The organism is Paenibacillus enshidis (assembly GCF_042136365.1).
GTDB lineage: Bacteria > Bacillota > Bacilli > Paenibacillales > Paenibacillaceae > Paenibacillus > Paenibacillus enshidis.
Genome location: NZ_JBHHMI010000014.1, coordinates 1 through 57,671 on the forward strand (window position 1 = coordinate 1; position 57,671 = coordinate 57,671).

Consider the following 57,671-nt stretch of genomic DNA (forward strand, 5'->3'; position numbering starts at 1 on the left):
TCGTTTTTGCTCACTTCCATGGGTAACATCTCCTTTATGGATATTGTTACCAATTACACGGAAGTTTAAACGCTCTCGCTGAACGAGGAGTATACGTTCCGCTTCGAGCAGCTTGACAGTGCGCTTCAGGATATACTGGGCTGACACCAGAAAGCCATCTACCTGCTTCTATGCAGTAGATGGCCTTTTTTTCCGTTCCGTTACATTTTAATCTCCAGCAGCTCGTACTTCAGAACGCCGACCGGAGCATCCACACTGATGATGTCACCGACTTTTTTGCCAAGAAGCTCTTTGCCGAGCGGGCTTTCATACGAAATGGAGTTTTCCTCCACATTCGCCTCTGCCGGCCCCACGACCCGGTACTCGATCTTCTCGTTGAATTCAATATCGTTGAGCACCGCAACAGAGCCAACGCTGACCTTTTCCAGGTTTATTTGATTGGCGTCCACCACGCGGGCCGTCTTCAGCATCCGTTCCAGCTGCAAAATCCGGGTCTCCATAAAAGCCTGGTCTTCCTTGGCGGAATGATATTCGCTATTCTCCTTCAGATCTCCGTAACTGATGGCAACCTTCAGCCTTTCGGCGAGCTCTCTCCTTTTGGTGCCCTTGAGCTCACGAAGCTCCTCTTCCAGCTTCGCCAGGCCTTCCTTCGTTAAAATCGTTTCCTCATTGCTCATTCGTTACACCCCCTTGCGCTCTTACCTTCTATTTTACCCGATTCCCTTTCGTCTTTCTATTCGTTATATGGAAAAGATGAACGTTTACGAAGGACCCGAGCAGCATGCTCAACATTCTGATCATTGAAGATCACGAGAAAATATAAACCATCTGAATCTGATGATTTAATGGGAGAGTTGTTTGGCGATGTAATTTGGAAGTTATAAACATGACCCTCCCCCCCGTCCTAGAACCCCAATCAAGCAACGGCTGCGATCTCCATGTCATGCATCGGCTACTTCTTACTTTAAACGGAACCAGATTTCCCTTCATACTCCTTTATACGACGAAAAAAGTGGGTTTGGACATCCAGCTCGACGCATTCTGTGTTGGCATCGCTGATATTTTATGACTTAATTACGACATTTTAAGCAAATTTTTATCAAGAAAACACCTGAAAAATATACACATCCCTGCCAAAAAGCAGTATACTGATTCAGACAGGAAAAATATTCTAGGTTTGTTTGGTGAAGGGGAGCCTATCGGTTTCTCATCATTTGTTTGACATCAGGAATTTACGGAACATGTCAACTTATGAAGGAGTGGTTTCATATGAGCAACATCACCAGCATACGCTCGGAAGTTGAAAAATTTATGGAGCGTGAACAGCTCCCACTCAGCGATTTAGGACGCAAAACGGGACTGAATGTAGGGACTCTCAGCTCAATCTTCACTGGCGGCAGAGTCATGTCGGTGAATCAGCTTGACCGGATCACCTCACTGATGGGGCTTCCCGAGGGACATTTTTACGAATTATACATACATCAAGAGAATATTGCTGCAACCCAGCCGAATTGGAGACGGCTCAGACCCTTCATATTCAGATGTGCCGAATTGAACAAGCTGGATTGCATTAGGTATGTCACCGGCTGGCTGCTGGATAACATCGTATATTGTCCCGTGCTGTTTGATGCGGCGGAAGATCTGCTATGGGAGGGAAAAAAAGAAGCCGCCGCCATTCTTTACGAAAGTGTGGCCATCACGGAGCACTCCCAGCATTCCGAACGTCTGGCCCTCTGCCAATACCGCTTGTTTACGATCCGATTAGGTGAAGATCAGGCGCAAAATTTGCAGGTCGCCGCCCAATTCGAGCCGTACGTGGAACGGTTGGACGAGGTCATGCAATTAGATGCGCTCAAGGATTTGGCGAACGTCTATCGTTCCCTGCGGAAGTGGGACAAAATGGATAAGTTTGCAGAAATGATGGGAAGCAGAGCAAGAAGGCATTACTTTTCAGAGACCCGGAAAAAGAGAAGTGGGGAAGACCTTTATTCCAAACTGAGCAGACCGTTGTTTGTATATATTGCATTCAGTGATTTGCTTCGTGGTGAGGTGTGTCATGAGCTCGGAGAATATGGTCAGGCTCTGCAATTTATTCTAAATTATACGGATTTGAGTTGGGTTAAGGAAAACGATGCAGAGATTTTGCGCTGGAAAGATCTTTTTCAAGAATGGGCAAAAACGAATATGTATGTCACCAAATTGTTTTCCGGAGATTTGAGCGTACTGTCGGAATATATAGCATATATTGATACTCAAAAGGATGACATTCTCCTGTCCTTGCTTAACATTGCTGGATTGGCGAACCGGTTTCATATTAATGTGGATGAAATTTTCGAGCATTTCGGGCCGGAGATTCTGTTGTTATTAGAAGCAGAAGACTTACCGGGGATTCACAATAAGAGATTAAACGCAGAACGATTTACACGCTTACTCAGTGAATTATCTGAATACTACTTGCGAAAAGGCGAGGTTAAGGCTGGATTCAAATATTTATTAAACAGTTTGGCAAAATCGGCTACAATAAACTATGACAGCAACACAGTTAAATGTGTGGGTTTATTTGAGTATTTCAGGGAACATGCAGATTCCGAAACACAGTTGAAATACCAAAAACTTTTTAAAGAGGTGTACCAAAATGAAAAAAACAATCGTCTTGCTCTTAACCGTCGTTAGCCTTTTATTTACTATCCCTGTACAAACGCCGTCGCTTCACCAAGTTCTGGGCCATAAGGGCGATGCATAAAAAGTTTCATAATCGAACCAGACAGGCCAGCTTTTTACGTTTAATCTTTCCGGAGGTGACATTCCCCTTCCCTTCCCTAGCCAAGAAAAGCACCCGCCAATGCTCCGGCAATGACCACTACCCAGGGCGGCAGCTTCCAGAAAATCAGCATGACAAAGAGGATGGCTGCTATTGCGAAATCCAGGGCTCCCCGGATGGCGCTCGTCCATATCGGATCATAGAGCGCAGCGAGCAATATTCCGACCACGGCGGCATTTACTCCCGCCAGTGCTCCCTGGGCCCAGGGAAGACTGCGGACGAGCGTCCAGAAAGGCAGGGCGCCGCCAACGAGCAAAAAAGCAGGCAAAAAGATGGCCAGTGTGGCGACCAATGCTCCCTGCCAACCGTCCGCAACAGCGCCGATATATGCGGTGAACGTAAACAGCGGGCCGGGAACGGCCTGGGCAGCTCCATAACCGGCCAGAAACTGCTCCCTGCTGACCCAGCCTGACGGTACGGTCTCCCTTTCCAGCAGTGGCAACACGACATGTCCGCCGCCAAACACCAGCGAGCCTGCTCTGTAAAGGCTGTCGAACAAAGCAAGCCGGAAAGACGGAAATGCCTCTCGAAGCAGCGGCAGCAGGAACAGGAGCGCCGCAAATATAAGGAGACAGGCAGCCCCCGCTTTGCGGCTGACAGGTACCTGTGTATCAGCAATGGCCGTGGCGTTCGTACTGCGGTACAGAACTAAACCTGCGACTCCGGCGGCAAACACAACAATCAGCTGGCTTAAAGCCGTTGGCCACAGCAGAACCATTACGGCGGCTAGTATGGCAATAGTCGCCCTGCTGCGGTCAGGTGCGAGCTTCTGTCCCATCCCCCATACAGCCTGAGCGACAATCGCCACCGCCACCAGCTTCAACCCGTGGATCCAGCCAGCATTCAGAGTATCCGTTCCCTGTATCAGGTAAGCAAACAGCGCCATGACCACAGCCGAAGGCAGGGTGAAACCGATCCAGGCGGCAAGCGCCCCGATCCAGCCGCCCCGGATCAAGCCGATGCCTATCCCCACCTGACTGCTTGCAGGGCCGGGCAAAAATTGACACAGCGCCACCAGATCGGCGTAGCTTTGTTCATCCATCCATTTTCGGCGCCGGACATACTCGTTATAAAAATAGCCCAAGTGAGCGACGGGACCTCCAAAGGAGGTCAGACCCAGCTTGGCGGACACGCCCAGAATCTCCAGCCATGACTTTATATTGTTCATCTTTTTAGTCGTCACTCCAACTCATTCTTATCCGCTCAGTAGTAGACCTCGCTGTTCTATTATCGCTGCCTTTTGTTAACGATGTTGCCGGTTTCCATCATCACAATATCAATTCTATTTCACGATTGTCCGATTTGGATTGCTCTCTCCCTTTGGAAGCAGTCCACAATCACCTTCTCTGGCCCACGCGGTACCGAAGCTTTACAGCACAGCAAAAAGGCCGCCTATAAGGCGACCATACCTTTAAATATTAATCCCGGCTGCGCAGCTTGGCCAGCAGACGGATAATCTCCACATACAGCCATACGAGCGTGACCATCAGGCCGAAGGCCCCGTACCACTCCATATATTTCGGCGCCCCTTGCTGCGCTCCGCTTTCGATAAAATCAAAGTCCAGTACAAAATTCAATGCCGCAATAATGACGATGACCACGGAAATTCCGATGCCGATCAGACTGTTATCATGCAGGTAAGGAACCGTTATTCCAAACAAACCAAGGATAAAGCTCAGCAGATAAACGATAGCAATCCCTGCCGTGGCAGCAAATATGCCGAGCTTGAAGTTCTCCGTTGCCCGGATCATGCGCGTTTTGTACGCGATCAGCAGAGCGATGAATACACTGATGGTGATCAGAGCCGCCTGCATGGTAATGCCATAATAGAGCGTTTCGTAGGTTGCGGAGAGCGCCCCCAGGAATGTTCCCTCAGCCACCGCATAGACCGGAACCAGGTACGGTGCGGCCGAAGGCTTAAAGCTGATGACTAGCGCCAAAATAAAGCCCACCACAGCGCCGCCGATGGCCAAACCTCCGACGTTGTAACCATTGAAGTACATCGTCCAGGATACAATGGCCGCCGCTATAAGCAGGGCAAGCGTCATAAACGCCTTGTTTACCGTACCGCCAATCGTCATCGGGTCATGTGCAAAGTCATGGCGGTCAAAAGTGTTATCATTCAAAGTCGGATTGCCACTGCGTCCAATCAAGATAATCCCCCTACAAAGTCATTTTTTTTCAACTTTATCATAGACTAAACCATTACCAAAGTAAAAACCTGGTAATTCAAGGCATATACACTCGCTCTTTGCTCTTACCTTTGGCCTGAGAGAAACAGCAAAGGTTTCGCATCCGTAATATGACTTAAGTTGCTCTTTTTCGAGTACATTTGCTTGAACACGTAACTCCGGCTCAAAATTTAAGTCGCCGGTATGATTCAAACTTGCAAGCTGTTCTCCGATAATAACTAAATGTGTGGACGCGGTTTATACTCTTTCCGCCATACATATACACTTTACAGGAGGGAAATCATGAATTGGTATGTATCAGTTTTAAAAAATTACGTAGGCTTCCAGGGACGGGCGAGAAGAGAAGAGTACTGGATGTTCGTTCTTTTTAACTTTGGCGTTACCATTGTACTTTCCGTGCTGGAAGCCTTGCTCGGTATTGGTCAGGTCTTGACCACGATTTATGGCCTGGCCGTTCTGCTGCCGTCCCTGGCCGTGGGCGCTCGCAGACTGCATGACACCGGAAGAAGCGGCTGGTGGCTTCTGCTCAATCTGATTCCTCTCATTGGGTCCATCATTCTGATCGTGTTCATGATTCAAGACAGCCGATTCGGGGACAATCAATACGGACCTAATCCAAAACACGGAGCTAATCCAAATCTGAAATTCTAAATAGAGACCGCAGAGCTGTAATCTAAAATAAAGGGCCCTCCCTGAACCATCTTCGGATGACTTGCGGGAAGGTCCTTGTTTTGATTCATCTTATATTACCAGCAAAAAATAGCCGCTTGATCCCGCTAAGGAGCTGATCTATATGTTTAGTGAACAGGAAAAGGAAGCATTGTACAAAGTCATTTACACACGGAGGGATATCCGGACATTCTTGGACAAGCCCGTTCCGGAGAACTTGATCCACAAAATTTTGCAGGCCGCGCATCACGGTCCGTCGGTAGGCTTCATGCAGCCGTGGAATTTTATTCTGGTGACCGGAGAAGATACCAAAGCACGCCTAGCCTGGGCAGCCGACAAGGAACGACGAGCGCTCGCCATTCATTATGAAGAGCAAAAGAAAGAGCAATTTCTAAGCCTGAAGGTGGAAGGAATCATGCAGGCACCGCTAACGATCTGTGTGACATGTGATCCTACACGCGGCGGCTCTCATGTGCTGGGCCGGAACTCCATACCCGAAACCGATCTGATGTCCACGGCATGCGCTATCCAGAATATGTGGCTGGCGGCTTGTGCGGAGGGTCTGGCGCTCGGCTGGGTCAGCTTTTACAAAAAAAACGATGTACGGGACATCTTAAACATTCCGCCCCATATTGATCCGGTCGCCCTGCTGTCTGTCGGTTATACGGAGCATTATCCATCCAAACCGATACTGGAGACCGCCAATTGGGAAAAGAGGAGAGCATTGCAGGATTTGATCTATCACGAGCATTGGGACAGCGCAAGCGTAACATAATATTCATGTACGCCGACCTCATTTTACGGTAAAATAGTTCGGTAGAATTCTGGAATCGGCAGAAGGATATGCAAACTTAAGCAGGCTGAACCTGCATTTACTGGAGGCTTAAAAAGTTTAGAACATGCACAACGAATCGCAATCCAGCATCAAAATTGTAACGGCCGATCCAAGCGCCATCGGTCTGTTCGGACTAGCCATCGTTACGCTCGTCGCTTCCTCCCAGAAGCTCGGCTTAACGGATGGGCTGAGTCTCGTAATCCCATGGGCGCTCTTTCTTGGCGCCTGCGCCCAGCTCTTCGCCTGTATCCATGATGCGAGGCATAACAATACCTTTGGCATGACCGCCTTTGGGGCATACGCATTTTTCTGGTTTGCTACCGCAGGAAGCTGGCTGATCAAGCTGGGGGCATTCGGGCCGGAGCTGGCATCCAGCGCGGACGGCAAGCAGCTCGGATTTGCTTTTGCCGGGTATCTTGTCTTCACGCTGTTCATGACCATCGGAGCGATGGAAACGCACAAGGTATTATTCTTTATTTTCGTATTGATCGACCTGCTATTCCTGGGTCTGACTCTGGATGCCTTCGGGGTCGTTCCCGAAGTATTCCATACGCTGGCAGCTTATTCCGAATTGGGAATTGCACTGCTTTCGCTTTATGGAGCGGGCGCTGCCGTGCTGAATACGCATTTTGGCCGGGTGTTTCTGCCGGTTGGCCGCCCTTTTGGCATCTTTAAGCCACGTTCATAAGAGAAACGTCTATCGACGTACATTCACAGAAGACAGACCGCGTTTAGCAGTAGTTTTTCTTGCGATTCCAGGAAGCATACACCAGGAAGTTTATACTTTCTGAATCTTAACAAAAACATTCCGTAGCCGTTCAATTGCGCCGATCCGCGATTGAACGGCTTTTTCCCCCTTGACTCTCAAGTATACTTTAGACTTTATCATCAAAACCGAAAGGAGGATTGGCATGTACACTATCGGACAGCTGTCTCAAAAAAAACAAAGATCCCCATCAGCACATTGCGTTACTACGATGAGGTCGGGATCCTTAAGCCTGCCCAGGAGCCGATTCGGGTTATCGTTACTATTTAAATGAGGAATTGAGGATACTGCATCATATCACTGCCTTGAAAGAGCTGGGCGCTACGGCTTATGCCGTGTGGACCGGTATTGGAACCGTCGGGGCCGCAGTTGTCGGCATGTTCTTTTTCCATGAGTCGAAAAGCTGGCTGCGGATTCTATGCATGCTTGGCATCATTGTATCTGTTGTTGGTTTAAAAAACTTCAGTTAATGGCAGATTCGTAACACGATTTCACTTTTCTGCTCTGAAAATTAAAGTAGCTATGCCCCCAAATCATAGTGGAAGGGACATAGCTTCTTTTTCAAGCTTTTGCGTGTTCTCTATAATCAACTTCTCCAGGTTTTACTTGATCCCGTTCTCGGCTTCCCACTGCGCTATTTCTTCCCGCACCCGCGGCGCTACCTCGGTTCCCAGCAGCTCAATCGCACGCATTACATCCTCATGGGGCATGGTGCCGAGCGGAACATGCAGCATAAAGCGAGTAATGCCCACGTTCTTGCGCAGATCAATGATCTTGCGGGCCACCGTGTCCGGGTCTCCCACATACAACGCTCCTTCAGGGCTGCGTGCGGCATCATAGGTGGCTCTGGTATATGGGCCCCAGCCCCGCTCTTTCCCAAGCTGGCTCATGACCGCCTGGGTAGGCGGGAAAAATTTCTCCACAGCCGTCTCCAGATCATCCGCAATAAATCCGTGCGAGTGCGACGCCACTGGCAGCAGGGATGCGTCATGTCCGGCGTGGGCAGCCGCTTTTTTATACAGCTCCACGAGTGGGGCAAACTGAACCGGTCTGCCGCCGATGATCGCCAGCACGAGCGGCAGGCCGAGCAGGCCCGCGCGGATGACAGATTCCGTATTGCCCCCGCTGCCGATCCACACCGGCAACGGATTCTGTACCGGGCGCGGATATACGCCCAGATTGTTGATCGCCGGGCGGTGGCCGCCTTTCCAGGTCACCTTCTCGGACTCCCGCAGTTTCAGCAGCAGCTCCAGCTTCTCGTCGAACAGCTCATCATAATCGTTCAGATCATAACCGAACAGCGGGAACGATTCGATAAAGGAGCCGCGACCTGCCATAATCTCCGCCCGCCCGTTGGAGATACCATCCAATGTGGCAAAATCCTGAAACACCCGCACCGGATCGGCAGAAGACAGCACTGTAACCGCGCTGGTGAGCCTGATGCGTGTCGTCTGCGACGCAGCAGCAGCCAGCACCACGGCGGGGGAGGATGCCGCATAATCCTGGCGATGGTGCTCGCCCACCCCGTATACATCCAGCCCTACTTTATCCGCAAGGACTATTTCTTCAACCACCTCACGAATGCGCTGCGCATGGCTTATAAGCTCACCGGTTGCAACATCCGGCGTTGTTTCTACAAATGTGCTAATCCCTATTTCCACTGAACTGTCCCCTCCTGGTTCATATCCATTTTTGTTGAAAGCTTGCCGAAAGATAACATTAAATCGAATATCTTTATATTGAACTATTTTCCGCAACTTTGCAAGTCCTGCCGTTAGCAGATTTGTAATCCAACGAAAAAAAGAGTGCCCGACAAGGCACTCTTTAATTTTAACTATTCAATTTGGCGAAACCCTGCTGCATGGTAGAGATGACCTCATCACACCATTGATCAAACTCCGGGTCTTCCCTCTGATATTCGGGATGAGTCAAAATGTACTCAACCGTGTGCTTGATCCCCTGGTCAAGCCGGGTCGTTGCCGCGAAGCCGGGAACGAGCCTTTTCAGCTTCGAATTATCGAAGACAACGGAATTCGCCTTGTCCCCCAGCAAAGAGCCTCTGAGATCCTGCTTGCTGCAAGCAGCCAGGAATACGGATGGAACATGCACTGCGTTCAGCTTGACACCAAGCGCATCAGCAATGATTTCATAAATCTGATTCCAGGTCACCGTCTCGTCCGAAGTAATATGAACGGTTTCCCCGATCGCATGAATATTGCCTAACAGTCCAATAAAACCCTTGGCAAAATCGCTGTTATGCGTCATCGTCCACAGCGAAGTTCCGTCGCCGTGAACAATAACGGGTTTATTCTCCAGCATGCGTTTGGCCACCTGCCAGGAGCCATTGCTTCCATGAACCCCAAGCGGGATGGAACGTTCGTCATAGGTATGGCTTGGTCTTACAATCGTTACCGGAAAGCCGTGATCGCGATACTGATTCATCAAATACTCTTCGCAGGCAATCTTGTCTCTGGAATACTGCCAGTACGGATTGGACAAAGGCGTTCCTTCCGTAATTCGGTAATCGGACAAAGGCTTTTGATACGCAGAAGCCGAGCTGATAAATATAAACTGTTTTGTTTTCCCCCGAAACAGGCGGTAATCACGTTCTACATGGGCAGGCTCAAAACCGATAAAATCAACCACTACATCAAAATTCAGGCTTTCAATCAGCAGGGCTACGTAGTATTCATCATTAATATCCGCCTGAAGGATATGCGCATCCTTCGGCAGCAGCTCATTCCGGCTGCCCCGGTTCAGCAAATATAGCTCGACCCCTTGCTTCAATAGCTGCCTGGTGATCGCTGAGCTGATCGTTCCCGTCCCTCCGATAAACAGCGCTCTCACAATTGCACCTCCCAGAATGAATGAAATGAGCCAGATGAAAACTTATATGCTTAATCTTTTTTTACCATACCACGTGTACCTGGCAATCACAATTATTTCAAAATGACGGCTCAACTTCTTCTTTGGGGTCCGAAGCCGTCGTTCCTCCAAATTTACGGTGTCCACTGATCGTGTACGATTCCTACAAGCGCATGATCCGGTCCGATCTTCTCGAAGACGAGACGCAGACTGCGCCAATCCATCCCGTCCGCTCCGGGATCGGTACCCTTAATATAGTAGTCCACAAAATCATATTGATCGGCAGAATATACCTCGTTCAGGTTGTTGACCGTTGTGCTCTCTCCAAGCACCTTGTTTACCGAAATCTCGGCGTCCTCCAAAAAGTCCGCATCATAGACAAACTGCTTATGATACTCCGCATACGGCATCTCGATCACCTCTCCGGAACCTGCAAACGTGCGCCATACACGCTCCGTAGGGTCTTTCATCAAACCCTCAAGCTCATCCTGCTTGAATACAAGGTCTGTTTTGGTATCGACATAAGCATAGGGCGAGAAACGGACCCCTTTCTCGGCATGGGCCCATGCGGCAATCTGGCTCATATCCCCATTTTTAAGCGATCTCATCACAGTCGTTGCCGCTTCCGATACGGTCGGAGGCTGCCCTTCCAGGTCATCTACCGGCTGATTTTGTGACGGCTCCTGCTGCTCTTGCACCTGCTCCTGGGATTGCTCCTGCGTCTGTTCCTGGGGTGGCTCCTGTTCCTGCGGCTCCGTAGCGGCTTCGGGCGATCCGCTGCATGCGGCAAGCAGAAGAACAACGATCAGCACGGCCATCCAGCTTATGTTTTTAATCGTCATCAACTCTCTCCTTCGCGATCGGTTTCCCTTAACAGACGGATTATACCACAAAAAGGTTCCGCTTCCATTTCAGATCTTTGCAAATGATTCGATATCAATAGATGTACTCTCCGATGCAACTATGAACATGAATAACAACCACTCCCATCATGCTGGAGTGGCTGTTATCTTTTTTATCTTATTCAGTTGCCGTTGTATCTGTTGTCCCATTTCCCCCCTCAGGTTAGACGTACTGCCTTTCCTTCTTTGGACGCTGCTTTAGTCTTCTGCCTTTGCCGTGCGGAATAACCAAAGGTGTCCCGAAAATGGGATCGGTATCAATCTCACAGCTCAGACCGAACACGGTCTCGACCATTTCCCTCGTTAGCACAACCTCAGGCGGCCCCTCGGCCCACACGGATTTATCATGCACAGCCACAATATGGTGTGCGTATCGGCAAGCAAGATTCAGATCATGCAGCACCATCACGACCGTGCGTCCTTCCCGTTCATTCAGCTCGAACAAAAGATCAAGAATTTCGATCTGATGCGCCAGGTCGAGATAAGTCGTCGGCTCGTCGAGCAACAGCCAATCCGTATCCTGCGCGAGTGTCATGGCGATCCAGGCCCGCTGCCGCTGGCCACCGGACAGCGAATCGACGGTACGCTCCGCATAGGTGCTCATCCCGGTCTTATGCAACGCCTCCCGCACGATTCGCTCATCTTCGCGGCTCCATTGCTTCAACCAGCTTTGATGCGGATAACGCCCTTGCCTTGCAAGCTGCAGCACTGTCAACCCTTCGGGAGCGGTCGGCCCCTGGGGCAAGATGGCCAGCTTGCGGGCCACCTCCTTCGTTGGCAGCTGCAGCAGATCCTTGCCGTCCAGGAACACGCTGCCCCGCTGTGGCCGCAATAATCGTGCCACTGCGCGCAACAGCGTCGATTTGCCGCAGCCGTTGCTGCCGACGAACACCGTAATTTTTCCAGCCAATAGCTGCAGATCCAGTCCCTCAATAACCGGATCCCCTCCGTAGGACATTGTCAATTCCTGAATGTCGAGACCGCCCGCCTGTAGCATGGACACCACTCCTTATCCTGTTTCTGTTTATTGGCGACGATGGCGCAGAAGCAGCATGATAAAAAATGGAGCGCCTATCGCCGCTGTGAATACGCCTGCCGGAATATCCAACGGCTGAAACAGCGTTCGTCCCGCGGTGTCAGCCAGCAGCAGCAGCAAAGCTCCGACCAGTGCGGCGGCTGGCAGCAATCCGCCATACGAAGGACCGACAAGCCTGCGTGCGATATGGGGCCCGAGCAGGCCAATGAATCCGACGGCTCCAACAAGCGCAACCGCCGACCCGGCCAGCGCCACAGTAATAAGGAGCAGTCCAAGACGCTGCCGCTGCACAGCTGCGCCCACGCCAGCTGCCACTTGCTCTCCCAGCTCATGCACGTTCAGGTGCCGTGCCCCTGTCATCGCCAGCGGTATGAACAGCAAGGTCCACGGCAACAGGGTTAGCACCTGCTCCCATGAAGCTCCGTACACGCTGCCAGCAAGCCAAACATACGCCTTGCTGGCGGTAGTGATTGAGCTGAAGGACAGCATGAACATGGTCAATGAGCTTGCCCCGGCCGAAATACCGATGCCGATCAGTACGAGACGGATCGGCGATACCCCGTTCTTCCAGGCAAGGGCATAGATCATGCCTGATACAAGAGCCGCGCCGGACATGGCGGCGACCGGCAGCCAGCGGATGCTGAGATCGCCATCCGAAAAGGCAATAAAAGCAACGGCGGCGACAGATGCGCCACCAGTCATCCCCAGCACATCCGGTGAGGCGAGCGGATTGCGGATGACTCCCTGCAGCACAGCTCCGGCGACACTCAGTCCTGCTCCCGCCAATATAGCCAGTACAAGCCGGGGCAGACGCAGCGTACCGATGACGAAAGCAGAATCACCCTTATAGCCAACAAGTGTACGCAGCACCTGCAGCGGTGATTCCCATTTGCTGCCCAGGCAGGCTCCCAGCACGAATGCAGTCAGCAGGAGGAGCAGCAAGGCGAGCAGCGTCAGGACCGTACGCTTGTCTGCAAGCATGGACACCCTCTCCCGGCTGCTGCGAATCGGAATGAGACGGCTCATCCTGCTGCCTCCTTCCCGCGAAACCCGGTACGGGCGATGTAGATGAAGAACGGCATTCCGATCAACCCGGTTACGACACCGAGCGGAAGCTCTCCTGGCTGTACCGGAAAACGGGCGACAATATCAGCGGCGAGCAGCAGGATTGCCCCAAGCACGGCACTGTAAGGAATGATCCAGCGATAATCTGTTCCGGCCAGATAGCGGGCAAAATGCGGCATGACCAGGCCAACGAAGCCAATCGCTCCAGCCGCCGCTACCGCACTGCCGGCAAGCAGAACGACCGCTGCCGCGGCGACCGCCTTGACCAGCACGATGCGCTGTCCGAGGCCTTTCGCCACATCCTCGCCGGAGCTAAGTACAGTCAGCGGATAGCCCAGCGCCAGCGCCGCAATACCACCGGTGATCATGTATGGCAGCAACTGCTGCAGCAGCGGCAGCTCTTTGCCGGCAACCGAACCCGCAAGCCAGAACAGTACATTTTGCAAGCCCGATTCGTCCAGCGCAAGTACGCCTTGGGTGATTGCACCGAATAATGCGCTGAGTGCAGAGCCGGCAAGCACGAGGCGAATCGGCGCCAGACCGCCGCCCCCCAGCGAGCCGAGCGCATATACAAGCAGCGCTGCTACTGCAGCGCCTGCAAAGGCCGCCCATACCAGCTGCGACAGCGAAGACAGTGGCAGGAGCGTGAGAGCCAGCACAACCGCAAGTACAGCGCCGGCATTGATCCCGAATAGCCCCGGCGAGGCAAGCGGGTTGCGCGTGAGCGCCTGCATTAGCGCCCCGGCGGCCGCCAGCGCTGCTCCGACTGCCAGTGCGAACGCGGCGCGCGGCACACGCGTAGTCATGATGATAACTTGCTCGTTGTCGGCCGGGTTGTATTCGACGAGCGCCTCCAGCGTTTTGGACGGAGCGATTGACGTCGTTCCGAGTGCGATGCTGGCGATGAAGGCGACTGCCAGCAGCAGCAGTGCAGCCGCAAGGCCGAGCAGCTTGCTGCCGTTACGTTGCAAAAGTGGCTTCACGGTGATCCTCCCCTATCTCATGTAGCAACAGATGGCGACAAAAGCGAAAAATACAGAAGCGGCAGCCTTATCGGCCGCCGCTATCCGCAGCAACAGCAGCGTTTCCGAAGAATACCGCTTAGCACTTCTGCTGCTTGCCGCTCATCAATCCAGTTCGTAGAATTCCTTAAGATCCTTAAGCATCTCTTCCGCCGCCAATGGACCTGAGCCGTTATTCCAGACAGCCGTATCGACCTGGTAGACACGGTTCGCCTTTACCGCCTTGAGATTCTTCCAGAGCGGGTGCTCTGTCCACTCCTTGCGCAGGTCAAGTCGGCCATCATCCCGGTCTGTGCTCGTCTGATCGAAAATAATGTCAGCATCCATTTGCGGAATATTTTCCTTCGATACCAGCTTAACTCCCCAATCCTCGCCCTTCTGTACCTCCGGACGCGCAATTCCGAGCTCGTCCAACACAAGTGCCGAGAAGCCGCTGTAGACGATACGTGCATGGTCAGCGCGGAAATCGACAATGCTAACCTGCTGGTTCAACTTGTCCCCCATCTTCTCCTTGAAATCGGCAACCTCGCTCTCCCAACGCTGCAAAAACGCCTGCTCCTCAGTCTTCTTGTTCAGCGCATCGGCTGTCAGTGCCAGCGAGTCCTTCCAAATATGCACTTCCTCCGTCATGACCGTCGGCGCAATGGCGCTGAGCTGATTGTAGATTTCTTCGTGCCGGGTTTTGGAGGCGATAATAACATCAGGCTTAAGGGCGGCAATCTCCTCCAGGTTGGGCTGATTCTCCGAGCCGAGATTCACGACACCGTCCATCCGGTCGCGGATGTAGTTATACCACGGCTTTTCAATCCACGCCTCAACGGCACCGACAGGCTTGACATCAAGCGCCAGTGCGGCATCGGTTGCCCCCTGGAACAAGGTGACGACCTTCTGCGGCGTGCCCTTGATGACGGTCTCGCCCATCGCATGCTGGATGGTCCGCTCCTCTCCCTCATTCGCTGCGGCAGAGGCTCCCTGTTCCGTCGAAGACGACCCTGCCTGCGCACTTGGCGACGATGAAGCTTCGCCGCTGCCGGAGTTTGCAGTATTCCCGCCGCCCTGACCGCATCCGGCCAACACTGCCAGCACAAGCAGACAGGCGGTAAGCATAATTCCGGAGCGTCTCCGAAGTCTTTTGTGGAACAAGCTAAACATGAATATGACACTCCCCTTTTTTTCTATCTCAGCCTTAATTGATATTGATTCTCATTATTGCATGAAGCCATCCGCTTGAAAATGAACTTTTGCGTCACCCGTTCTGGACATTTCCGACAGTCATTCAGACAGGCTGCGGGGCAGACATCCCGGTTAACCCTAAATGCTCGCGCAGTGTATTCCCACTGTACTCTGTGCGGTAAATGCCGCGATTTTGCAGTTCAGGAACGACCTTGCTCACAAAATCATCAAGACCGGACGGGAGCAGCGGTGGCATTAGATTGAAACCATCGGCAGCGCCTGCCTCCAGCCATCGCTGCATCGTATCCGCAATCTGGATGGGCGTACCCGCCACCGTGAAGTGCCCGCGGCCGCCTGCCGTGCGGATAATCAGCTCGCGGATCGACAGCTTTTCCTCGCGGGCAAGATTGACATAAAGCTGAAAGCGGGCCTGCTGGCCCTGCACCTGCTCTGGCGCGGGCAGCCGCTCATAAGGCAGCGGGCCATCCAGCGGACAATCGGACAGATCCGTCTGCAGCAGCGCCGACAAATTGTACAGGCCGTAATCAGATACGCTCAGCTCATTCAGCTCACGCTCCTTCTCCTTCGCCTCTGCTTCCGAATCGCCGATAAAGGGGATGAGCCCGGGCAAAATTTTCAGTTGCTCCTTGTTGCGTCCCCATGCCTTCAGCCTGCCCTTCAGATCAGCATAAAAGGCAATCGCCGACTCTATGGAAGGCTGTGCCGTGAACACCAGCTCCGCCCACCGTGCAGCGAACGACCGGCCATCCTCGGAGGAGCCTGCCTGTACAAGCACCGGCACCGCCTGCGGTGAGCGCGGCAGATTGAGCGGACCGGCCACCGATAGATGCTTGCCCTCGTAATCAGCCGCCTTGATCCGGCTCATATCAGCATAAAGACCAGCCTCCTGATCGATCAACAGCGCGTCCTCCGCCCAGCCTGTCCACAGCCTGACCGCTGCCTCGACGAACTCATGCGCCCGCTCGTAGCGCAGCGAATGATCCAGGTGCCTCTCCTTGCCAAAGTTGCGGGCAGTCGCATCACCGGTTGAGGTCACGATATTCCAGGCCGCACGGCCGCCGCTAATATGATCCAGCGAAGCAAACTTGCGCGCGATATGGTAGGGCTCATTGTAGGTGGTTGAGGCGGTCGCGGTCAGTCCGATTTTCTCGGTTACCGCCGCCAGCGCCGCCTGCATCGTGAACGCTTCAAGCTGCGGGATGACCCGGTATTTCGTCATTTTATTCAATCGGTATTTCTCTGCAATAAAAATCGAATCCATCTTCGCCTGCTCAGCCAGCTGTGCCATCCGCTTATAATAGCGAAAATCGGCTGCCAGCTGCGGACTGGCATCACGATGACGCCAGCTTGCTTCATGATGCCCGGTGCTGAGCATGAACAAATTCAGATGAAGCTGACGTCTCCCTTGCTCCGCTGCACTCATACTCCATCTCCTCCTTCTCCAATATGCCCGTACCCGAGCTTTTCACGGCTGCGCTGCTCCCGCTGCTGCTTCTCCAAGGCCTTCCGTCCCAATTCCTCCGCCCGCAGCGGATCGAGGGCGAACAGACCGTCCTCGTCGCCGATGATCAAATCCCCTGGACGCACCGCCACGCCGCCGACGCTGACACAGGTATTGACCTCCCCTTCCAGCTCCAGTGAACGGGTTGTCAAGGCACTGATGCCGCGCGAGAACACCGGGAAGCCCAGCTGTCTTAGCGCCGCTGCATCGGAGACGCAGCCGGATACAACCGCTCCGGCCACCTGCTTGCCAATCGCCTTATAGGCCCGGAACTCCCCCCAGCAGGCACGCTCTTCGTCGCCTGACATGTCGATGACGAGCACATCGCCCGGCTGAGCCAATTCAAGCGCCTCGCGCAGAGCCGCAGAATCCATATGGGGGAGGCGCACCGTAAGTGCTGAGCCCAGCAAGCGGATCGGATGAAACAACGGCCGCAACCCGCGAATATAACCGAAATCGGTCAAATGCCCGATTGTGGAGGGCTGTATGCCGCGATACAGCTCCAGCAGCTCCGGTGCAAGCGGCTTGGCATGAGGTTCAATGCGCAGCATACGGCACCTCCTCCAACCTGGCCGCACGCAGCGGATTGGGCATCTCGCCCTTTCCGTACGGCATGCTGCCTGGCACCTTGGCCGTTTGCGCGAGCAGCGGCCGTACTACCTGCTTCCATGGCCAGCTTTCATCTTTGAACAGGCAGCTTGAGATGACCGCCTCCTGCAATTCCGGCAGCGCCGCCCGCTTCAAGGCTGTCTGCAGCGCTTCCTTCAGCTCCGTCCACATCCGCTCCTCAGAGAGGCTGTAGGCGTTGGACAGACTGTCCATGATGGAGAACAGATTCACATGAATGCCAAGCATCTGGAAAAAAGCGATCAGCTGCGGCGGCGAATCATGATACAGCGAATTCGGTACACCAGGGCGCAGCAAATATTCAGGATCAGCCAGGCCCTCTGCATGCAGCCACGGCACATGGACGCGCAGGGCATCATGATCACGCAACAGAAGGCCGCATACTCGTCCTTCCTGGAGAACGAGGACTGCATTTTGTCCGTGCGCCTCCGGCACGAGACCGAAACGCAGCAGCCGCAGCGACAGTTCGCCGAACGTCTCCGCAATCTCGCGGAACAATTCAAGCGCCGCCTCCGCTGTATTTGGCAGACCGCGTAATTGCAGCCATTCGGCGAGCAGCAGTGCCTGACGGCTATCCGCAGCGAGCGCCGACATCGGCACAAGTCGCTTCCTGTTGTCGCTCATTAACTCTGCCGGATAAGTGCGGATCAGCGCAGAGAGGTGGCGCGGATCGTCCGCGAACAAGTCGTTGTCCTGCGGCTTCAATGCCCACCAGCGCCCTTCCTCACATAAATACAGCCGCTCGTTCAGCACCGGATCAAGCTGCCTGGCCTGCCGCAGCAATCCTTCGGCCCGTACGCCGTTCATCATCTTGATAGCCGACAAATAGCGCAGGCCACCGAGTGAACGGATGCCAAGCGGCAGCTTCACATGCCGCGACGGCTCGTCGTCGAGGCTCATCAGCGAGCGCACGGACGAAGTAGCGTAAAACGTTCCTGCCTCTATATCCAGCGGAACACAAACCCCGCTGTCCAGCTCCGGACGCAGTCGCTGCGGCAGCATCGCCTCCATCTGCCATGGATGGACGGGGAGAACGATATGCGTGCCGTTCAGCCCTCGCTGCGTGAGCTCCTTTTCCAGCTCCTGCTGCTCCACAGCCGACAACAACAGCGATTGTGGCAGCACGTTCGCCGCGTCATCACCGCTCAGCAGCCGATCCCGCCGCACGGCCATCCAGCGCAGCCGGATCGGCTGCCCCGCCTCCGCCGTAAAGCGGCCGCATTCGTCGCGCTCCCAGCCGAGCTTCGCCTTGGCAACAGGATGAAACGGGCGATCCCTCCCTGCAGCATAACGTTCCAGAGACAGCAGCGCACGATCAGGCGGCAACGACAGCAGCGCGGAGTACGGATGACTCCGCTCCATGGACCAGGCGATCTGTGCGACGGTCTGCTGCAGCATGTCGATGAACACCGCTGTACCCTCGGGATGTATCCCCGCTGCTTCGGCATGACTGTCAGCAACAAGACGCATCAGCTCTGGCGGGGACAGCAGCCGCGCTCGCCCATCAACAACACTTGCCGCTACAACGGCTTCCGGGGTACAGCGCCAGCGCTGTACGACCGAGCGGCGAAGTCCGAACACGACTGCGGTTCCGGCACCGTCCAGACGCCATAGACCGATCAGCGCTCCTGCCAAATCTGCACCTGCTCCAGCCTTATCGGTGGCTGCCGCTTCGCTGCACAGCAGATTCCAGGCCGCAGCGAACACATCGTATGATTCAGCCAACTCGTCACAGGCTGAGGGGGTCAGCATCTGCAATCCGTCCAGTAACTCCTCTGCCAGCAGTGCGTTTAACAGATCCTCCATCACACGTCGCTTTGCTTCCTGTTCAACCAGCTTATTTGGCATGAGCGCTCACTCCTTTCACTGCGCGAAACGCATAGAGCGGATTCGGCACCCACCGGGGATCAACCTGCGTATCCGGCCACAGGCGGCGGCGGGCCAGCTGCTCAATGCGAATCGTCTCCGAGAACAGATCATACAGCCCGTACTGTGCTGCGAATTCGGGATGGCGATGCTGATAATCATGGATAATACTTGCTACACGCTCCCAGAATGACTCTTCCGCTACCCCGAGGCGTTCGTGTAAAAACAGGGCAAGATCTCCGAGACAGACGAAAAAGAACGCACTGTGCAGAAAATCCCGCACGGCATGCGGATCATCTGTCTGCATATAGGAATGCCGATTCTGAGCCAAGTGGGCAGCAGGCTCGGGATGCAGCTCCGGACAGAGCTGCGGCTGCGGCAGCAGATGACGGCAAAACCGCACGCCATCATGAAAATCGCGCAGCACGATACGCACCGGACGGCCGTCGCGATGCAGCAGCAAAATATTTTGCGCATGTGACTCCAGCGCCACCCCATGCGCATACAGCAAATGAATCAGCGGCGTAACCGATGCCTGCAGGAGCTCTCCAAGCCATTCATTCACTCCGTAACGGGAAATCCATTTCTTAACCGCTGCTGCCTGCTCGCCCTCGGGATGTGACAAGGCAGCAAACGGAAGTGCCTGCTCTCCATCCCGCAAGATCGCTCCCACGCCCCGTCTCATGATCGCTCCCAGCGCGCCGGAAGCACGTTCATGTACTGAAGGCGACAGCTCCTGCGTATCCAATGCAATACCTGCATATTCATCCAGCAGCGCAAAATCTGGCTTGTCCGGCGTTTGATCGGAAGCCAGCAGGTCGTGCAGCCAGTCCGACACCAATGCAGCGTTCAGCACCGTATGCCGTGCCAGCATGCGCCGGGTGGATGTGTTAACAATACCGAGCGCAAGCTTCAGCGTGGCTTTGCGGCGGTCGCTGACATTTTCCAGACTGCGTATGGATTGCTGTGACCGATAGACATCATCCGAACGTCCGAGCGGAAGCAGAATACCATCGGCAATCTCCCCATGCAACGCAGGTACGACAATATGCTCCCATTGCCACGGATGCACAGGCAGGAACAAGTAGTCTTCGGGACGGTGGCCATTATGCACGATCACAGAGAGAAACCGCTCCAGAACAGCTTCGCCCAGTTCCTCCCTCAACCATTCACTTTCTTCCAAACCACGCCGCAACGACAGCTGCGCATGTGAACGGGCGACAGCCACCCATAACGGCTGCAGCAGCTCTCCAAATTCCGGGCTGTACAGACGATTGTCGGCGGCATCAAAACCGATGCGGGATTTGTAGCAGGGATGGTACGGATGACCATCCAATTCTCCTTCCGCATGATCACGCAGCCGCTGCGCTCCTTCGTGTGCTCGCCACGCTCGGGATTCCGTATCGTGCAGAAGCGTACGGGACAGCTCCTCCTGCAAGCGAAGCAGCAGCTCTCCTTGCTGCTGTTGTCCGAGCACTTCATCCACAAAAAGCGCCAGTCGTGCAGGTGACGTCCTCCCGTCCGGCGCGATGCGCTGCAGCGATTCACGTTCCAGCCGGATACGCCCAAAGCTGAAGCTGCGGCGACAGGCAAAGCGGTAAAGAACGGCCTCTCCGGTCGCCGATCGGCCAGCCAGCTCCGTGATCCGGGTCTCTCCCGCCTGCGGCAGTCCTTCATCCGGCAAAGCGATTTCTTCATACAACACCGCTTCAAGTAATTGCCCCAGTACGCGCCGCTCTGCCGCCGCGTATTCATCGGAGCGGATGGCCAGGCTGCGCGTATCGATTTCATTCCAAGGTTTCATAATTTTTTCTCACCTCGCGTGATTTCGTTTATACGTTGTTTCTTGTATTTCAGCCGCATTCATATTCGCAAGCATAGTGTGCCGGTCCGCTGTCTTCATCCAGACCAGATTGACCGCGAGCAATATGGCTGAGCCAACAAATATATAGCGTAGACCAAAGGCCGCAGCCAGCCAGCCCATGCCGATCGAACCGAGCAGGCCGCCGGCCATTTGGGCACAGTTGAGATAGCTGAAGGCACGGCTTTCCATGCCTGACGGAGCACAACGTCGTACAAGCACATTCAGGGATGGACCAACTCCGCCAAGGCAGGCACCACTGCAAAAACGCAGGACGATCAGCTGCCATAGCTGCTGCACAAAGGTCTGCGGAATCATCAGCAGCACAGCTCCAAGCAGCGATCCGCTCAACACGCGGCGCTGTCCGTGACGGTCGCCCAGACGCCCGAGCTGCGGCGCGGCCAGCATATTCGCTACACCCATCGCTGCTGCAGTGAAGCCGGCAAGCAATGCCACATTATCGCTGTCAGGGGCTAGCATTTGCACGTATAACGGGATAAATGGCAAGGTACCCACCATCGCCGCGCGTTGCAAAAAGGCGGAGACGAGCAGCGCAGGCATGGCACGGCGGGACATGATTTCCTGGAAATCACCCCTCAGTCCGTTCGTCTGCACTTTGGCCCCTCTGTCCTCCCGCTGCTCATGTACACCAAATAGCACAACCAGGGAAGCGGCAAAAATGCCAATGCCGATATACAGGAACACTGACGCAAAGCCGAATTGATCGGCCAGCGCACCACCAAGCAATGGGCCGCATATCGTCCCGCCAACCGAGCTGGAGTGCAGAAGACCAAGCGCATAACCGCTTCTCTCCTGCGGCGAGTTCTTGGCGGTCAGTGCTATTGCAGCTGGACTGAAGCCGGAGAGCATACCGTTAAGCAAGCGGAGCAGCAGCAGTTCCAGCGGATTGCTCACCACGCTCATGAGCGTGATGGTCAACGCCATGCCAAAGCCTGAACGCAGCAGCATCGGCTTCCGTCCGTAGCGGTCAGCCAGCCGCCCCCACAACGGGCCCAGGAAAAAGGCACTGAGCAGATTCGCACCGTAGATCGCTCCGGACCAGAGCATCACTTCTGCCTGCCCATGCACACCGAGCTCTTGCAAATACAGCGGCAGAAACGGCGTCACACAGCTGACGGAGGCCATCGCCAGAAACTGACCCACGCAGAGTATGTACAAACTACGCTTCCAACCTTCCATCTCCGCCAGTCTTCCTTTCGTTGTCATTCCTTTTTTTTGCATCATGCGTGCTGCACCACCACAAGCCTGTCAGTCAAGCCAACAGCCACTTACATCACGGCTGCTTCCTCGTATGCAAGCGATCCTTAGCCATTCAGCGCTATACGCCCCGGATCGGATTCGGAATGGAGATATATAGAGGTGTATCTCCTTTGTTGGCCAGACAGCTGGCAAAATTAGCTTTCGCAGGCAGCTCTTCCCCGTTCAACAGTTCGTCTACATACGGGCGCTGCCGTTCACTCGAACGTTCGCGCTCCTCAAGCAGCAGACGGCGGACTACAGCCCAGCCCTCGCGCTCTGATCTCCCTTGCCAGAGAGCTAGCGCATGAATAAGAGAACCAAGGTGGTTGACGAAAAAATAATATTTAGTGCGATGCCACGCTTCGTCCGGGGCGTATAACAGCGGGCTATCCTCCCCTATCGCCCCGCCGATCCATCCAGCCTTGCGGGCGAGCTCACGATCCACACTCATCCCTTCCAGATCACGGGTGTAAAAGCAGCTCGGCCAGCCGTCCTTAAGCGACAGAAGCGAATTTTGCGCATGCGCCTCAAAGCTGATGCCGAAGCGGTCCCAGACACGCAGCAGCGGCAGCATGGACAGCCGCAAATAGCGCTCCAGCCAGTGCTTTATGTCCGGTATGGGCAAGCCTCCCCCGGCCTGTGCGCTTGCTGTGATCGCCTGAGCCAGCTTGGGTGTCTGTTCACCCGGCCAGCTCTCCAGAACGGAGGCCAGCACAAATGTCGCCGATGGCTCGAAATCCATGGGTCTGAACAACACCGTAAAAGCCGGGTCGGTTCGTTCCTGGCCGGGGGCTGCTATGCCGACATATCCCGTTTCCGGCAGCAATCCCAGCAGTTCCTTTGCCAGCTCTTCCCCCAGATGCGCGGTCAGCCGCGCGGCGTCTATCGTACGTGCTGTCTGCTCCGGTGTATTAACACGGATCAGATTCGTAATACGCACCTCCAGCGGCAGCTTCCAGCCACAGCCGCTTTGCGGCTCCCATACCGTACGCACAGAAGAGGTAGGAAATACTCGCGGCCCGAGCGGGCCAAGCGGGATGATCTTCCCCTGCTGTATGGACGCACGAACCCAAGGCCGCTCCAGCAGGCGAAGCGCCTGCCATGGGTGCATGGGCAGCGGCCTGTACAGTGCTTCTGCCTCAGCGCCCAATCGATCCGACAATGCCTGCCGGAACGGTGCATGTGCCTCCGGCGGAAAGGCGCGGCTCTGTTCGCCCGGCAGCCACTCCCCACACAGCTCAGAAGCGTGAACAGCAAAATAATACAGGGCAAAGTCAACACCGCGCTCCGGGCTGTAACGCTCCTGCTCCGACTCGCTCATTCCTTCGGAGCTTTTCGGATAAGGGTGAAACGGATGCCCGGCAAATACGCTTTGCTCCGACGTAATATAATCCAGTCTGCGCACGTCCCGGCCAGCCTTCCCTGCTTCCATCCACCTCTCCAAATGCCCGCTTAACTGGGAGACGCTGCGGCGGATGCGCTGCAGCACCGCTATCGTGTTCTGGTCAGCACCCAGATTGAAACGCTGCGCCAGCTCAGAGACAAGCGCCCCGGCCAGTTCATCGAATGTCAGCGGGTGAACGGCGCCGTCACGCTCCAGCACCCAGCCTTCCGCATACAGATGCTGTCCTGTCAGCGAGGCGTAACGGATCATGCCGCGAATTCGGGCACCATCCGCCAGTCGCAAGCTCAGCGGGAAGGCTTCGCCACGCTCCGCCGCTTCGGCAAGTTTGTGAGGGGATTCCACCGCATCTCCGTTTTCCCGCAGGAAAGCATTAAGCAACGAACGTTGCGCCATGCTCTCGGATATCCTCATGTTCTCTGCCGGCTTCTCCTCATACCTCCCGCCTTTCGTTGGCGAGACTGCTTCACGGTCCGTCAGCATGGCAGAGCCTTGCGGGCTGCCCGCACCGATTCGCTGAACCGATCAGCGATATCGTCCAGTTGCTCTTCCGTAACGATGAGTGGCGGAAGAAAGCGCATAACGGCTGAATGCCGTCCGCCAACCTCCAGAATGAGTCCGCGCCGCAGACATTCCTGCTGGATTTGCGCAGCTAACCGTGGAGCGGCAGGGATATGACCGAGATGGTCCGGCTCGCCGTACTCATCGATAATCTCGACCCCAATCATCAGCCCAAGTCCGCGCACATCCCCAATACAACGCTCCTGCTCCGCCAGCGCACGCAGCCTTCCTTGCAGCCGCTCACCCAGCTTGCGAGCCCGCTCCGGCAGTTCCTGCTCCTTGATATAGCGCAGCGCCGCCAGTCCGGCAGCCATGGCCAGCTGATTGCCACGGAAGGTGCCGATATGCGCGCCCGGCCGCCAGACGTCGTAGCGCTCATGGTAGACAACGACGGAAAGTGGCAGGCTGCCTCCGATGGCCTTGGACAGAACGATGGCATCCGGCTCGATTCCGGCATGCTCGAAGGCGAACAGCTTGCCGGTACGGCCAAGCCCGGTCTGTACCTCATCCACAATCAGAGGAATGTCCCGCTCCCGGGTGATACGGCGCAGCCCGGCGAGCCAGGCCGCTGGAGCGGGTATTGAGCCGCCTTCTCCCTGAACAGGCTCGACAATCATCGCCGCTGGCGGCACGATGCCACTTTCCGGATCACGCAGCACATTCTCGATATAACGGAGGCTCAGGCGCTGTGTCTCGTCCCCTCCGACACCGAACGGACAGCGGTAAGCGTATGGATACGGCAAAAAATGAACGTCCGGCATCAGCCCTGCGACCTGCTCCTTCTGTCCAAGTGTACCGCTGATGCTCATCGTTGCATGGGTCGAGCCGTGATAACCCCCGTGAAACGCCAGCACACTGCGTCTGCCTGTCGCCGTCTTCATCAGCTTGATCGAGGCCTCGACGGCGTCGCCTCCGGTAGGGCCGCAAAACTGAATACGGGCATGACGGGCAAAAGACGGAGGAAGACTGGCAAATAGCTCATCTATAAAGCTCTCCTTAAGCGGAGTTGTGAGATCAAGCGTGTGCAGAGGATATTTCTGATCAAACACCTTCCTCATCGCCTCAATCACCACAGGATGATTATGCCCAAGCGCCAAGGTTCCGGCGCCGGCTAAGCAATCATAATAGACCTTTCCGTCCATATCCTTGATATGGACTCCCTCGGCTTCGGCGATAACGATCGGAAGACGTCTGGGATAGGAGCGGGCCGAAGATTCACGCTCCTGCTGGCTTTGTAAATAGCGGCTGTTAGCAGATGCTTCAGTTGCCGCTGTAGCTGGATGCATACGGGTTCACTCCTTTGGCACAATTTTATCCAACTTATCAATAATGATAATCATTATCAATTAGTTAGGTAAATCATACCATTTATAGTGCCCATCTGAATATTATCCTGACAGATTATATTAATACTTCTATCGGATAAATTTGCTTTAATCACACGCACGACTGCTCCCCTGCAGCTTCTCAGCCAGCAAAAAGACGAAATCTCCTCCTGTCTGCTCGATACACAGGGTCTTTTTAATGTTTTGAATATGCTTCTTCACCGTATTTACACTGATATATAACTCCTCAGCAATTCTCCTGATACTGTAATGACGGCACAGCAGCTCGGCGATCTCAAGCTGCCTTCCGCTAAGCGCAGCTGACTTCGAATCCTCCTCTGACTGTGGGCTGCGCGGGCTTGCAATCACAGAGAAGGCTTCCTGATCATCAGCCACTACATACTCCATCTTCACCTGTATGCAATCGCGGATATTCATTTGCACAACCCAACTCATAATGATCCTGTGCAGCTCGGCCAGCTCCTCGCGTTCCCGTTCATTGCTCGCGCTGGAGGCAACTGTTAGACTCAGTTTAGTAACAGGCATAGGTCCCTCACCGTCCGAATTGGAGTGTTTTGAAAAAAATTATGAATTTTGAATGTGAAAATTAGAGGTAAAGGGCGACAGCAGGGTCTCGGCGATTTCGTCAATAACCCTATTCATCGCCAGCGGGCCATAATAGCCAGTCCAGAGTGCTGTATGACAATGACGGACCCGGCCGCTGCGAACAGCGCTCATACTTCTCCATAAAGGGCTTTGCTGATATAGCCGGGTCTGCTCCCGATTCTTGTTGTCGGTTAGGACGAACAACCGGTCTGCCTGCAGCTCCAAGAGCGCCTCCAGCGGAATCAACGAGCTCGTGCCCGGCTGCTTCACCGCGAGCGGTGGAGGTGCAAGGCCAAGATCTTCATAAAGCAGGCGGGCGGTCCGGTGTCTATCGGTATGCAGTCGTATGCTGCCGTCACGCGGCCGGATCAGCGCTACGGTCTGCTCACCGCCACCCTCAAGTCCGCGCCGCAGCCGATCCAGCTTGGCATTAAAGGTGTCAAGTGCCTCCAAAGCCTGCTGCTTTCGGTCAACCAACTCTCCAAATCTGAGCAGTGTCAACCGCCAATCTTCATAGCGGTCGAACATCACGGTCGGGGCTATAGCAAGCAGCTCTCCATAGCACTGCTCTTGAAACGAAGTGCATACAACGAGATCGGGCCGCAGCTCAGCCAGCGCCTGCAGATCGGGCTGCTCCTTCGTCCCTAGACGGGCCATGCTTCCTATTGATTCCATTAAAGTGACCGGGAGCCCGTCGGTCTCAACACTGCAGGTTACGCTGCCTGCCGGACAAATGCCAAGTGACAGCAATTGATCTGCATATTGGTAATCAAGCACAGCGATCCGCTGGGGCTCACGCTCAAGCTCAAGTGTTCCGCGCATATGCGGAATACGAATCTTGCCATCTGCGTGAGCCAGTCCTCCGGTGCACATCAGTGTCAGCGACAACAGGGCCCGGAACGATTGCGTAGCTCTTCCCCTCTGATGATAACTATCGAATCTGGCGGGAACAATGACAGTTTGCGACACCGCACTTGGAGAAATGCGACAATTTGTGCATTTTACTTCTGAAGATAGGTTGCCTGCGGTCAGCATCTGCTTATAACCTCTCGGTGACAAGCCGGTCTTTTTTTTGAACAAACGGCTGAAATAATAGCTATCGGGATACCCCACCTCCTCAGCGATCTGAGCGACAGGCCGGTTACCCTGCTCCAATAGCCGCTTGGCATGCTCCAAGCGAATTCCGATCAGATGCTCCATCGGGCTGTGCCCGAAGCGTGCCTTAAAGCCTCTTTGCAGTTGGCGCGGGCTTATGCGAAGCCGCTCGGCCAAGGAAGACAATGTGAGGGGCTCGCTATAACAGGCTTCCATATGCCGGAGTGCAGCAGCGATCATATCCTGTTCCTCCGTCTTCTCCTCAGCTCCCTCCAGCCTTTCCAGTTCGGTCAACAGCAAATGAACGAAGGCGTACAGCCGCTGCTTCGTCTCCAGCCGTGTCAGCGGTTCTTCCTGCTGCCACAACCTGTCCATATCAGAGGACATACTCCTATATACGGCTGCTGCTCCAGGGGGGACTGCATAACAGGTGCGGAAGTGTTGGACGGCCGTCTGCGGTTCGGTCAGCCCACCTGGCAGCGGATGTGGAAGCGACGCTTTGAACAGAATCAGGAAGAATTCCAGACCATTCGAAGCCTGACTGATATACAGGCGTGTTCCCTTTTCGACATGAACGACCGGCGCCTCCTCTGCACTGCAGATCACACCGCCTGTCTCAATCCGTGCCATCCCTGACCCCGATACGAGAAAAAGCTCTGCTGGAGCACAATAATCAAATTCTTCCCCTGGCTGCAAGTCCCCCCTGCGGATATCCACAATATCCACGGAAGCGTATGACCATAGCAGGATTTGATCACGTATCGACATCCTTTCCCAACCCCCAGACTTCCAGAATTTATATTTATTCTATTATAGATTCATTGATAATCATTATCAACAACTTGCCATGTACCAGTATTGTTTTCCGCAAAGTCATCCGTCCAACCATCAGACCGACGGTTCATACTCGCTCAGCTTGCCTTCGTAAATGAGCTGCAGCCGCTCGCTCTGCCGGAAATCGTCCGGCGTGACGAGCGCGGGCAGCTTGTTCCAGATGTTGATGCCGGACCGTTGCAAAATTTCCGCGACAAACTGCGAGCAAAAATAAGAGTTGCTGAATTCAACTGGTTCCTTCAAGGCGACACCGATCACGCCCAGCAGGTTGTACATATATTTCTGACGGCTGCGGACAAAGATATGCAGAACCCGTCTCATTTTCTCGACCTCGCGCTCGGAGACCCGCAGCTCATAAATAACACATGTTGTGTTCGGGTACTTGCTGAACGTGCCTGTCTTGATATCCTCCTTCACAAATCCCCCGTTCAAAGGATTGCCGGGATGCTTTCTGCCGAAGCTATACAGCTCGGAAAGCTCCCGGTCAAAGGAAATCGAAGCATGGTTGTAGGGTGCCTTCGTATAGGTTTGAATCACTCTCGTAAACAGCGTTCCAGTATTCGTAAGCAGTATAAAAACCGATCTCCCATCTTCCATTTTTAAAAATGCCCCTTATCAAGTTTGCAGTATTCCTTCATAATAACATAGGTCCCGGTAAATAAATTTCATTTTGTGATAAGTTGGTGATTGGCCGTGAACGGTTCATACTATACGCTAGCCCTTATATTCGCTGCCCTGCTCGCTATCCAGTTGATCTATTCTATTGTGAGCAAATTACAATCCGGCAAGGATTACACCGCCATCGGTTACCGGATCAAGACGTGGTGGGGCATGTTCTTTATATTCTGCCTGGCTACCCTGTTCAACTCGGTGGTGTCGCTGCTCTCGCTCATGGTGCTTGCCTTCTTCGCACTGAAGGAGTACTTCTCCATGATCAAGACGAGAAAAGCCGACCGTCGGCTGTTTCTGTGGGCATACCTCTCCATTCCGGTGCAGTTCTACTGGATTTATATCGGATGGTACGGCATGTTTATCGTTTTTATTCCAATTTATGTGTTCCTGTTTCTTCCGCTCCCCCGGCTGATCAACAAAGGCACGGTCGGATTTCTGCGCAGCGTCAGCTCGACCCAATGGGGACTTATGCTGATGGTGTTCGGGCTCAGCCATCTGGCCTATTTCCAGTTTGCGACGCCACAGTATGGTGCGGGGCTTGTGCTTTATCTGGTCGTGCTGACACAGCTAAACGATGTGGTACATTATCTGGCCTCCATTTACTTCGGCAGGCGGAAGGTGGTGCCGACGGCCAACCCGCATTTAACGTGGGAAGGCTTTGCGAGCGCATTTGTCGTTACAACCGCGGTTTCTTATCTGATCTATCCTTATCTGACGCCGCTGGATTCGACCTTCGGGCTTGCTTTTGGCATGCTGATCAGCCTGAGCGGATTCTTCGGTAGCCTGACCGTGTCCGTGCTGAAGCGGGATCTGTTAATCGCCGATGACGATAAATTTGATGCTCTGAAGCAGAGCTACTTAAGCCGGGTCGACAGCCTGACCTATACCTCGCCGGTCTTTTTCCATGCACTCCGTTATTTCGTTGATTTTATGTAAAACAACCTGAATCCTTTTTAAGGACCCAGGTTGTTTTACATAAGCCGGCCTATTAGATCTCATCCGGAATGTTGACCAGCACCTGATACTCGGTATCCGGCTGCAGGTCTTTCAGAATGCCATCGGCAACAAGGACTTCATCGGCATACACCTCTATGGCGTCAAGTCCCGGCACCTTCTTCATGACGATGTGAAGCTCGGCGCCTCTGAAGTCCCGTTTGACCGAAGCCTCTTTCCACCCGGCAGGAAGCTGCGGTTTGATCTGCAGCCCTTCCTTGCAGCCCTGCAGGCCGAACAGCCCGTCGATCAGGCAGCGGTACACCCAGGGAACCGTTCCCGTGTTGAACAGATGGCTGGAACGGCCTGCGGTGCGCGGGAACTGCCGGTAGGCTCCGCGATAATAGTTCGGTATAAATACTGGCAGCTGGCCGCGCTGCACAATATCCTCCAGATCCGGTCCGGGGATCATTTTACGCAGCAACCGGAAGGCATCTTCCTTCTCCCCGACGGTATAAAGCGCGTAAATGTAGAATGCCGCCGCATGATTGTATACCGCGCCGTTCTCGGCGGATCCCGGATGCTTCTGCGTAACCCTGCCCACATCCTCCCGCATCGAGGTGAAGGACGGTGCCAGCTTTTCTACACCATAGGGCGTCTCCAGCTGCTCCGTGACCGCCCGCATCAGCTTGCTTTGCTTCTCCTGGTCGGCGGCGCCGCTCAGCATGGACCACCCTTGTGGATTGATGAAGATGCGGCCCTCCCGGTCAGTGCTGATCCCGAACTTGACGTTGTCATCGGTGATGCCGCGCGCGTACCACTCGCCATCCCACAGATATTGGTTGACGACCTCATTGGTCTTTTGCGCGTCAGCCCGAAATTCCTTGGCCTTGTCCGAATGTCCGCTGCTCTCGCATATCCCTGCCCATACGTTGAACGCATAGGCCGTCGCGATGGTCAGCCAGCCGGAAACGCCTTTGCCCTTGTAACCGACCATATTCATCGGATCACACCAGTCGCCCTGGTTGATATAATTCAATCCCCGTTCATCGCGGTCGTTCATCAGCCAGAACATGGCCTTGTTGATATGCTGGAATACGGATTCCGTTTGCTCGCTGTCGGCATAAGGAACCTTTTCCTCCAATATGGAGTAATCGTTCGTCTCATCCAGATAGGTGCTCAAGCAAATGGGCAGCCAGACGCAATGGTCCGTATGCGGAACCTGATTAATGTACTTCAGCTCCGCATCCTTGTGCAGTATGATACCGTCCGGCATGGCACCGTTTGCATTTTGCTGCCTTAAGGCGATCAGGAAGGCCTCTCTGGCCGTCTGTGGCTTGATGTAGCTCATCCCCATATGGTCCTGCAGGAAATTGCGCGTCTGCGGATCAGTTGTGAGGCGGTTCGTTTGTCCGTGATAATACATTTGCCGCGGCAGCCAGTGATTGACGAAGTTATCCAGATCCGGGTCCGGCGTTGCAATCTCGATGCGGCCTCTGCCTTCCCGTATGTAGCGGTCATATTCCCGTTCAGCGGCCGTGAAGCCGTCTTCGCCATCCGCATTGGTATTCAGCAGGTAATTGCTGCGGATTTGGGCAACCTGTTCTTCATCCCTGGCCGGTCCGAAAATGAATCTGTAGGCCTCCTCTTCGCCTGGCGCCAGCTCTATTCGATACTGCAGGACAGCGGCCGGCGTTTCGTACCTTGCGTCCCCTTTGGACAGAAGCTCCTGATCCCGGATTCCGCTTGGCATGGTAATGCCGCCCTCTCCTTCGAAGACCTCCTGGTTCACTTCCCAAGCCGCAGGCTTCCGCTCCGCGATCAGAAAGGTTTTGTCGCTGAATTCCTTGATTTTAGAATAATCCTGATATTTCTGATATGGCGTGATCGAAGTACACACAATGGCTTGCAAATCCTCGTGGTATTGACCGGATTGGTTCATCCATGACATATACCCTACAGTGAAATAAGGGTAGATACTTAATTTCCGCGGGGCTCCCGACAGGTTCTTCACCTTCACGCGCCACAGCTCCATGGCGTCTTCCCGCGGCAGGCTCAAGCTCATTTCGACATGAATGCCCTTGCATTCCACCCTCCATACAATGCTGCTTTTTCCAATTGCAAAAGTGTATTGATCCGCCTGTTCGCGCACAGGCTCATAAGGGGCAGAGAAGACTTCGCCGCTTTCCTCATCCTTCACGTACAGAAAACGTCCGGGATGATGCGCATAATACGGCTGCTCGGGCTGCATGAACGTCTTCGCCTCCAGATTGGGAGCGTGAGAATACTTGGCAGGCTCAGGCTGCATGAACTGGGCCACGACGTATCCGCGGCAATTCACATGAATCATCATCTTCTCATTCCACAGAAACCCTGAAGCCTTGGGAAGAGCGGTAGGGGTCAACAGCTCATAATACTCTTGATCTTCCGATGGTCTGATCATCTTTCATACCTCTTTTCCACAGGTTTTACAACGATTCAGCAGATTGGAAGCAGTATGTGTCCGTTTGATTCTATCAATCTGCCATAAATTTTCCTGTCTATTATATCACTTTGAATGATCGCCCTGCAGCTTCCGGATCAATACGATTTGCCCAATATGGTATGCATTGTGGATTGCCGTATTGCTGACCAATTCCCACCAGACTGCAGGCACCGGAAACCCCACCACTGGCGCTTCAAGCCCTTCAACACTAAGCAGGTTTTGCCATTGCAGAAGCACATTGAGAAGTCTGTCTCTTAAATTGTGAAATGGGACATTCTCCGCTACGATAAAGCTTTTATTGTTGTCTTGCACCGCGACTGCCGCATCCATGCTCCCCTCCATGAATCTGGTCAGCCATATCTCGTTCCAATACAGCAGGTGGTGTGTGATCTCGGCGATGCTATGACAACCCGGAACAGGCTTCCAATAGGCTTCCTCCTCCAAAATTCCTTCAACAGCCTGTAAAAAAGGCAAGTGCCAGCTTGGATCATTCGCATTGGCCAGAAGCTGATTCGCAAGAACTTCCTTCGCATGTACCAATTCATTTCCCCCTTATTCGTCACTCCCTCAATCATAACGCAGACGAATGAAAACCGGCGATCTTAATTTAAAGAAACTAACCCTGATTTGAATCTCCGGCCGCTAATGGATATGATAGCTTTAACATTGTTTTGGGGAGGCTTCGTTACGTGGCAGTCTTAATCAACGAGCAAATAAAAGCTTCCGAGGTGGTGCTCACCGGACTACATGGCGAGAATCTCGGTGTCTTCTCCAGAGAAGAGGCGCTCTCCATGGCCCGCACTCAAGGATTGGACCTTGTCTGTACCTCGCTCATGAGCAGTCCCCCGCCCTGCAGTCTGGTCGCCAAGGGCAAGGGAAAGGCGCTTTCACAGCAGAAGAAAGCGGCAGCAGGCAAAGCGAAAGCGGACAGCGGCAAGCCTGCGGGGAAGAACGCTAAAGAGAAGGTCAAGGAGCTGCGCTTCACCGCCCATATTGAGGAACATGACTATGACACCAAGCTTCGTCAGGCGGACAAGCATCTGCGTTCCGGCAAGCCGGTGCAGCTGGTCGTAAGAGCAAGCGGGGCCAAAGAAGCCGCTGCCGCAAAGGCGGTGCTGGAGCGGCTGCTGGCTGATCTGAAAGAGACCGGAGTGAAGGAAACGGGCATCCAGACAAGCGGCAAAGGCTCGCAGGTAAAAGTAAATCCGCGATAAACGGTAAAAGCCGCACCATGGCATCCATATCCATAGTGCGGTTTTTATAATCTATATCTGCTCCTGATGAAACAAGTTCATCAATCTGACGGCATTTTCAGAGGCTCTTTCCAGGTTGCGTTGCCCTTGCGCCAATGCTTCCTCCAGGGAAGAAACGCCCTGCATAATCCCGAAAAGCGCATCGATTTTCTCATACAGCACCTCAATATCTTCCCCGACTCTCCCTGCAAAAGCAACAACCGGCTTGTCATATTTCTTGGCTATGGCTGCTACCCCATAAGGGGTCTTACCGTATCGTGTCTGAGAATCAAGGCTGCCTTCCCCCGTCCATACCATATCGGCGTTTTTGATTTTCGCCTCCAGCCCGGTATATTCAATAACAATGTCAATTCCTTTCTTTAAAGAACCATTCAAGAACACCATCAATCCTGCACCCAGACCGCCTGCAGCACCTGCTCCGGGTACGTCGGCGATATCTTGATGTAGCTCTGCTTTAATGACATTTGCATAGTTTCTTAAATTGCTGTCCAGAATCCCGACCATCTCCGGCGTGGCACCCTTTTGCGGCCCAAATACGGCAGAAGCCCCCTGCGGACCGCAAAGCGGATTGCTAACATCACAGGCGACCTCAACGGTAACCTCCTGCAGGCGCTGATCGAAATTCGTCAAATCAATACGGGCTAATCGTCCCAGCTCTCCCCCGCCGTATCCCAATTCCGAGCCGTTGCAGTCTAATAGCCTGCCTCCCAGTGCCTGAACTACCCCGGCCCCGCCATCATTCGTGACGCTTCCGCCGATCCCGATCAGCAGTTTTTTTACACCATGGTCCAGACAGGTCTTGATCAATTGCCCGGTGCCATAGGTGGTGGTGATCAGCGGATTTCTCTCCTCCGGGCGGACGAGATGAATACCGCTTGCACTGGCCATTTCAATGACCCCTGTGGCACCATCTCCGGATATTCCGTAAGAAGCCTCCACTTCCCTGCCCAGAGGCCCTGTGACACGCGCCGTATATTTCTTTCCGCTTGTCGCGTCGATCAGCGATTGCATCGTGCCTTCGCCGCCATCCGCCATCGGAACCTGAACGCAGGCAATACGGGAATTCGCTTTCTTAATCCCTCTCTCCATCGCCTCACAGGCCTCTTTCGCCGTCATGCTCTCTTTAAACGAATCCGGAGCCAGCAAGATCACAAAATCCTTTTTCATCCCCATCTCCCTTTCCGTTCATCTTTGATTGATAACGCTTTCTTATCCAATCATAGTACAAATGTTACTGTTTTTATATATGTGAAAATGAAAAATCCATAGCTAAACATACTGGCGGGAAATCCGGAACTATAGACAAAGCCTGCTTTTAAATCATCTCTGAAATTGCTATCCTATAAATAAAGCTTGTCTATTCGGCCAAAATAAAAAATTGAGGTGAATTTAAAATGAGCAGCATCGGTAGAAATGAGCTTTGCCCTTGCGGGAGCGGAAAAAAATACAAAAAATGCTGTCTGGAGAAGGACCGAGCTTTGGAGCAGACACATCAGGCTGTCTCTCTCGCCACTATGAAGGATGAGGATATCGGCAGAGAGCTCGCTTCTTTTGCCAAGTCACCCGCCAAGCTGCGTGAATTCATAGGCCAGTTTGATTGGCCGAAGCAGGCACAGCGGCAATTGGCGGAAGAACTGGCTCTGGAGCTGTATGCAGAGTATAAACCAAGCTCTGAAATAATGCGCGAGACACTCGCCGGAACCATTGTGATGTGGCACAGCTTTTGCGAGGATACGAATCCTGGCTTCCGTAAACCGGGCGGTTATAAAGGGGCTTTAGAGTTCTTTTTTCTGATCGATGCCCTGGATGATTTTCCAAACCAAAGCGAGCTGGCCATTAAGCATGGCATTTCCGCCTCCACACTGGCCAACTGCTTGAACAAGCTGGAGGATCATTTTGAAGAAAAAGGAATCCTGGCATTGAATGAACTCGAAGACGACCCATTCCAGCCATCCCCCGCTTTTTCGAATCTGGAGCATGAAGCAAAGATAGCCGAGATAACCAGTCTGCTGAAAGCCCAAAATTTTGATAGCATAGAGGACGTTCAAGCCTTTTTATCCGCTCAACTCAGCAATCCATCTGCTCAGCAGGCCTTCTCACCTGCGATAAATACGGATAAAGTCCTGGAGCTCTTGGTTGCCGCCGATAACGAGTCATCACCCGCCAAACGCAAGAAGCTGCTGGATCAGGCGATTCAAATGGATCCTGAGCATCCCGATACACTCATTATGTTATCAGAGGATGCGCCAACCATTGGAGAGTCCATGAAACTGGCCCAATCTGCCATGGAATCAGCAGCCAAGAGATTGGGAGAGGCTTTCTTCAAAGAAAATCGCGGACATTTCTGGGGACTCATTGAAACCCGGCCGTTCATGCGTGCCAAAGCCGCTTATGCCCATTTATTATCATTGTCCGGCAGACTGGGCACGGCTTGCGAGCATTATGAACAACTCCTTGAATTGAATCCGAGTGACAATCAGGGAAACCGCTACGATCTGCTTATGCATTATTTGCAACTGGAACGATTAAATGAAGCTGACCGGCTGCTCAAATCTTACGGGGATGAGGCCACTTGTTTTATATTGTATGACAAGCTGATCCTGGAATACCTGAGAAACGGTGTGACAGAACATCTGAATTTCTTATATCGATTGGCACGGAAAGAAAACAAGCATGTTCCCGCCTACCTTCTCGACCAAAAACGGCTTCCTGCGGACATACCGTATTCTTATTCAATGGGCAGCACGGAGGAAGCGGTCACCTACGCCTTTTCACACGCACGAATTTGGGATCAGCTGCTCGGTTTAAAAGATTGGATGGCAAAGACAAAATAAAACTTCCCCCAAATCATGAGGTCTCTATGGAGTAATGGGCTCTAACGAACGGTCCGTTACTCCATGGACTGGTGATTGGAGCTAGGATTCGAAATATTTTTGTTTAACATAGTAATATGCCGGCTTTTCACCCTTCTGATCTACAAGTGACATTTCAAGCAGCTCTTTTATCATTTTTCTGATCGTTGCTTCCGACTTGGCTAAAATTCCGGCCAGTTCCTTAATGGTAATACCACTGCTTGAGTCAAAGAAATGATTTTGCGCTAATATGAACATCATGTCTGTATACGTTTTATCCATGTTCTCAAAAATAGGATCTTGATTTAGCTTTTCATACGCCATTCTTAACAGTTCGCTCTTTTCTTTTAATTCAGCAGTCATTTCAATTAGGGCCTCTAAGATAATTGCTAAAAACGTTTCAATAAAATAATTCAGCTCACCTCTGCTTTTTATACTATTTGAAATTTCAAAAGCCTCTAAATATTTATTTCTATATTTATTACATCCTCTTGACAAAGAAAGTGTAGAAATGCTCCCTAATGCTTCAGTTAAATACATACTGCTTATAAATCGTGAAGTTCTGCCATTTCCATCATAAAACGGGTGTATATACCCAAAATAGTAGTGGCCAATTGCAACCTTAATTAAAGGAGGCACATCATCGTTTTCATTCATAAAATGAAGCAATTTCTCTACAGCATTCATGATTGCCGTTTCTGGTGTAATGCCATGATGAATGACTTTCCCCGTCCCCGACTTTTTTAGTACGTACGTTGATTCTCTTCTGAAAACTTCCCCATCCGGTAATTCTCGCCAATCTAACTCCCCTTCTGTGATATGATCATAAATTTCTCTAACGTCTTGCGGCTTTTTAGGAAAATGAACATCATCAGTAATGAGCGTCAAATAGGATTTGATCATGCTGCCAAATCTTTTTTTTGATTTTTTATTTAACTGTATCTCTTTAGTACTTCGGGCAATTTCCTCTCGAGTGCTTTTTACTCCTTCTAATTCATTTGTATTGAATAACTCTTCGACTAAACATTCATTAATAAACTGATTTTGTGCAGCCTTGGGAAGGGCATCAAATTTTTTTTGGAATTCCGCAGAAATCAAATGAATCTTACTTACCGTTTTTATCATCTCATTTGAGGGTATGTAAAACAATTCATATACGTTGGGCTGGCTCATTGGCTTAATATTTAACCTCAAATGAACAGCCGAATCGTAATTAAATCTCTGGTCATATATTTTATTGAAGTCACTGCTTGTTTTTTCATGGAATATTTTAAACATATATCTCACTCAGAACACCCCCATTTCTTATATAAGAAGAATTTTCACACATGAGCCTATAAGTGTCCAGGCTTATCTGCAAAAAAGTTCTTATTTTTTAAATTAAGACACCATTTCATCCGACTTAATACTTTAATACTAGCCCCGCAAGAGCACCTGCCATTACCATTCTTTTTTAGCTTGACTCTTTTATTACAGTATGGACAGACTTTTTTGCAAATACCCGCACGGTCGTATTGGTCTGCGTACCCCCAACCAGTAAAACACAAAAAAACACCAGAGGATAAAGAGCAGGAGCAGTTTTCCCTGTCTCTGCTTTTTTACTATATAAATTCACAATCTCAAAGCAAAAAACAGCTTCATGGTCATTAGAAGCTGTTCCTGCTAAAAAACACTTTGTTCCTAACCCTAAAACAAGCATTAGAGAAAGTTATTTAATTCATCTTCAAACTGTGCTCCAAAAATATTCACATCTTCTTTTGAGACCTTTAGTGTAAACAACGTTCCAATATCCATTAGTATTACTAAATAAAGATCAGTTTGTTCTTCATGCATCCATTTAATTTCAAGATGCTTTTCAAAGTGAGAAAAGTATCCATCATATTCTTCATTTGGGAAAGTTTTTAACATCTCAATAAAGTTATTTATGGTTAAGTTTGTCCACCCAATTTTTTGTTCTCTGATTAAACTAGAATCTGTAAAGTATTTCAGTAACAACTGGCTACCCTCATAATCTCCTGGGATATGAGAAATAAATTCATATTCAATATACCTATTCTGGTTTTCGCAGTCTCTTAAGACAGCCACTGATCTTCCTCCTTACGTTAAGTAAAGTACCACCATCGACGGCAGTACTTTACTTATTTCAAATCCATGCTTAAATAATATGATTATTCAAATTTAAAATTTGCAGAAACCCAACGACCATTCTTCACCCTATTATCGATTGTTTTAATACTTTCCGTTTCGTAAATAGTGATTACGGTATTTTGAATGTTATCGATAACAAGAACAACTTTATTGCTTCTGTCAAACATAATTCTCGAACTACCTCGGAGAGTATCATAATATTTTTCAACCCTATACATTCCTGAAGGCTTTTCTGCTAGAAGGTTATCAACCATTAAACTTGTAATACCATCTTTAACAGCCTCTTCAATAGCATGTTTTGAAATTTGGGTTACTATATTTCTTGAAGTTGCTTTTACAGTTTGAGAAGTACCCTGTTTAACGACTTGCTTAAAAATAATTTCTATCAGTTTTTTTATTATAATATTAGCAGGCTGTGCTTGAGTAGAAAATTTGTTTTTAGCCAATTCATTATAGTAGGCATCATAACCTTCTCTTATCTCTAAATCATGTTGATCTTCAATATAAACGGATTCTTTCCTATCATCACCATATGTATCTTCAGTAACAGATGCAGATCCATTGGCAGACGAAGTACCAACAAGAATATACGAATGAACCTGTATCTGGCGGGGGAGCCGGAATAACTTCAGTTGCTCCTTCTTCGGGCAACACTTTGATTTTTCTCATAGGTACCTTTGCTGTCATTGTGGCAGGCACGGTTAGCTTTATTTTTATCAGAAGCAGAAAAAAACATTCTTAGTCGACTAAGAAGCTTAATATGAAAAAAGGAGCAGGTGTAAACTGGTACCCGTACACTCAGCACTTTTTTGAAGTGTCTAGTGTATGGGTACCTTTTATAAACCGCTCTTCTTTGTCGCGAGTGTGCTCACTTCAATACGGATTCTCTCCGCTTGTCCATCAGCGCTTGAATCTTCTCGGCCGTGCCGTCCGGAAGCGGGACGTGGACCGATATTTCAAGCTCCGTGGACTCTAAGGGCTGCAGCGTAAGATGGTCAAATTTCAATATGCCTGCCTCTGGATGGCACATGATTTTATACGCATCAGAAGCATGCAATACGTCATAGCTCTGCCAATACTCTTTGAATTCGGAACTTGCCTCACTCAACAATTGAACTTGTTCAGTCCACCAAGGATCATCCACGTATTTGGCATACTCCGCCCGGAATCTGGCAATGGTACGCCTGGCGTGAGCCTGCCACTGATCCCCTTTCAAAACACGAAAATAGTCCGATGTGAACGTGATCCAAAGAAAGTTCCGCTCTCTTTCCGACTGGTCTGACAGATTCGCAAAATCGCCCTTAAACACAATGAATGCCTCATTCCAGGCGAGTATGTTCATTCTGACATCCATAACCGCAGCGGGAGATGTCCCCAGGCTATCAAGATGCCGCTGAATTACCGGGCTGACCTGCCCATCCAAGGAACGGGGGCGTTCGGGAGGAAGCTGACGGTGAGCCAACAGAAACATATGCTTGCGTTCCGTTTCATCCAGCTGCAGCACTCTCACCAAGCTTTCAAGCACTTCAGTGGATACATGGATTTCCCGCCCCTGCTCCAAGTAGGTATACCATTCAAGACTGATGCCTGCCAGCGTCGCCACCTCAGCCCGGCGAAGACCCGGCGTGCGCCGTCGTCCTTCAGGCAGACCGAGCTGCTGGGGAGATATGCGTGCCCTGCGATTGCGCAAAAAATGGGCCAATTCACTGTAACGGTTCGGTTGTAATTCCGACAAATCCATCCCCCTCCATATGTTCACCCAAAGTAACTTGGTAGTGGCAGTACTAGAATAAACGCACCTCTGAATATGCATTTAACTTGATTATACAATGGGCTTCGTGCAGAAACAGCACAAGACAAAAAAGGAGCGATACGCAATGAACATACAAAATAACACAATCCTGATCACAGGTGGAGCTACGGGTATCGGGCTGGCGCTTGCTTCCAGATTCCTGAAAAACGGTAACAAAGTTATCATCACCGGCAGAAGAGCGGATAAGCTGCAGGAGGCAAAAGATATTTATCCAGAGCTGGTTACTTATGTTAGCGATGTATCCAAAGAGGAGGATCGTGTTGCGTTATTTGAAAAAGTAACCCATGATTTCCCCGATTTGAACGTCTTATTTAACAATGCCGGAATCATGCACTACCTGAATTACGATGGTACGGAACCATGGACACATATTGATCTGGAAATAAAAACTAATTTATCGGCACCCATTCATTTAACCCGGTTATTCGCACCCCATCTTCTTAAGCAAAAAGAAGCCGCGATTCTAAATGTAACATCCGGGCTGGCACATGTACCTTTGGCCGCTGCCCCTGTATATTCTTCCACAAAGGCAGCCCTGCATTCCTACACGCAATCGATGCGGCATCAGTTCCATGGTCAAATCCGAGTCATCGAGGTGTCTCCACCCCTCACAAACACCGATTTAGGTATCCCAGGTGCAAACACGGCAGGTATCCCCGTGGACCTTTTTGCGGATGAAGTCATGGCTGGATTAGAGCGCGGTGAGGATGAAGTCACTTACGGCTTTTCCAAGCTCACGGCTAACGCTTCCCGCACAGAGCGGGACGAGCTTTTCAACCAGCTGAATGCCCATAACCACGCTTAAGGTGAGTACTGAGCTGCCTCGCCCACTCTAAGTGGACGGGGCAATTCCTCTTTCAAATATTTATAGAGCTTCTGGCCCGCCAATTGGAACGGATATGCTGATTCCTTACACAACATCCCGAAGGTCATGTGGATGAGATTTCCGCTGACCATCCTGACCGTTACTCCCTTCGTTTCTTTCTGCACCATAATTTTAGGCACAAGGGCGACTCCAAGCTCGTTCTCGACATAAAATTTCAACGCCGTCATGCTCCCGATCTCCATCGTATCGAGCAGCACATTTCCCTTTTCCTGTAGCACCACCTCCAGCTTTCTCCGATATGGACAAGTTGCAGATGTGATGAGCAGCCGATATCCCTGAAAATCTTCCGGTATGATCACCTCTTTCTGTGCTAACGGATGATTCTCTGGCATTAGTGCCACGAACTCCTCCTGAAATACAGGCTCATAAAATAATCCCGATTCCAGCTCGGGTGCCGTACAGAGCGCAAAATCGATTTCTCCTTTAAGAATCCGTTCGCTAAGGGCCGGGGTGTTCGAAATGTCTACAGAAATCCGGATATTCGGATATATGGACATAAACTTCCCCAGGATCGCAGGCAGACGGTAGCTGGCCGTTGGCTCTGTCACGCCCAGCCGGATATGACCCGATTCCCCTGATTTCAAATCCGACAGACGGGTCTGAAGGTGCTCCATATTTTTGATGATCTGCAAGCTTTGGTCGTAAAATAGCCTGCCGGCTTCCGTCAGGCCGATTTCTTTGCCGCGTTCGATGAGCTGAACCCCCAGCTCTGCTTCGAGCTTTTGCATTTGCATGGTGACTGTGGATTGAGCGTAGTTCATTTCCTGTGCGGCGCGTATAAAGCTGCCATGTTGAACGATCATTTTACAATAAAGTTATCCTAATACAACCGAGGAGTGAGGTCATATGGAACTCAAAAACAAGGTGGCTCTAGTTACCGGTGGCGGTACGGGTATCGGCAGGGCAACCAGCCTCGAGCTGGCTAAACGGGGTGCAGTAGTGATCGCTAACTACTCACGCTCCCAATCCGATGCGGATGAAACGGTGCAATGCATCAACAATGATGGCGGACGGGCTATAGCCATACAAGCGGATGTGTCAAGGGACGAAGAAGTACGAGCTATGGTCCAGGATGCCGTCAAGCATTTCGGTACAATCGATCTGCTCGTGAATAACGCCAGCATTACCATGCATATTCCGATGGATGATCTGGAATCGGCAGCGGAGGAAGTGTGGGACGAGCTGTTCGCTGTAAATGTCAAGGGCATGTTCTACTGCGCGCGGGCTGTTGCCCCGTTTATGAAAAAGAAGCAAAAAGGCGCCATCGTCAATCTTGGCAGCATCGCCGGGCAAACTGGACTGGGCTCCTCGCTTCCCTACGCCGTATCCAAAGCGGCCGTTCACGGCCTTACCAAATCACTGGCACGGGCCCTTGCCCCCGACATAAGGGTGAACTGCATCGTACCTGGTGCCGTAGCAACAAGATGGTGGGAAGGCCGGGAAGCGCAGATGAGCAGCCTCGCCCCCTATCTTCCTTTGCAGCGCATCTCGACACCCGAAGACATTGCCGCCATGATCTGCGCCGCCCTGGAGCAGGACGCTATGACCGGGCAAATCATCACCGTCGATAGCGGCCAAACCTTGTAATGCCAATTATGCAATTCCTGAGCAAATCGATAGCGAGCGATGACATTTTAATATTTGACAAATACCCAAGCATTTCATATACTTGACTCGTCAAAGATTGATATATCAAACAAATTAATGTTAGGATGAAGACTAATGACCTCTGCAGAGGAGAATTGTATTATTGATAGCCTTCAGAACCTATATTTCCTGATTAATTCCAAATTCGGGAGCTGTGCAGGCGTAAGCCCTTCAAGATTAAGACTGTTGCAGCAACTGTATAGTGCGGATGAAATCAGCCAAACAGCCCTGCAAAAGGAACTACAAATCGATAGTGCCGCGATTACCAGGCATTTGAAACAACTTGAAGCGGACGGTGTTGTCACTCGGCGTATGAATCCAGATGACAACCGTGTCACTTTGGTCCAGCTTACCGACCATGGCCGTCAGCAAATCGTCACTTACCAGGAAGAAAAAATCCGTTTCACCGCTCACATGCTCCAAGGCTTCAGCGAAGAGAAACAACAGCAGTTATCCAGCATGATTCATCGCTTGCAGACCAATATCCAAGACTACGAAGGAGTGAATGACAAATGAGTACTAAGCAAAAAAATAACGATTTTCAAGATATCTTCACAGGACGCCGTTCCATCAAAGTATACGATCCAACCGTTAAAATCAGCCGGGAGGAAATGACGGAAATGCTCAGGGAAGCCACGCTGGCTCCATCTTCCAGTAATATGCAGCCTTGGCGTTTCCTCGTGATCGATAGCCCTGAAGGCAAAGCGAAACTTACACCGCTGGCCCGCTTCAATTCAAGACAGGTGGAGACCTCTGCTGCGGTCGTTGCGGTTTTTGGGGATATCAACAGTGCTGAGAATCTCGAAGAGATTTACAGTAAAGCTGTAGAGCTTGGATATATGCCATTGGAAGTCAAAGAACAGCTAGTGCCCTTTATATCTGGATACTATGCCGACATAACGCCGGAAGTAAACCGGGACACTGTGCTTATTGATGGCGGACTGGTAGCCATGCAGCTCATGCTGGTTGCCCGTGCCCACGGATATGACACGAATCCAATCGGCGGTTATGAAAAAGACGAGATTGCAGAAGCCTTCGGTCTGGATGCGGAACGTTATGTTCCAGTGATGCTGATCTCCATCGGTAAAGCAGCAGACAGCGGTTACCCATCCTACCGCCTGCCTGTTGATAAAATTGCTTTCTGGAAATAATACACACGAGCATTCACCACAATCTTAAAGGAGATGACTGAACATGATCATTATTCATGCCACTTTTCACGTAAACCCAGCCAAGAACGAGGATTTTATGCGGGAGATTCAAACCTTAATTAGCGCCTCCAGAGAAGAAGACGGCAATATCTCGTACAGTCTGTATAAGGATACCGAAAAGGAATCCTCCTACACGATGGTAGAGGTTTGGAAAGACCCTAATGCCGTTGGTTTCCACAATCAGAGCGCTCATTTCCAGGCTTTTGTGGCCAAAGCCCCAGAGTATTTGAGCGCTCCAACGGAGATCAAGGCTTATACGGGAGAACCGATGGAGATTCCGGCCGGCTAAGGAAGACCCGGTAATCTAAACGGGTACCCATAGACTGGACACTTTAAAAAAAGGTGTTTGGGCTGTGGGTACCTTTTTGTATAGCATCGGCTGCCTCATCCACCTCACGTTGGGAGGCAAAGTTGCTGTGGTAGGCGGCGAGCGCCGCGTCCACCTCTTTACCACTCGCATCGGTCGCTTCAGCGTCATCGATCAGCGCTTTGAGCCGGTCCTTTACAGCCATACCCGGAGCAATGCGGGCTTGTGCGGCCTGCTCGAGAGCATACCCCATCCCGATCAGATCGGCCTCGGTAAAGGCATCCCCCGTAATCTGCAGATGAATCGGGAGTCCATTACTGCCATCCGCTGTATGGTACCCAACGGGAACCGTAATGCTGGGATAACCCGCCATAGCAGCAATCATCGTTGTTACCTCTTTGAATCCAATCAGCGCGTCCAGGCTGTACTTGGTCAACAGATAATTAATGCCGTTCTTCCTCGAAAACCGGATATCCGCCGCTCTATGCTCCTGCGCGGTCAGAGTATCCTTCGAGCCTGGCGTCATGTCGTAGCCTGCACACTCCTGGAGAATAGTTTGACCATATTTCAGTACATCGAGATGCCTGGCGTTATAATCAATAACGTCCTGCAGGCTCTTGATCACCGTCTGATGGTCGCTCGCCAGGATGGGCGTTGTTTGGGAATGGATATATTTTTCAATATCCTGCTTGAAGTCGTAAAACAGCACCTTTGTATCCGGGGCAGCAGGCAGTTCATCCTCCATATCGCCTCCATCCGCCGCATAGACAATTTTAGCCCCTTGCTCTTCAAGAACGCGCAGCACTTTTTGAAAGGCGGCATAAAGATCAGGGGCGTTTTCTTTATCCGGGGACTTGTAAACGCCAAGAGCTTTACCTTTAAGACCATCCTTGCTCAGATATGCTGTATAGTCCTTCATATACTCTTTCAAATAAGCCTCATCCACCACAATCTCATTGTCCACACCCATGTTGACATACTGGTCGCCAGGGTCATATCCCTGCATCACGGTTAGCAGCACGGCCACATCGGATACGTTCCGTCCCATGGGTCCGGCCGTATCCTGGCTGTGTGCCAGCGGGATGATCCCGTTGCGGCTGATGAGTCCGACCGTCGGCTTCAGGACGACCCTCCAACGTTCAGTACACCAGGCAAATAAGGGTTCAGCACCTGACCTTTCAGGGTAGAATAGCCGTTCCACATGCCATACGTAATGAAATTGGCAAACTCGGAAAGATTCGTTTTGCCTAGAATGATGGCGCCGGCTTTCTTAAGCTGAGTAACAACAAATGCATCCCGTTCAGGATAATGGTTCGCGAGCGCAATAGAGCCCGCCGTCGTGGGCATACCATCTGCCGCTGCCGTACCAATGTTATCCTTGATCAGCACAGGGATGCCAAACATTCCCTCAGCTTGGGAGGCATCCGCTCTCACTGCCGCATCACAATGTCTGGCTGACGCAATAGCATGTGGATTGATGACGGACACAGCGTTCAGCTTGACGGTATGCTTGTCATACAAATCAATTCTAGCCAAATACATATGGACCAATTTCTCATAGGTAAGCTTCCCGGCCTTCACCATCGTCTGCAGGTCTGCGATCGTGGCTTGATCCAGGTCCACGGTCATAGCATCGAGCGCAACGCGCAGGGCAAGCCTGGCTTCATTGATCTTTTCAACCGTGCTATCCGGTGTAATATGCTTCACCTTGCCCAAGGCGTGCTTCACGTTATCCGAATACGGTGCCGGAACATCGTCCAGGTTCACACTTTTTGCTTCTTCAACGACAGCTTTCAGATCATGCAGGGCAGCTGTTGTTGTAAGAGCACTCGCCATCCAACCGCTCTCCGTTCCCCCTCGTCCCATCTGAACCCATCCTCTACATAAATTTTTTAATACTCTCAGCGTATTCCTTATACCACCATTCCCATTCCGGTTTTCGCGGGGTGATCACCCCTCCTTCGCGGAGATCAGCGACTGCTAGCTCGGAGAACCACTTCGGGTGAAAAAAAGAAACCAAATCGCTTGCGTTTTATATAGCAACTTGGTTTCTTCTGAATTAACTTGGGATTTTCTGGTATAGATTAATGCTGTTGAACCTCTCCTTGGGCGAAGCTGCCGGTTCCCTGGACGTTTCTTCCGTACAATTCCGGTCTGGCTGTGAGTCTTCCTCCAGCTTGGCATCGATATAATCGAGCACCGTTTGGAGGTCCTGCATCTGTTTTTGCACCCGTTCCCGATGGCTCTTCATCATATCATACAGCTCCGGAAGCTCCTCCTTTGTGGCGTTCCGGGGCATATCCAAATACGGCTTCATTTCCTCCAATGGCATGCCTGTTTTCTTCAGGCAGTTGATGAGCTGCAGCTTGTACAAATCCTCCTGACTGTATGTCCGGCGTCCGTTGTCCATTCGCTGCACGCGCGGCAGCAGGCCGATCTTTTCGTAGTATCGAAGGGTATCCTCTGACAATCCGGTCAACTGTGAAGCCTTTTTGATGGTAACCATATCAAGCCCCTCCTATCTGCTCATGTATATATTATAAAACCTGGAGTCGACTCCAGGTCAATGGGAAATAAAGAGTAAAATAGTTTGACTCAAACTGCTTGACTTGGAGTCGACTCCAATAGATATACTAGCTCCATCAACCAGTTTTACACTGTTTCATAATGGGAGGAGTTCATAATGAGTGAACATAAATCAACCAAAGTTGCACTGATTACAGGAGCAGGGGCCGGAATCGGCCTGCAGCTAACACGCCGCCTGCTGGGTGAGGGCTGGGAGGTTGCAGCTCTCATCCGGTCCGTATTTTCCGAAGAAGACAGCATGATCCGCGAAGCCATCAGTAAAGGCCAGCTGCGGGTATATAAAGCAGAACTTACAGATTTCAGCCAGCTGCGGCGGGTGCTTAACGAGGTCAATGGCAAAGAAGACCATATCGACGTTCTCTTTAACAATGCCGGGGGAAGCCTGCCCGAGCTGCGCTTCTCTCCACAAGGACGAGAGATGCATTATGAGCTGCAAACGGTCGTGCCGTATATCGTATTCATGGAGCTGAAAGAGCTGCTGCAAAAAGGGGCCTTAAAGACGGTGGTGAACACCTCCTCTGCAGCTCTCCGTCACGTCAAACGCTTCAATCCTGATGAATTGCCGCGCCCGGCAGGATTTAAAAAGCTGACCGGTCCCTATGCCACTACCAAGCTGGCTCTGTCACTTTGGACCCGGGAGCTCGCCGCGCCGATGGCGGCAGAAGGGTTTCGTCTGATCAGTGCAGACCCTGGCTCCAATAACACATTGAGACCGACGAAGAAATCCGGCCTTCCGCCGGCTGTGAAGCTGTTGATGCGGTTATTCTTCTCCCATCCGAGCCAAGGGGCCGACCTGTTGTGGGACGGGGCATTCAAAGAAACCAGCTGCCCACCGGGCTCGTTTGTGGTGAAAGGACGGGCAGCTGAGCTGCCATACGCAGAAGCCAGCGGGAAAATTCTGAGTATGGTGCAAACGATATATGAGCAGGAATTTAAGGCTGGTCGGGATTAAGAAAGTACTGCTTTTCAATTTGACAAATCACTATTTTTTTCATATCATTGACCCATCAATAATTGATGGGTCAATTTAATTATCTATGGTCAGGAGGGGAGCTGTTGACCGATTCAGTGGAAAAATCCATTATTGATAGTCTTCAGAACCTGTATATCCAGCTAAATGCCAAATTCGGACACTGTACCGGTGTCAGCCCGTCAAGATTCCGGCTGCTGCAGCAGCATTATTATAATAACGAAATCAGTCAAACGAGCCTGCAAAAGGAATTACAGATTGACAGTGCCGCGGTGACCAGGCATTTGAAGCAACTTGAAGCGGACCGCATTGTAGAACGGCGCATGAATCCGAATGACAACCGTGTCACCTTGGTTCGACTCACGGAGCATGGACGGCAGGAAATTGTGGCTTACCGGGAGGAAAAGGTTCGCTTCATGACTCAGCTCCTCCAGGGCTTCAGCAAGGAAGAGCAGGAACTATTTTCAGACATGATCCAACGCATGCAGACCAATATCCAGGACTACGTAGGAGAGAAATGACAAATGAGCAACACGCTAAAAAATAACGATTTTCAAGATATTTTCGGTGGACGGCGTTCCATCAAGGTATACGACCCAACTGTCAAAATCAGCCGGGAAGAGATGGCGGAAATTCTTACAGAAGCCACCCGCGCCCCGTCCTCCGTCAATTTGCAGCCATGGCGTTTCCTGGTGATCGAAAGCCCGGAAGCCAAAGCGATACTTGCTCCGATGGCCCGTTTTAATCAAAGACAGGTAGAAACCTCCGCCGCAGTAATTGCGGTATTCGGTGATTTGAACAGCATTGAGAATTTAGAGGAAATTTACAGCAAATCCGTGGAGCTTGGCTATATGCCGCAGGAGGTCAAAGAGAATCAGTTACCGATAATATCCGCATACTACGGCAACATGCCGCCAGAAGTAAATCGGGACACTGCTCTGATTGATGGCGGGCTGGCAGCCATGCAGCTCATGCTGGTGGCCCGTGCCCACGGCTATGATACGAACCCGATTGGCGGCTATGAAAAAGACAAGATTGCGGAAGCCTTCGGCCTGGACCCGGTTCGCCATGTTCCGGTTATGCTGATTTCCATCGGCAAAGCGGCGGACAGCGGTTATCCATCCTACCGACTGCCAGTCGACAAGGTCGCAATCTGGAAATAAAATGTTAGCAAATCATTTACACTAAATTTATAGGAGATGGACCAACGATGATCATTATTCATGCTGCTATGCACGTAAACCCGGTCAATAACGAGGAATTCTTGCAGGATATTCAAACTCTGATTGCTGCTTCCAGAGAAGAAGATGGCAATATATCGTACAGCCTGCATAAGGATACCGAGAAGGAATTCACTTACACGATGATTGAGGTGTGGAAAGGCCCGGATGCTGTCAGCTCCCACAATCAAAGCGCACATTTTCAGGCTTTTGTGGCCAAGGCGCGAGGTTATCTTGCCGCTCCATTGAGTATCAAGGCATACACAGGTGAGCCGCTGGAGATTCCGGCCGGTTAGTGCCCATTTACAGTTGAAGGCCCGGTAAGCTTGTTATTAGAGCTAACCAGGCCTTCTTTTTTTTAATCATCCTCCGAGGCTCCTATTCGTTCCAAATCAGTACCCGAATTGGTGTCGGGTTATAGGCGTTACAAGGGTTGTTCAATTGCGGACAATTGCTGATAAGCACCATGGAACGGCAGCTTGATTGAACTTCCACGTAACAACCCGGTCCGGATACACCGTCTTCGAACGTAAGCCCTCCCTCCAGTGTAACCGGCACATTCATGAAGAAGTTGATGTTCGGCGATAAATCACGCTTCCCGTACAAGTGACCTTCCGGATGCTTCGACAGCTCCAGCATAAACGTGTCCCGGCAGTTGTGCATATAGCCCTTCTCATACGCATAGCGGACCGTGTTGCTCTGGGACGAGCAGGCGCCCCCCAGCGTATCGTGACGGCCGCAGGTATCAGCTACAATCCGGGCAAGCTCCTTGCCGGACTCGGCGAGCAGCGAAGAGCCTGTCGTCAAATAAATGTTATTTTGCGCATTAATTGTTTGGACTGAGCTGTAGTGATCCTCCGGATTATCCGCGTCGTATAACAGTGTATCCGCCGCCTGGTTCCCTTCCAAATCAACAATACGCAGCACTTGTCCCGGCTGCAGCTCATGCATCCAGCCCTGCCCTGCAGAAATAATCTTGTCGTAAACAGCCGCCTCGGCCATTCGGGGGCTTTCCACCCGATAAAATGCCTTCATACTTTTAACCCTCCTTCACTTTTGGTATATACTCAGCTTTGAAGCGCGTAGTAATTCCAGGTATTATCAAATGCCCGGCGGTTCTCTGGACGATAGTTGACGCAGTGATCCTGGGAATCGACCGGCAGCGCAGGAAGCACTTCGATTTTGACCGGCACGGACGGATATTGCCCGCCAGGATCAAGCGGATGTGGAGTATTCGAAAAAATAACGAGAACGTCCATTTCTGTACGGAATGTAACGACTTGTCCAGCCAAGCAGTGGTTTTCAGCAAAATGCATATTTCCTTCCTCGTCGCAGAACACCTTGGAGAACCAATTAACTACGGGTGACATGTCCCTGTTGCCAAGTCCGCTGCGCACCAGCTCCACCGCCAAATTTTCCTGGCCGCTGCGCAACCATTCGTTGCGCTGTTCCTGATAACTGCTTGGCCCGTATTTTTCATCGGTTGAAGCACGCGTCGTATAACCTCCGAGCGGGTCATGCCAGCCCAGATCGTCCTGGACAATGCTAGCCAGCACCCGTCCATTGTCGCTCATCAGTACGTTTCCCTTCGTTAGATGCGCCGTGTGCTGGGCCTTCAACGTATCCGGCATGTTGTACCTCTCCGTCAAATCACGGGCATGATACATCAGCATCGAAACATTTGCTCCCTTGTCAAGAGCTGTCAGACGGACCAGCCTGCCTTTTCCGATCACGCCGGACCACTTCCCTCCCGGATGCATCGTTTCACTCCAAATTACGTTCATGATGGTTCACTCCTTTTCCCTGTGATTTACACCGAATATGAACGAAAAAACAACAAGGAGACATCATCTTGAGGCTTGACGCCTTTCCGATATCTCCCAGGTTTTTGTCCTTCCGTGTAGTCCCGCTTTCGAGACCGTTTACTCTCGGACCAGACTCTGTTTCCAGACGGAACCCTAGTAAACTAAAAAACTATTCGGTTTACGTCGACGGACGTTATGTCAGATAACATAACAACAAATTCGTCCGCTTGTCAAACAATAAAAATTTTCCTTGGTTATAAAATAATTTATATTTATCCTCTATCAATTACAACTGAACCGCCTTGAATCCAACTCTCCCTCCCTTTACTTCTTATCCAGAAATCTTGATTTACCATGCATATTCAACGCTTCAATACAAATACGAGCCCATTTTTTTGTGAAATCTTCACAAAAACCGATCAGTAAATCAGACTCATTCTGTAAATGAACAATAAAAATAATTCAGTTTATTTGTGATGTATTGACAGCTTTCGACAACAGGAACCATAATTAAGAGCATAATTTGATGTAAAATTAATTCACAAAAATCTATCATAAACAAAAGAATATTAACACCAAAGTTTTTTCGTGTAATAAATAATAACACTAAATCCGATTCATTCTTTTAAAACCGCAGCTTGCGAATTTCATTAGAAAGGGGTTCACAGTTGGAGAAGCTGACCATTGCCACATTGAAGACTATGTATAAGAACAAAAAAACAACACCACAAGTCCTGATTCAGTCCATTATTGAAAGAGCGGAACAGAACCAGCATTTAAATATCTGGATCGTCCCTCCTTCCCTGTCATTCATTCAGCCTTATTTGGACGGTCTGATTGACAAAGATCCAGAGCATCACCCGCTCTGGGGAGTTCCTTTCGCGATTAAGGACAATATCGATCTGGCCGGGATACCCACTACAGCGGCATGTCCCGCTTACGTCTATACGCCCGAACAAAGCGCGGAAGTTGTTGCAAGGCTTATCGAGGCCGGGGCCATTCCGGTCGGCAAAACAAATCTGGACCAATTCGCCACAGGACTGGTCGGCACTCGAAGTCCTTACGGGGAGACGCATAACGCTCTGATGCCCGAACTGATCAGCGGCGGCTCCAGCAGCGGCTCGGCGGTGGCGGTCGCCAGTGGACAAGCCGTCTTCTCGCTCGGCACTGACACGGCTGGCTCGGGACGCGTTCCTGCCGCATTGAACAGTCTCATCGGCTACAAAGCGTCGATTGGCGACTGGCCGGCGAAGGGGGTTGTACCGGCTTGCGCCACTCTCGATTGTGTGACCGTATTCACGTCCGCGCTTGAGGATGCCTATCTGGTCGATTCCGTCGTGCGCGGAGTAAAGGACAAAGATAACAGTTCCCACATTTACCCGACTATCGCTTCAAGCAAACCACGAAAACTACTGCTGCCGAAAGAGCCTCTCTTCTTTTACGGAGACTATCAGGACAGTTACCGGGCAGCCTGGGACAAAGCAGTCAAGCGTTTGGAGCAATGCGGAATTCCAATCGAATATATTGACTGCGATATTTTCAGTAAAGTATCCAGCATTCTGTATGACGGTCCCTGGATCGCCGAACGCTGGTCCGATTTAGGAGCATTTGTGAACTCGCATCCCGGCGAGATCTTCCCGGTGACGGAGCAAATTCTCCGCTCCTCGCTTGACCGGGGATATGATGCCGCCTCGGTCTTTACGGCACTGCACCAGCTTCGCGAATACAAAGAGCAGACGGATCAGATGATGCAGGACGCCATTCTCGTGATGCCGACCTGTGGCGGAACATATACGCGGGAGCAGGTGGCGGCCTCCCCGATTTCCACGAACAGCGACATGGGCTATTACACCAACCATTGCAACCTGCTTGATTTAAGTGCTATTGCTCTCCCATCCGATTACGCGGATGAGCGACTGCCTTTTGGCATTACCATGTTCGCCATGAGGGGTCAGGACCGCCTCCTCAAAGGTGCAGCCATCGAATTTATAAAGACCGATGCCATCGAACTGGCCGTGTGCGGCCTGCATATGCGGGGCTTCCCGCTGGAGAAGCAATTATTGGAATGCGGCGCCGCCTTCGTTCGGCCTGACCGGACAGCCCCCTGCTATCGCCTCATTCGACTGGATACAATCCCACCCAAGCCCGGTCTGATTCGTTCCGAGCTTGGAAGCTCTATTGAGCTTGAAGTGTGGCGGATTCCCCTGCACCAACTGGGTGAATTCATACGCAGAGTCCCTGCCCCCCTCGGGCTTGGAAAAATAAAAATACAGAGCGGCAGCGAAATCACAGGCTTCATATGCGAGCCCTATGCCGAGATCGGCGGAGAAGATATTACCGAATATGGCGGTTGGGCGGCCGCGGAGCAGAGCAGCAAGCCCGCGACAGGATAAACGTTCCACATTCACCAAAAGGAAAGAGGCGAGAACCATGATAACGACCGGCACTTCCTCGGAGCAGGCCTCCTTCGCCTTCCGCTGCAGAGACCTGTTTCATATGACATCACTCCCTGACCTGAAGCTGCTCGCGGGCGAAACCCGACTGGACAACATCATCAGCCGGGTCAACATCATGGAGGTTCCCGATATCCAGAACTGGGCACAGGCCAACGAATTCCTGGTGACAACCGCTTATTCGCATCATCACAATATGGACGCTTTTCTAGACATTATTCCGGAGCTCGTCGAGCGGGGAGTTGCCGCGCTTGGGATTAAGCCCAAGCGATTTATTACCGAAATTCCTCAGCAAATCATTGACTGTGCGGACATGCATCAATTGCCGCTATTCGAGCTGCAGGAGTCAACGATCTTTTCCAATGTGGTGCGTGAGGTCATGGAGAAGGTTATTTCCCTGGAGACGAGAAATGTCCTGCTGCTGCAGCAGCGGCTTGAACAAGTGTCAGAGCTGATGCTGCACGGGCGGGAAATCCCGCAAATTATCGAAACGGTCGAGGACATGATTGGCAACCCGCTCTGCATTCTCGACGCCTTCAGCCAACTTATCGCTTCGCCCAGGCATGAAGCCTATTTCAAACCGTTCCATAGCCAACTGCAAAGCCTTGACTCCAGGTCGTCCCCGAGGCACAGCGTAATGAAGGTTCAGGACAAGACCTCCCCGGAGGGCAGTGTGAACCTGCATATGTTTAACCTTTGGGAAACGGAGAAAGATCCGGTGCTCGTGCTGCTTGCCGAGAAGAATGGCGCTTGCAGCGAGCTTGATTTATCCACCGTCTCCCGTATCCTGCTGCTGCTGAACATCAGATTAAGCGGAGAGAACACATACAAGCTTGTTAAGGCCAAGTACTTTGACGATTTTTTGAAAGACTGGCTGGCAGGTGTCATCCCCAGTCCGGAGGAGCTCGACATTAAAGGGCAGCTTTACGGCTACGACAGCCTCTCATCCAACAACTACCGTGTAGCTGTCGTCAAGTTTCATTCCGGTTCACCGCCAATTCCGGATAGAGCGCTGATCGCTGAACTGAACCGCTCCACGCTGAAGAATACTCTGTTCACGGGCATCGGCGGAAAAATCGTCACGCTCCTTCCGCAGCATTCAGACAGCAGCGCCTCATTTTCGCCGGAAGATGCCGAACGACTCTCCCACCAGATTGCCGATGTATGCGGCACGAACGCCTTCTCCTTATGCATTGGTGAATCCAGCGAACCCATGTCCGTCCACAAAGGCTATATCGATACGGAGAACTTATATGTCGCGTCCTGCATCAGCAAGGAACACGCCAAGCTGATCACCTGGGAGCAGCTCGGTATATATGCCGTCTTGAGCCTGCTGCCCAAGCACACGAACATCGATAAATTTTTGGAGCGCTATGTCAAACCCATGGTTCTATACGACGAGGCGCATCATTCCAGTCTCATTCAGACACTGAAGGTCTATTTTCAAATGGGCTGCAACATCAAGCTTACCGCTCAGGCAATGTATACCCATTACAATACCGTTGTGTACCGTCTCGACAAAATCAAGTCTATGCTGGGCATCTCGTTTGACGATCCGGAAGCACGGCTTCAGCTGCAGATGGGCTTGAAGATCTATGAAATGGGAGAGTAGAGCAGACAACCTATGAAAGGGGAGATTTGAATGAACAATCGAAGCCTGTTTCGGATCCGCCGGGATATCCACCCCCGCCTCTTTAACTCCATTATGGCCATTACATTTTTATTACTGATTGTTCTGTGGTATGTAGGCAGCAACTTCTCCGGCATTGAGCCCATCTTTCTACCGACTCCGCAAGCCACCTTCTCTTATCTGTTCTCAACGATTCAGGATGGGAGCATCTGGCAGGATATCGGCATCAGCTGTTACCGCGTGTTGATGGGGTTCCTGATCGCCGTAGTCATCGGTGTGCCCCTGGGGCTTCTCTCAGGCACCTACAAGGTAGTGAATGCCGTTATGAAGCCGCTTATTGAGTTTTTCCGCTACTTGCCGGTATCCGCCCTAATCCCGCTGATCATGGTCTGGACCGGGGTCGGTGAAACCGCCAAAATTACTATCATCGTCATAGGCGCCGTTTTCTCCATGACGGCCATGATCGCAGATATTGTCAAGGGCATTCAAATTGACCTGATCAACACCGCTTATACGCTCGGTGCTTCACAAGGACAGGTCATTGGGCACGTGATCATTCCTGCCATCATGCCTAACGTTATGGATACGATGCGCATGGTGATGGGCTGGGCCTGGACGTATTTGATTATGGCAGAGATGCTCGCCTCCAATTCCGGCCTCGGCTACAACATTATGATCGCGGAACGTTTCATGAAAACCTATATCATTTTTGGCGGAATATTCGTGATTGGCCTGCTTGGACTTTTGTTCGACCGTATATTCGCCCTGATCAACAAGCGCCTTTTCCATTGGGCTGAGGATGTCTAAAAAAACAGCAATTACGCAAAAGGGGGAACCTCCATGCAGCAACAAGCGTCCAACGCAAAAATCTCCTGCAAAAACCTTAACAAGATTTACCGGTCCAAAAAATCGGAAACGTTCGCGTTGAAGGATATCAACATGGATATCGCAGACAATGAATTCATTAGCGTGGTTGGCCCCTCCGGCTGCGGTAAATCAACCCTGCTCCGCATCTTTGCCGGGCTGGATGAGGCTACCACCGGTGACGTTATGGTGGATAACCGGATTATGACAGGACCCGGTGCAGACCGCGGCATGGTGTTCCAGGCTTATACGCTTTTTCCGTGGCTGACGGTAGAGAACAACATACGCTTTGGCTTGAAGGTTAAAAAGATGTCAAAAGCCGAAGCCGACCAGATTGTCGAGAAGTATTTGAAGCTCGTCGGCTTGACTGATTTCCGCCACAGGCTGCCAAAGGAGCTTTCCGGAGGCATGAAACAGCGTGTGGCTATCGCCAGGGCGCTTGCGAACAGCCCCGAGGTGCTGCTTATGGATGAACCGTTCGGCGCACTTGATCCGGATACGAAGGGAAACATGCAGTTGCAGCTGCGCGAACTATGGGAGAAAGAAAAGCATACCGTCATCTTCATTACACATGACATCGAGGAAGCGGTCTTTCTGTCCCAACGAGTATACGTCATGAGCGCCCGCCCGGGACGAATTATTGCGGACATCGCGATTGATCTGCCTACCCGCCGTGATCTTGATTTGAAGGATACCCATGAGTTCATTCAAATCCGGAAAAAGATTCACAGTCTGCTGCACTCCGGTGATTTCAGGAACGAGCTTCATGCGGCAACCTAATCTGATTTCAACCTTCCGCGAGGATGTGCCCTTTCTGAAGAGCTTCCTGCTGCTGTCTCTGCCGATTGGGCTGCAGAGTATGCTTACGAGCATAACAAATACGCTCAGCTCGTTGATGGTAGGTCAGCTCGGAGACCTGCAGGTATCCGCCACCACCCTGGCCGGTCAAGTCTTTTTCATCTTGAACCTGATCATTGTCGGGATCGTCAGCGGGGCTACCATTTTTGTGTCGCAATATTACGGCAAGGGGGACCGGAGCCACCTTAAAATCGCTTCTGCGCTAGCCTTCTCTCTCATCCTGGCCATCAGCGGACTATTTACGATCATCGGGCTGTGTTTCCCTCAGCAGGTGCTGAATGTATTCTCTAATGATAATGAAGTAATCCTGCCAGCTGTGCATTATCTGCAGGTTGTCTGCCTGAGTTATTTGCCAACAGGAATGTCGCTCGCCTGCACCATGATTTTTCGCAATATTGGACAGCCCGGATTCCCGCTGCGCATTGCCGTCCTGACCATCTTCGTCGATGTAGTTCTCAGCTACGGGCTCATCTTCGGCGTCTATGGCCTTCCGGCTCTCGGTATTCAAGGTGCGGCTTGGGCAATTGTCGCTGCGAGAATGATTGAAATGCTCATCATGACGAGTGTGCTGTACAGCAAATTCAGGAGCTTTGCACCACGGATCAACGATTTGCTCTCAGCCAGAAAGCAGTTCCTGTCCGTCTTTTTCAGAACCTCCTTCCCGGTCATTATGAACGAGACGATATGGAGTATTGGCTACGCCTTGTACAGCGTAGTCTTCTACCATATGAGTTACACGGTAGGCGCGGCGGCAGGCATTGCCAAGGTGCTGG

General features: G+C 51.7%; 54 protein-coding genes, 3 pseudogenes and 1 riboswitch (1 of these 58 running past the window's edge). Of the genes and pseudogenes, 24 read left to right on the top strand and 33 right to left on the bottom strand.

What is annotated here, in order from left to right:
• Window positions 1-200 precede the first annotated feature (200 nt).
• Window positions 201-677 (bottom strand): transcription elongation factor GreA, encoded by a 477-nt coding sequence (gene greA, locus ACE41H_RS15780; RefSeq protein WP_375356388.1) that lies wholly within the window; start codon window positions 675-677, stop codon window positions 201-203.
• Window positions 678-1,404: 727 nt separating this feature from the next.
• Between greA and ACE41H_RS15785 the strand changes: the two genes are divergently transcribed.
• Window positions 1,405-2,673 (top strand): transcriptional regulator, encoded by a 1,269-nt coding sequence (locus ACE41H_RS15785; protein WP_375356508.1) that lies wholly within the window; start codon window positions 1,405-1,407, stop codon window positions 2,671-2,673.
• Between the two features lie 146 nt (window positions 2,674-2,819).
• Here the strand turns inward: ACE41H_RS15785 and chrA are convergent, their stop codons facing one another.
• From chrA to ACE41H_RS15800, 3 genes are all read right to left on the bottom strand, one after another.
• A complete protein-coding gene (chrA, locus tag ACE41H_RS15790; protein ID WP_375356389.1) occupies window positions 2,820-3,989 on the bottom strand; it encodes a chromate efflux transporter in 1,170 nt (389 codons plus the stop codon).
• A gap of 250 nt (window positions 3,990-4,239) precedes the next feature.
• Entirely contained in the window at window positions 4,240-4,974 is a 735-nt protein-coding gene (locus ACE41H_RS15795) for a Bax inhibitor-1/YccA family protein (RefSeq protein WP_375356390.1), read from the bottom strand.
• A gap of 18 nt (window positions 4,975-4,992) precedes the next feature.
• Window positions 4,993-5,205, bottom strand: coding sequence for a hypothetical protein (locus ACE41H_RS15800; protein ID WP_375356391.1), 213 nt, complete (start codon window positions 5,203-5,205; stop codon window positions 4,993-4,995).
• A gap of 90 nt (window positions 5,206-5,295) precedes the next feature.
• On the opposite strand from ACE41H_RS15800, the gene ACE41H_RS15805 reads away from it, so the two are divergent.
• The 5 genes and pseudogenes from ACE41H_RS15805 to ACE41H_RS15825 all read left to right on the top strand — a co-directional run.
• Window positions 5,296-5,664 carry a DUF805 domain-containing protein gene (locus ACE41H_RS15805; protein ID WP_375356392.1) on the top strand — a complete coding sequence of 123 codons (369 nt, stop codon included), beginning with the start codon at window positions 5,296-5,298 and terminating at the stop codon, window positions 5,662-5,664.
• A gap of 142 nt (window positions 5,665-5,806) precedes the next feature.
• Window positions 5,807-6,457, top strand: a complete 651-nt coding sequence (bluB, locus tag ACE41H_RS15810) for a 5,6-dimethylbenzimidazole synthase (RefSeq protein ID WP_375356393.1) — start codon at window positions 5,807-5,809, stop codon at window positions 6,455-6,457.
• A gap of 124 nt (window positions 6,458-6,581) precedes the next feature.
• Entirely contained in the window at window positions 6,582-7,205 is a 624-nt protein-coding gene (locus ACE41H_RS15815; protein WP_375356394.1) for an acetate uptake transporter, read from the top strand.
• 276 nt (window positions 7,206-7,481) lie between these two features.
• The gene (locus ACE41H_RS15820; protein WP_375356510.1) at window positions 7,482-7,553 is read left to right on the top strand and encodes a hypothetical protein; all 72 of its coding nucleotides are present in this window, start codon (window positions 7,482-7,484) and stop codon (window positions 7,551-7,553) included.
• A gap of 53 nt (window positions 7,554-7,606) precedes the next feature.
• Window positions 7,607-7,753: pseudogene (locus ACE41H_RS15825) on the top strand (DMT family transporter); the annotation flags it as partial.
• Between the two features lie 132 nt (window positions 7,754-7,885).
• Here the strand turns inward: ACE41H_RS15825 and ACE41H_RS15830 are convergent.
• The 17 genes from ACE41H_RS15830 to ACE41H_RS15910 all read right to left on the bottom strand — a co-directional run bounded on the left by ACE41H_RS15830 (window position 7,886) and on the right by ACE41H_RS15910 (window position 28,902).
• Complete coding sequence (locus ACE41H_RS15830) at window positions 7,886-8,944, bottom strand: LLM class flavin-dependent oxidoreductase (protein WP_375356396.1); 1,059 nt, start codon at window positions 8,942-8,944, stop codon at window positions 7,886-7,888.
• Between the two features lie 169 nt (window positions 8,945-9,113).
• Window positions 9,114-10,130, bottom strand: a complete 1,017-nt coding sequence (locus tag ACE41H_RS15835) for an SDR family oxidoreductase (protein ID WP_375356397.1) — start codon at window positions 10,128-10,130, stop codon at window positions 9,114-9,116.
• Between the two features lie 152 nt (window positions 10,131-10,282).
• Window positions 10,283-10,990 carry a hypothetical protein gene (locus ACE41H_RS15840; protein ID WP_375356399.1) on the bottom strand — a complete coding sequence of 236 codons (708 nt, stop codon included), beginning with the start codon at window positions 10,988-10,990 and terminating at the stop codon, window positions 10,283-10,285.
• 223 nt (window positions 10,991-11,213) lie between these two features.
• Window positions 11,214-12,047 (bottom strand): ABC transporter ATP-binding protein, encoded by an 834-nt coding sequence (locus tag ACE41H_RS15845; protein ID WP_375356400.1) that lies wholly within the window; start codon window positions 12,045-12,047, stop codon window positions 11,214-11,216.
• Between the two features lie 27 nt (window positions 12,048-12,074).
• Entirely contained in the window at window positions 12,075-13,112 is a 1,038-nt protein-coding gene (locus ACE41H_RS15850; RefSeq protein ID WP_375356401.1) for a FecCD family ABC transporter permease, read from the bottom strand.
• On the bottom strand, window positions 13,109-14,134 hold the full coding sequence (locus ACE41H_RS15855; RefSeq protein WP_375356402.1) for a FecCD family ABC transporter permease: 1,026 nt from the start codon (window positions 14,132-14,134) through the stop codon (window positions 13,109-13,111). Before ACE41H_RS15855 ends, ACE41H_RS15850 begins: the two co-directional genes overlap by 4 nt.
• Window positions 14,135-14,278: 144 nt before the next feature.
• Window positions 14,279-15,325, bottom strand: a complete 1,047-nt coding sequence (locus ACE41H_RS15860) for an ABC transporter substrate-binding protein (protein ID WP_375356403.1) — start codon at window positions 15,323-15,325, stop codon at window positions 14,279-14,281.
• A gap of 124 nt (window positions 15,326-15,449) precedes the next feature.
• Window positions 15,450-16,790, bottom strand: a complete 1,341-nt coding sequence (locus tag ACE41H_RS15865) for an LLM class flavin-dependent oxidoreductase (RefSeq protein ID WP_375356404.1) — start codon at window positions 16,788-16,790, stop codon at window positions 15,450-15,452.
• Window positions 16,787-17,419 carry an RraA family protein gene (locus ACE41H_RS15870; RefSeq protein WP_375356405.1) on the bottom strand — a complete coding sequence of 211 codons (633 nt, stop codon included), beginning with the start codon at window positions 17,417-17,419 and terminating at the stop codon, window positions 16,787-16,789. The genes ACE41H_RS15865 and ACE41H_RS15870 overlap by 4 nt, the downstream gene beginning before the upstream one ends.
• Complete coding sequence (locus tag ACE41H_RS15875; protein ID WP_375356406.1) at window positions 17,406-19,343, bottom strand: IucA/IucC family protein; 1,938 nt, start codon at window positions 19,341-19,343, stop codon at window positions 17,406-17,408. Before ACE41H_RS15875 ends, ACE41H_RS15870 begins: the two co-directional genes overlap by 14 nt.
• Window positions 19,333-21,165: an IucA/IucC family protein gene (locus tag ACE41H_RS15880; protein ID WP_375356407.1), complete on the bottom strand. Its 1,833-nt coding sequence runs from the start codon at window positions 21,163-21,165 to the stop codon at window positions 19,333-19,335. Before ACE41H_RS15880 ends, ACE41H_RS15875 begins: the two co-directional genes overlap by 11 nt.
• 9 nt (window positions 21,166-21,174) lie before the next feature.
• Entirely contained in the window at window positions 21,175-22,467 is a 1,293-nt protein-coding gene (locus ACE41H_RS15885) for an MFS transporter (protein ID WP_375356408.1), read from the bottom strand.
• Window positions 22,468-22,561: 94 nt separating this feature from the next.
• Window positions 22,562-24,280 carry an IucA/IucC family protein gene (locus tag ACE41H_RS15890; RefSeq protein WP_375356410.1) on the bottom strand — a complete coding sequence of 573 codons (1,719 nt, stop codon included), beginning with the start codon at window positions 24,278-24,280 and terminating at the stop codon, window positions 22,562-22,564.
• Between the two features lie 80 nt (window positions 24,281-24,360).
• Window positions 24,361-25,731, bottom strand: coding sequence for a diaminobutyrate--2-oxoglutarate transaminase (locus ACE41H_RS15895; RefSeq protein WP_375356411.1), 1,371 nt, complete (start codon window positions 25,729-25,731; stop codon window positions 24,361-24,363).
• 147 nt (window positions 25,732-25,878) lie between these two features.
• Window positions 25,879-26,316 (bottom strand): response regulator transcription factor, encoded by a 438-nt coding sequence (locus ACE41H_RS15900; protein ID WP_375356413.1) that lies wholly within the window; start codon window positions 26,314-26,316, stop codon window positions 25,879-25,881.
• A gap of 39 nt (window positions 26,317-26,355) precedes the next feature.
• Window positions 26,356-28,239, bottom strand: coding sequence for a helix-turn-helix domain-containing protein (locus ACE41H_RS15905; RefSeq protein WP_375356414.1), 1,884 nt, complete (start codon window positions 28,237-28,239; stop codon window positions 26,356-26,358).
• A gap of 120 nt (window positions 28,240-28,359) precedes the next feature.
• Window positions 28,360-28,902 carry a hypothetical protein gene (locus ACE41H_RS15910; protein WP_375356415.1) on the bottom strand — a complete coding sequence of 181 codons (543 nt, stop codon included), beginning with the start codon at window positions 28,900-28,902 and terminating at the stop codon, window positions 28,360-28,362.
• Window positions 28,903-28,998: 96 nt separating this feature from the next.
• On the opposite strand from ACE41H_RS15910, the gene ACE41H_RS15915 reads away from it, so the two are divergent.
• Window positions 28,999-29,913: a phosphatidate cytidylyltransferase gene (locus ACE41H_RS15915; protein WP_375356417.1), complete on the top strand. Its 915-nt coding sequence runs from the start codon at window positions 28,999-29,001 to the stop codon at window positions 29,911-29,913.
• 52 nt (window positions 29,914-29,965) lie between these two features.
• On the opposite strand, the gene ACE41H_RS15920 is transcribed toward ACE41H_RS15915, so the two are convergent.
• Entirely contained in the window at window positions 29,966-32,353 is a 2,388-nt protein-coding gene (locus ACE41H_RS15920) for a GH36-type glycosyl hydrolase domain-containing protein (protein WP_375356418.1), read from the bottom strand.
• 105 nt (window positions 32,354-32,458) lie between these two features.
• Complete coding sequence (locus ACE41H_RS15925) at window positions 32,459-32,935, bottom strand: DinB family protein (RefSeq protein WP_375356419.1); 477 nt, start codon at window positions 32,933-32,935, stop codon at window positions 32,459-32,461.
• A gap of 149 nt (window positions 32,936-33,084) precedes the next feature.
• Here ACE41H_RS15925 and infC point away from each other — a divergent pair, with 149 nt between their 5' ends.
• Window positions 33,085-33,609 (top strand): translation initiation factor IF-3, encoded by a 525-nt coding sequence (gene infC / locus ACE41H_RS15930; protein WP_375356420.1) that lies wholly within the window; start codon window positions 33,085-33,087, stop codon window positions 33,607-33,609.
• Window positions 33,610-33,660: 51 nt separating this feature from the next.
• On the opposite strand, the gene ACE41H_RS15935 is transcribed toward infC, so the two are convergent.
• Entirely contained in the window at window positions 33,661-34,815 is a 1,155-nt protein-coding gene (locus ACE41H_RS15935; protein WP_375356421.1) for a glycerate kinase family protein, read from the bottom strand.
• A 227-nt stretch (window positions 34,816-35,042) separates the two neighbouring features.
• Here ACE41H_RS15935 and ACE41H_RS15940 point away from each other — a divergent pair.
• Window positions 35,043-35,087 (top strand): annotated as a pseudogene (locus tag ACE41H_RS15940) (SEC-C metal-binding domain-containing protein); the annotation flags it as partial.
• Between the two features lie 39 nt (window positions 35,088-35,126).
• Window positions 35,127-36,482: a hypothetical protein gene (locus ACE41H_RS15945; protein ID WP_375356515.1), complete on the top strand. Its 1,356-nt coding sequence runs from the start codon at window positions 35,127-35,129 to the stop codon at window positions 36,480-36,482.
• Window positions 36,483-36,563: 81 nt separating this feature from the next.
• Here ACE41H_RS15945 and ACE41H_RS15950 read toward each other — a convergent pair whose 3' ends face one another.
• The 4 genes from ACE41H_RS15950 to ACE41H_RS15965 form a co-directional block, all read right to left on the bottom strand.
• Window positions 36,564-37,778, bottom strand: coding sequence for a Fic family protein (locus ACE41H_RS15950; protein WP_375356511.1), 1,215 nt, complete (start codon window positions 37,776-37,778; stop codon window positions 36,564-36,566).
• A 420-nt stretch (window positions 37,779-38,198) separates the two neighbouring features.
• The gene (locus ACE41H_RS15955; RefSeq protein ID WP_375356422.1) at window positions 38,199-38,585 is read right to left on the bottom strand and encodes a hypothetical protein; all 387 of its coding nucleotides are present in this window, start codon (window positions 38,583-38,585) and stop codon (window positions 38,199-38,201) included.
• A gap of 83 nt (window positions 38,586-38,668) precedes the next feature.
• Window positions 38,669-39,094, bottom strand: coding sequence for a DUF4258 domain-containing protein (locus tag ACE41H_RS15960; RefSeq protein ID WP_375356423.1), 426 nt, complete (start codon window positions 39,092-39,094; stop codon window positions 38,669-38,671).
• 422 nt (window positions 39,095-39,516) lie between these two features.
• A complete protein-coding gene (locus ACE41H_RS15965; RefSeq protein WP_375356424.1) occupies window positions 39,517-40,383 on the bottom strand; it encodes a helix-turn-helix transcriptional regulator in 867 nt (288 codons plus the stop codon).
• 142 nt (window positions 40,384-40,525) lie between these two features.
• Between ACE41H_RS15965 and ACE41H_RS15970 the strand changes: the two genes are divergently transcribed.
• Window positions 40,526-41,266: an SDR family oxidoreductase gene (locus tag ACE41H_RS15970; RefSeq protein ID WP_375356425.1), complete on the top strand. Its 741-nt coding sequence runs from the start codon at window positions 40,526-40,528 to the stop codon at window positions 41,264-41,266.
• Here the strand turns inward: ACE41H_RS15970 and ACE41H_RS15975 are convergent.
• Window positions 41,263-42,150, bottom strand: coding sequence for a LysR family transcriptional regulator (locus tag ACE41H_RS15975; RefSeq protein ID WP_375356427.1), 888 nt, complete (start codon window positions 42,148-42,150; stop codon window positions 41,263-41,265). The two genes, ACE41H_RS15970 and ACE41H_RS15975, sit on opposite strands and share 4 nt — an antisense overlap.
• A gap of 43 nt (window positions 42,151-42,193) precedes the next feature.
• On the opposite strand from ACE41H_RS15975, the gene ACE41H_RS15980 reads away from it, so the two are divergent.
• From ACE41H_RS15980 to ACE41H_RS15995, 4 genes are all read left to right on the top strand, one after another.
• Window positions 42,194-42,934 carry an SDR family NAD(P)-dependent oxidoreductase gene (locus ACE41H_RS15980; RefSeq protein ID WP_375356429.1) on the top strand — a complete coding sequence of 247 codons (741 nt, stop codon included), beginning with the start codon at window positions 42,194-42,196 and terminating at the stop codon, window positions 42,932-42,934.
• A 135-nt stretch (window positions 42,935-43,069) separates the two neighbouring features.
• Window positions 43,070-43,510: a MarR family winged helix-turn-helix transcriptional regulator gene (locus ACE41H_RS15985; RefSeq protein ID WP_305753969.1), complete on the top strand. Its 441-nt coding sequence runs from the start codon at window positions 43,070-43,072 to the stop codon at window positions 43,508-43,510.
• Complete coding sequence (locus tag ACE41H_RS15990; RefSeq protein ID WP_375356431.1) at window positions 43,507-44,145, top strand: nitroreductase family protein; 639 nt, start codon at window positions 43,507-43,509, stop codon at window positions 44,143-44,145. The genes ACE41H_RS15985 and ACE41H_RS15990 overlap by 4 nt, the downstream gene beginning before the upstream one ends.
• A 43-nt stretch (window positions 44,146-44,188) precedes the next feature.
• Window positions 44,189-44,494, top strand: a complete 306-nt coding sequence (locus ACE41H_RS15995) for a putative quinol monooxygenase (protein WP_375356432.1) — start codon at window positions 44,189-44,191, stop codon at window positions 44,492-44,494.
• Between the two features lie 43 nt (window positions 44,495-44,537).
• Here the strand turns inward: ACE41H_RS15995 and ACE41H_RS16000 are convergent.
• Window positions 44,538-46,378: pseudogene (locus ACE41H_RS16000) on the bottom strand (amidase family protein).
• Between the two features lie 193 nt (window positions 46,379-46,571).
• Complete coding sequence (locus tag ACE41H_RS16005) at window positions 46,572-47,018, bottom strand: MerR family transcriptional regulator (protein ID WP_375356433.1); 447 nt, start codon at window positions 47,016-47,018, stop codon at window positions 46,572-46,574.
• Between the two features lie 177 nt (window positions 47,019-47,195).
• Here ACE41H_RS16005 and ACE41H_RS16010 point away from each other — a divergent pair, with 177 nt between their 5' ends.
• From ACE41H_RS16010 to ACE41H_RS16025, 4 genes are all read left to right on the top strand, one after another.
• Window positions 47,196-48,050, top strand: coding sequence for an SDR family NAD(P)-dependent oxidoreductase (locus ACE41H_RS16010; RefSeq protein ID WP_375356434.1), 855 nt, complete (start codon window positions 47,196-47,198; stop codon window positions 48,048-48,050).
• 104 nt (window positions 48,051-48,154) lie between these two features.
• A complete protein-coding gene (locus ACE41H_RS16015) occupies window positions 48,155-48,589 on the top strand; it encodes a MarR family winged helix-turn-helix transcriptional regulator (protein ID WP_375356435.1) in 435 nt (144 codons plus the stop codon).
• 3 nt (window positions 48,590-48,592) lie between these two features.
• Window positions 48,593-49,231, top strand: a complete 639-nt coding sequence (locus tag ACE41H_RS16020) for a nitroreductase family protein (RefSeq protein ID WP_375356436.1) — start codon at window positions 48,593-48,595, stop codon at window positions 49,229-49,231.
• A 47-nt stretch (window positions 49,232-49,278) separates the two neighbouring features.
• Entirely contained in the window at window positions 49,279-49,584 is a 306-nt protein-coding gene (locus ACE41H_RS16025; protein ID WP_375356437.1) for a putative quinol monooxygenase, read from the top strand.
• Between the two features lie 82 nt (window positions 49,585-49,666).
• On the opposite strand, the gene ACE41H_RS16030 is transcribed toward ACE41H_RS16025, so the two are convergent.
• Both ACE41H_RS16030 and ACE41H_RS16035 read right to left on the bottom strand, forming a co-directional pair.
• Window positions 49,667-50,323 (bottom strand): urea amidolyase associated protein UAAP2, encoded by a 657-nt coding sequence (locus ACE41H_RS16030; RefSeq protein WP_375356439.1) that lies wholly within the window; start codon window positions 50,321-50,323, stop codon window positions 49,667-49,669.
• Window positions 50,324-50,355: 32 nt separating this feature from the next.
• Window positions 50,356-51,072 (bottom strand): urea amidolyase associated protein UAAP1, encoded by a 717-nt coding sequence (locus ACE41H_RS16035; RefSeq protein ID WP_375356441.1) that lies wholly within the window; start codon window positions 51,070-51,072, stop codon window positions 50,356-50,358.
• A gap of 91 nt (window positions 51,073-51,163) precedes the next feature.
• A riboswitch (guanidine-I (ykkC/yxkD leader) is annotated at window positions 51,164-51,261 on the bottom strand.
• Window positions 51,262-51,761: 500 nt separating this feature from the next.
• Between ACE41H_RS16035 and ACE41H_RS16040 the strand changes: the two genes are divergently transcribed.
• The 5 genes in view from ACE41H_RS16040 to ACE41H_RS16060 are tightly spaced (at most 37 nt apart) and all read left to right on the top strand, a layout consistent with a single transcriptional unit that may run on beyond the window.
• Window positions 51,762-53,486: an allophanate hydrolase gene (locus ACE41H_RS16040; protein ID WP_375356442.1), complete on the top strand. Its 1,725-nt coding sequence runs from the start codon at window positions 51,762-51,764 to the stop codon at window positions 53,484-53,486.
• A gap of 37 nt (window positions 53,487-53,523) precedes the next feature.
• Window positions 53,524-55,158, top strand: coding sequence for a PucR family transcriptional regulator (locus ACE41H_RS16045; protein WP_375356443.1), 1,635 nt, complete (start codon window positions 53,524-53,526; stop codon window positions 55,156-55,158).
• A gap of 30 nt (window positions 55,159-55,188) precedes the next feature.
• The gene (locus tag ACE41H_RS16050; RefSeq protein ID WP_375356444.1) at window positions 55,189-55,983 is read left to right on the top strand and encodes an ABC transporter permease; all 795 of its coding nucleotides are present in this window, start codon (window positions 55,189-55,191) and stop codon (window positions 55,981-55,983) included.
• 33 nt (window positions 55,984-56,016) lie between these two features.
• Window positions 56,017-56,820 (top strand): ABC transporter ATP-binding protein, encoded by an 804-nt coding sequence (locus ACE41H_RS16055; RefSeq protein WP_375356446.1) that lies wholly within the window; start codon window positions 56,017-56,019, stop codon window positions 56,818-56,820.
• Window positions 56,807-57,671, top strand: partial view of an MATE family efflux transporter gene (locus ACE41H_RS16060; RefSeq protein WP_375356448.1) — the 5' portion only. Its footprint extends 509 nt past the window's final position; only the first 865 of its 1,374 coding nucleotides appear in the window; its start codon is at window positions 56,807-56,809; the stop codon falls past the right edge of the window. The genes ACE41H_RS16055 and ACE41H_RS16060 overlap by 14 nt, the downstream gene beginning before the upstream one ends.

Excerpts from the sequence above, each read along its gene's own strand:
- greA (WP_375356388.1), bottom strand. The coding sequence starts at position 677 with ATGAGCAATGAGGAAACGATTTTAACGAAGGAAGGCCTGGCGAAGCTG.
- ACE41H_RS15785 (WP_375356508.1), top strand. The coding sequence starts at position 1,405 with ATGTCGGTGAATCAGCTTGACCGGATCACCTCACTGATGGGGCTTCCC.
- chrA (WP_375356389.1), bottom strand. The coding sequence starts at position 3,989 with ATGAACAATATAAAGTCATGGCTGGAGATTCTGGGCGTGTCCGCCAAG.
- ACE41H_RS15805 (WP_375356392.1), top strand. The coding sequence starts at position 5,296 with ATGAATTGGTATGTATCAGTTTTAAAAAATTACGTAGGCTTCCAGGGA.
- bluB (WP_375356393.1), top strand. The coding sequence starts at position 5,807 with ATGTTTAGTGAACAGGAAAAGGAAGCATTGTACAAAGTCATTTACACA.
- ACE41H_RS15815 (WP_375356394.1), top strand. The coding sequence starts at position 6,582 with ATGCACAACGAATCGCAATCCAGCATCAAAATTGTAACGGCCGATCCA.
- ACE41H_RS15840 (WP_375356399.1), bottom strand. The coding sequence starts at position 10,990 with ATGACGATTAAAAACATAAGCTGGATGGCCGTGCTGATCGTTGTTCTT.
- ACE41H_RS15845 (WP_375356400.1), bottom strand. The coding sequence starts at position 12,047 with ATGCTACAGGCGGGCGGTCTCGACATTCAGGAATTGACAATGTCCTAC.
- ACE41H_RS15850 (WP_375356401.1), bottom strand. The coding sequence starts at position 13,112 with ATGAGCCGTCTCATTCCGATTCGCAGCAGCCGGGAGAGGGTGTCCATG.
- ACE41H_RS15860 (WP_375356403.1), bottom strand. The coding sequence starts at position 15,325 with ATGTTTAGCTTGTTCCACAAAAGACTTCGGAGACGCTCCGGAATTATG.
- ACE41H_RS15865 (WP_375356404.1), bottom strand. The coding sequence starts at position 16,790 with ATGAGTGCAGCGGAGCAAGGGAGACGTCAGCTTCATCTGAATTTGTTC.
- ACE41H_RS15870 (WP_375356405.1), bottom strand. The coding sequence starts at position 17,419 with ATGCTGCGCATTGAACCTCATGCCAAGCCGCTTGCACCGGAGCTGCTG.
- ACE41H_RS15875 (WP_375356406.1), bottom strand. The coding sequence starts at position 19,343 with ATGCCAAATAAGCTGGTTGAACAGGAAGCAAAGCGACGTGTGATGGAG.
- ACE41H_RS15880 (WP_375356407.1), bottom strand. The coding sequence starts at position 21,165 with ATGAAACCTTGGAATGAAATCGATACGCGCAGCCTGGCCATCCGCTCC.
- ACE41H_RS15885 (WP_375356408.1), bottom strand. The coding sequence starts at position 22,467 with ATGATGCAAAAAAAAGGAATGACAACGAAAGGAAGACTGGCGGAGATG.
- ACE41H_RS15890 (WP_375356410.1), bottom strand. The coding sequence starts at position 24,280 with ATGGCGCAACGTTCGTTGCTTAATGCTTTCCTGCGGGAAAACGGAGAT.
- ACE41H_RS15895 (WP_375356411.1), bottom strand. The coding sequence starts at position 25,731 with ATGCATCCAGCTACAGCGGCAACTGAAGCATCTGCTAACAGCCGCTAT.
- ACE41H_RS15900 (WP_375356413.1), bottom strand. The coding sequence starts at position 26,316 with ATGCCTGTTACTAAACTGAGTCTAACAGTTGCCTCCAGCGCGAGCAAT.
- ACE41H_RS15905 (WP_375356414.1), bottom strand. The coding sequence starts at position 28,239 with ATGTCGATACGTGATCAAATCCTGCTATGGTCATACGCTTCCGTGGAT.
- ACE41H_RS15910 (WP_375356415.1), bottom strand. The coding sequence starts at position 28,902 with ATGGAAGATGGGAGATCGGTTTTTATACTGCTTACGAATACTGGAACG.
- ACE41H_RS15920 (WP_375356418.1), bottom strand. The coding sequence starts at position 32,353 with ATGATCAGACCATCGGAAGATCAAGAGTATTATGAGCTGTTGACCCCT.
- ACE41H_RS15935 (WP_375356421.1), bottom strand. The coding sequence starts at position 34,815 with ATGAAAAAGGATTTTGTGATCTTGCTGGCTCCGGATTCGTTTAAAGAG.
- ACE41H_RS15950 (WP_375356511.1), bottom strand. The coding sequence starts at position 37,778 with ATGTTTAAAATATTCCATGAAAAAACAAGCAGTGACTTCAATAAAATA.
- ACE41H_RS15970 (WP_375356425.1), top strand. The coding sequence starts at position 40,526 with ATGAACATACAAAATAACACAATCCTGATCACAGGTGGAGCTACGGGT.
- ACE41H_RS15975 (WP_375356427.1), bottom strand. The coding sequence starts at position 42,150 with ATGATCGTTCAACATGGCAGCTTTATACGCGCCGCACAGGAAATGAAC.
- ACE41H_RS15980 (WP_375356429.1), top strand. The coding sequence starts at position 42,194 with ATGGAACTCAAAAACAAGGTGGCTCTAGTTACCGGTGGCGGTACGGGT.
- ACE41H_RS15985 (WP_305753969.1), top strand. The coding sequence starts at position 43,070 with ATGACCTCTGCAGAGGAGAATTGTATTATTGATAGCCTTCAGAACCTA.
- ACE41H_RS15990 (WP_375356431.1), top strand. The coding sequence starts at position 43,507 with ATGAGTACTAAGCAAAAAAATAACGATTTTCAAGATATCTTCACAGGA.
- ACE41H_RS15995 (WP_375356432.1), top strand. The coding sequence starts at position 44,189 with ATGATCATTATTCATGCCACTTTTCACGTAAACCCAGCCAAGAACGAG.
- ACE41H_RS16005 (WP_375356433.1), bottom strand. The coding sequence starts at position 47,018 with ATGGTTACCATCAAAAAGGCTTCACAGTTGACCGGATTGTCAGAGGAT.
- ACE41H_RS16010 (WP_375356434.1), top strand. The coding sequence starts at position 47,196 with ATGAGTGAACATAAATCAACCAAAGTTGCACTGATTACAGGAGCAGGG.
- ACE41H_RS16020 (WP_375356436.1), top strand. The coding sequence starts at position 48,593 with ATGAGCAACACGCTAAAAAATAACGATTTTCAAGATATTTTCGGTGGA.
- ACE41H_RS16025 (WP_375356437.1), top strand. The coding sequence starts at position 49,279 with ATGATCATTATTCATGCTGCTATGCACGTAAACCCGGTCAATAACGAG.
- ACE41H_RS16030 (WP_375356439.1), bottom strand. The coding sequence starts at position 50,323 with ATGAAGGCATTTTATCGGGTGGAAAGCCCCCGAATGGCCGAGGCGGCT.
- ACE41H_RS16035 (WP_375356441.1), bottom strand. The coding sequence starts at position 51,072 with ATGAACGTAATTTGGAGTGAAACGATGCATCCGGGAGGGAAGTGGTCC.
- ACE41H_RS16045 (WP_375356443.1), top strand. The coding sequence starts at position 53,524 with ATGATAACGACCGGCACTTCCTCGGAGCAGGCCTCCTTCGCCTTCCGC.
- ACE41H_RS16050 (WP_375356444.1), top strand. The coding sequence starts at position 55,189 with ATGAACAATCGAAGCCTGTTTCGGATCCGCCGGGATATCCACCCCCGC.
- ACE41H_RS16055 (WP_375356446.1), top strand. The coding sequence starts at position 56,017 with ATGCAGCAACAAGCGTCCAACGCAAAAATCTCCTGCAAAAACCTTAAC.